This window comes from Micromonospora sp. IBHARD003, from assembly GCF_056106285.1.
Map to the genome: position 1 here is coordinate 1656080 of NZ_JBWBBX010000001.1, position 57671 is coordinate 1713750.

The window sequence follows — 57671 nt, forward strand, 5'->3', positions numbered from 1 at the left end:
CACCACAGAATCCTACTGTCAAGCATAGGATTCATTGGTGGACGGATCGGGAGTGCGCATGAGCGGCAACGGGACGGCCGGCCTCGAGCAGGCCAGGAAGACCGCCGAAGGGCTGGAGTACCTGTCGGGCTTCGGCAACGAACACAGCTCCGAGGCCGTACCGGGCGCACTGCCGCTGGGACGGAACTCGCCACAGCGCGCACCGCTCGGCCTCTACGCCGAGCAGCTCAGCGGCTCCGCCTTCACCGAGCCGCGCGCCCACAACCGGCGCTCCTGGCTCTACCGGATCCGGCCCTCCGCGGCGCATCCGCCGTTCGTCCGCGTCGACAACCGCGGTGTACGCTCCGCGCCCTTCACGGAGACCGTGCCGGACCCCAACCGGCTCCGCTGGAACCCGCTGCCGGAGCCCGCGCCCGGCACGGACTGGCTGGCCGGGCTGTGGACCCTCGGCGGCAACGGCGACGCCGCCCAGCGCACCGGGATGGCCGTGCACCTCTACCACGCCAACGCCTCGATGGAGCGTCGTGTGTTCAGCGACGCCGACGGCGAGCTGCTGATCGTACCCGAGCACGGCGGACTGCTGCTGCGCACCGAGCTGGGGCTGCTGGCGGCACGTCCGGGCGAGGTGGCGCTGATCCCGCGCGGCGTGCGCTTCCGGGTCGAGCTCCTCGACGACACGGCCCGCGGTTATGTGTGCGAGAACTACGGTGCGCCGTTCCAGCTTCCCGACCTGGGCCCGATCGGGGCCAACGGCCTGGCGAACGCACGGGACTTCCGGGCCCCTGCCGCCGCGTACGAGGACGTCGAGGGCGCGGTGGAGGTCGTCAACAAGTTCTGCGGCAATCTCTGGGCGGCCACCTACGACCACTCGCCGCTCGATGTGGTGGCCTGGCACGGCAACCATGTGCCGTACGTCTACGATCTGCGCCGCTTCAACGTGATCGGCACCATCTCCTACGACCACCCCGATCCGTCGATCTTCACCGTGCTCACCGCGCCGACGGACACCCCGGGGCTCGCGGGGGTGGACTTCGTGGTCTTCGCGCCGCGCTGGCTGGTCGGCGAGGACACCTTCCGCCCGCCGTACTTCCACCGCAATGTGATGAGCGAGTACATGGGCCTGATCGAGGGCGCCTACGACGCCAAGACCGCGGGTGAGGGCGGCTTCGTCCCCGGCGGCGGTTCGCTGCACAACATGATGTCGGCGCACGGACCCGACCGGGAGACCTTCGACAGGGCGAGCGCCGCCGAGCTGAAGCCGCAGAAGATCGACGACGGCCTTGCGTTCATGTTCGAGACGCGCTGGCCGGTGACCGCGACGGAGCAGGCGGCGACCGCCGGGCATCTGCAAGAGGGGTACGACAACGTGTGGCAGGGTCTTGAGCGCCACTTCCGGCCGTAGTACGGAGATGCAGTGACCGCCTTCGCCCCAGACTCGCTCGTCCTGAACCGCAAGCTGCCGTTGTGGTACCAGGTCTCGCAGTCGCTGCGCGCCTCGATACTGGGGCGCGGGCCGCACGATTCGCTGCGGCTCCCCACCGAGGAGCAGCTCGCCGAACACTACGGTGTGAGCGTGCTGACGATGCGGCAGGCGCTGAAGGAGCTGGAGACCGAGGGTCTGATCAGCCGGCACCGCCGGCGCGGCACGTTCATCGAGCCGGGTGCGAGGCGCAGCGCACCGCGCAGACTGCTGGGCTCGATCGACGCGATCGTTGCCCAGCAGTCGGGCGAGCGGACCACGGTCCTCGGCCACGGGCCATCGGCCGTGCCCGTGGAACTCGCCGAGTACTTCACGGACGTGGACGAGGTCGTCACGTACCGGAGGCTCCGCTGCGACGGGGACAGCGGTGAGCCGACGAACTGGGCGGAGAACGCGGTACGGACCGACATCGCGGCGGCGCTCGACGTCGGGGACCTCGAGCGCTGGCCGATGACGAAGGTGCTGCGGGACGTCGTGGGGGTAAGGATCAGCCGGATCACGGACACGGTGGAGGCGAGGCTCGCCGATCCGGAGACGGCCGAGCTGCTCCAGGTGCCGCTGCTGTCGCCGATCCTGCACTACACCGGGGTGACGTACGACGAGGAGGGGCGGGTGGTGGATGTGGCGCGCATCCGGTACCGGGGGGACCGGTTCTCGTTCTCGGTGACCGTCGAGGCGGAGTGATCGCCGCATGCTGCTGGACGATCTGATGCCCTGGTCCGCCGGACCGCTCCGGCTGGGCCGCGGCTGGGTGGTGGCCCCGGACGTCCGCACCCTGCGGGCCCGCTGGGACGCGCTGATGCGGGCCGACGGAGCCGGCCGCGGGGCGATCTTCCGGGAAACACGGGCGCGGACGCTGCACAGCGGCGTCGCCGCCCTGCCCGGACAGTCCACCGGGACGGGGAGACTCGCCAGGGAGGACGGCCCCTGCCCCGAGCCCGTCCTGATCGTGCACGGGCCCTTCGACGAGCAGTGGATCATCCCCGACCACCGGCTCATCGACGTCGCCCGGCCGGAGTTGTGGCGGGTCGCGGACGAGCGGCAGCTCTTCGTCCACGAGCTGGGGCATGTGCCGGGGAGCGCGGGCCCCGCCCTCCTGGTGTCGCGGTCCCTTCCCGGAGGCCGTTCCCCGGCCGGCCGGCCCGGACGGATACGCCCCCTGTACCGGCGGCCGGGCGGGATCGAGCCCAATCTCGCGCCGGGAGTGCTGGAGGCACTGAGCGCGCGCTACGGCCACGGGGTCACCCCGGAGGACGTGTTCGCCTGGATCACCGCCGCGGGACAGCCGTCGGCCCTGGGGTGTGTCGTGCCGTTCACCTCGGACCCCGGGGTGTGGGCGGACGGTGTGCGGCTGGGACGAAGCCTGGTGGAGATCCAGCTCAGGGGCGCCCGGGGTGGCGAGCGGCCCAGGCTGCCCGGGGGCCGCCGGCCCTATGTGCGGGCATCTCTGCCGGAGCGGCCGCACGGCATGGCATACGACGCCGATGAGGAGGCCCTGCTGGTCGGCGAGGGGCGGATCTCGCCGGTCCCCGCGGAGGCCTGGGACTTCACGGTGACCGGGGTGCGGGTGCTGGAGCACTGGTTCGAGCGGCGTGCCCACGCGGGTGAGCCCGGCACACTGGAGGCGATCCGCCCCGCCGCCTGGCCCCAGGAATGGACCTCTCAGCTGCTCGAACTCATCACCGTGCTGGCCCTGCTGGGCCGGCTGGAGGTCCCGGTGGAGGAACTGGCGCGCGCGATCGCGGCGACGGAGCCGGCCGATCCGGATCTGCCGCCGCTGCCCGGCGCGGCCCGGCGGCCCGCGTCGGTGCTCGACCACCACGAGGAGGGACCGGAGGGGCAGTTCGCGCTGATCTGATGCGCACCGGGCCGTGGGAGTGCGCCGTGTACCGATTCGCCCCTGCCGATTCGCCCGTACCGATCTGCCCGTACCGCCCCGGGATGACAAACGTGGCCGGTACACGGTAGTACGGCTCCCATGAGCCAGCCGCTGCCCCTCGAAGGCATCACCGTCGTCGCCGTCGAACAGGCCGTGTCGGCTCCGTTCGCGACCCGTCAGCTCGCGGACCTCGGTGCCCGGGTGATCAAGATCGAGCGGCCGGACGGCGGTGACTTCGCCCGCGCCTACGACACCGCGGCCCTCGGACTCGCCTCGCATTTCGTCTGGTGCAATCGCGGCAAGGAGTCGCTCGCGGTCGATCTGAAGGATCCGCGGGGGATCGCCGTGGTGCGCCGGCTGATCGCGGGCGCCGATGTGTTCGTGCAGAACCTCGCCCAGGGTGCCGCGGCACGGCTCGGACTGGACGCCGCCGGCCTGTGCGCCGAGTTCCCGCGGCTCGTGGCCGTCGACATCTCCGGATACGGGCCGGACGGGCCGTACGCCCACAAGCGGGCCTACGACATGCTCGTGCAGTGCGAGTCGGGGCTGGTGTCCGTGACCGGGACACCGGAACAGCCGGTGAAGGCGGGCATTCCGGCGGCGGACGTCGCCGCGGCGATGTACGCGTTCTCGGGGGTTCTCGCCGCTCTGCTGCGACGCGCGACGACAGGGCTCGGCGGGCCGGTGGAGATCTCAATGCTGGAATCGCTGGCGGAGTGGATGGGGCATCCGCTGCACCACGGCATGCACGGGGGCACTCCCCCGGCGCGAACCGGCGTCGCGCACGCCGTGATCGCGCCGTACGACGCCTACGCCACGGCGGACGGCGGCCAGGTGCTGCTGTCGGTGCAGAACGACCGCGAGTGGCGGCGGCTCGCGGAGCAGGTGCTGGTCCGCCCGGAATTGGGCGAGGACGCGCCCTTCGCGACGAACACGGCGCGTACGGCGAACCGGGCGAAGACCGATGCGGTGGTGGGCGAGGCGCTGGCTCGTCTCGGCACCGACGAGGCCGTCACCCGCCTCGAGGCGGCCGGTATCGCCTGCGCCCGTCTCAACTCGGTCACCGATCTGGCGAACCACCCCCAGCTGGCGGCCCGCTCCCGCTGGCGCGAGGTCCCCTCCCCCGCGGGTCCGCTGCGTGCGCTGCTGCCCCCGATCACCCTGCCGGGCGGTCCCGAGGCGCGGATGGGGGCGATCCCGGCGCTCGGCGCACACACGGACGCACTGCTGCGGGAGGCGGGACTGGGTCCCGACGACATCGCGGAGCTGCGCAGGGACGGCGTGGTGGCCTGACCGGCGGCGGGAGCAGCCGCGGCGAACGCCGCTCCTTCTCCGACACGGCATCGGCGCCCGCGCACGGCGTCAGGACCTTCGGGCCGGTCGGGCGATGCCAGTGGCGACGGGTACGCTGCCTCCGACGATCAAGAAGGATCACGGGGGAATCATGCGTATACGGGCTCGAGTTGCTGCTGCGGTGGCCGGTGTCCTGACGGCGACGGTGACGGTGAGCGGGTGCAGCACATGGGAGGCGGTCACGTCGCCGGCGGCGTCGCCGTCCGCGGAGAAGATCACCTACCGGCTCGGTGAGGCGAGCCCGCCCCAGGAGAGCACGATGAAGGCCTCGTCCGGCGCCACCTTCACGGTCACCCCCCTGAAGGCGGAGACCGGGACGAAGGCCGACATGGACAACTCCGGGCTGAAGAAGGACGAGAAGGACGGCCCACAGGTGCCGGTCTTCGTCTGGACGACGCTGACCCACAAGAGCGGGAAGCCGGTGGAGCTCGGCCATATGGACGACGACCTGATCGTGCGGACCGACGGCGGTTACCGTACGCGGCCGCTCCTCGTGTTCTTTGGGTCCGCGAAGTGGCGGAACTGTCCCGGCTACGACAGCGGCAAGATCCTGTCGGAGGGGAAGTCCGAGAAGGTCTGCACCGCGTTCCTCGTCCCCCAGGGACAGAAGGTGGCCGCGGTGGAGGTCAGCCGCGGCTTCCACGCCGAGCCCTTGGTCTGGCCCGTCACCCCGTGAAAGGCGCCGGGAGCCGGCGCACCACCGCCCCCGGTCGCGGGGCGGCACCGGACCCGGTTTCCGGCCCCCCCTCCACGCCCCGTAGCATCGACCGTACGGAGTATCCGGCTGCCCCGATCGCATGACGGGCACGCCTCAAGGCCGGAAAACCCGCACCGCGCACCCACGGGATGCCCGGAGTGACCAGGTTTGCGCGTGCTCTTCGCCACGCCGGGTCCGACTCTCGTAACGCCCTGACATATCGCGTCACGCTCTGTGCAGCGGCCTCCGACCTGCGGCGATACCCCCGGAAGAGCCCACAGGGGAAGTCCTCCCGCCACCTCTTCCGGCCGGATCACAACAGGCCAGTCGGGTGAACGCTGGATAAACTCCTCGTTTGCCGTGTGCGCGGAAGCACCACGATTCGCGGCGCACTCCAGACGACGAACGGAGAGTGAGCGATGCGCAGGAACGAGAACGGGGTCGTGCAGGCGGGCGAACGGCACGCCCTATGACCGTCGCCCCGGATACCCCGACGCTTCTCGATCCGCTCCTCGTCGAGGCGCCGGCTCCCGCACTGCTCACCGGTGGCAGCGCGCCCACCGAGCGCACCCTCCTCGACATCCTCGACGAGACGGCCCGGCGCCATCCCGGCGCCCTGGCCCTGGACGACGGCGTCCACCCCCTCACCTACCGTGCCCTCCTCGACGAGGTCGAGGAGCTGCGCCGACGACTCGCCGACCTCGGAGTGGGCATCGGCGACCGCGTCGGCATCCGCGTCCCCTCAGGGTCCGCCGACCTCTATGTCGCCATCCTGTCGGTGCTGGCCGCAGGCGCGGCCTACGTCCCCGTGGACGCGGACGACCCCGGCGAACGCGCCGAGCTGGTCTTCGGCGAGGCCGCGGTCGTCGCCGTGATCGGCGCGGAACGTGCCGTCACGCCGATGAGCACCCCCGCCGGAACGACCGGCCAGAGGCCTGCACCCGGCGACGACGCCTGGATCATCTTCACCTCCGGCTCCACCGGCAAGCCGAAGGGCGTCGCGGTCACCCACCGCAGCGCGGCCGCCTTCGTCGACGCCGAGGCCCGGCTCTTCCTCGCGGACGCCCCGCTCGGCCCCGGTGACCGGGTGCTCGCCGGGCTCTCCGTCGCGTTCGACGCCTCCTGCGAGGAGATGTGGCTCGCCTGGCGGCACGGCGGATGTCTGGTGCCCGTGCCCCGCTCCCTCGTCCGCAGTGGCGTCGACCTCGGCCCCTGGCTCGTCGAGCAGCGCATCACCGTGGTCTCCACGGTCCCCACGCTCGCCGCACTGTGGCCGGCCGAGGACCTCGACGAGGTGCGTCTGCTGATCTTCGGAGGCGAGGCGTGCCCGCCGGAACTCGCCGAGCGCATGGCCGTACCCGGTCGTGAGGTGTGGAACACCTACGGCCCCACCGAGGCCACCGTCGTCGCCTGCGCCGCCCCGCTGACCGGCGAGGGGCCGGTGCGCATCGGGCTGCCGCTGGACGGCTGGGACCTCGCGGTCGTGGACGCCACCGGCGAGATCGTGCCGATGGGCGCGACCGGCGAGCTGGTGATCGGAGGTGTCGGTCTCGCCCGTTACCTGGACGAGGCCAAGGACGCCGAGAAGTACGCGCCGCTGCCCGCGCTGGGCTGGGAGCGCGCCTACCGCAGCGGCGACCTGGTCCGTGCCGAGCCCGAAGGCCTGATCTTCGCCGGCCGCGCGGACGAACAGATCAAGCTCGGCGGACGCCGGATCGAACTCGGCGAGATCGACGCGGCCCTGCAGGCCCTCCCGGGCGTCGCGGGTGCGGCGGCGGCGGTCCGTACGACGCCCGCGGGCCATCAGCTGCTCGTGGGGTACGTCGTGCCCCACCTGGACGATCCCGGCGACGGCGGGGGAACCGGCCCCGCCGCCGACCCGAACGGAGCCCCGCCGGCAGCCGACACCGATACCGACACCGGCACCGGCACCGGCACCGGCACCGGCACCGAGACACGCCCTGGCACAGCGACGACGGCCGCGGGCGCTGCCGCCACCGGCGGATTCGACGTCGCCGAAGCAGTCGTACGGCTCCGCGAAGGGCTGCCCGCCTCACTCGTGCCCGTCATCGCCGTGGTCGACGAGCTGCCCACGCGGACCTCCGGCAAGGTGGACCGCGACGCGCTGCCGTGGCCGCTGCCCGACAGCCTGACGCCGGAAGCGTCCGGTGCCATGGCCGGCCTGAGCGAGACCGAGGCATGGCTGGCCACACAGTGGGCCGAGCTCCTCGGGGCGCCCGTCGGCAGCCCCGAGGCGGACTTCTTCGGGCACGGCGGCGGCAGTCTGGCCGCCGCACAGCTCGTGTCCCGCATCCGTGAGCGGTACGGCACCGGTTCGGTCGGCGACATCTACCGGAACCCGACGCTCGGTGCCCTCGCCCGCACGCTGGAGGCCGCCTCCGGCCGCGGCGGCACGGCCCGCGCCGTCCGTCCGGTGTCCCCCCGCACCGGCGCGGTGCAACTGCTGCTCATGCTGCCGCTGCTGGGTGTCATGGGCCTGCGATGGGGTGTGGTCGCCGCCGCCGTCAACAACGTCATCGGGCTGCCGTGGGCGCCCACGGTGTCCTGGTGGTGGGTGGCCCTCGGCTGGCTGCTCGTCGTCAGCCCACCGGGGCGGATCGTGATCGCGGCGGGCGGGGCACGTCTGCTGCTGCACGGTGTGCGCCCGGGCACCTACCCCCGCGGCGGGAGCATCCATCTGCGGCTGTGGACCGCCGAGCGGCTCGCCGAGCTCAGCGGGGCGACCGGTCTCGCGGGCTCCTGGCTCACCTACTACGCACGTGCGCTGGGGGTACGGATCGGCGATGACGTCGATCTGCACGCGCTGCCTCCGGTGACCGGAATGCTGCGGCTCGGCAAGGGCTGCGCCGTCGAGCCCGAAGTGGACCTCTCCGGCCACTGGCTGGACGGTGACCGTCTGCACATCGGTTCGGTGCGGATCGGGGCGGGCGCGCTCGTCGGCGCCCGCAGCACGCTGTTCCCCGGTGCGCGCATCGGCAAGCGCGCGGAGATCGCCCCCGGCTCGGGGGTGACCGGCGCCGTCCCGGCGGGCGAACGCTGGGCCGGTGCCCCGGCGTCCAGGAAGGGCAAGGCGGGCCGCGGTCAGCCCGGCGGCCGTCCGGTGCGCAGACGCCGGTGGACCGTCGTCTACTCGGTGTCCTCCCTGCTGCTCGGACTGCTGCCGGCTGTCGCCGCCCTGCCGGGCCTGCTGGTGATCGGCGACTTCCTGCGCGGAACCACCGGTCTCGGCGAGGGGCTTGCGGCCGCCCTGGCAGCCGTCCCCCTGGCGACCGTCGTCGCCCTGGTGACGTACGCGGTGCTGACCGTGTCCGGGGTGCGTCTGCTGGGCGTCGGACTGCGCGAGGGCTATCACCCGGTGCACGGCCGGATCGCCTGGCAGGCCTGGGCGACCGAACGGCTGATGGACATGGCGCGGGTGCATCTGTTCCCGCTGTACGCGAGCCTGTTCACGCCCGTGTGGCTGAGAGCGCTCGGCATGAAGGTCGGACGCGGCGTCGAGGCGTCGACCGTACTGGCGCTGCCGACGATGACGACGGTGGGCGACGGGGCCTTCCTCGCCGACGACACCATGGTCGCCTCGTACGAGCTCGGCGGTGGCCGGCTGCACATCGCCGAGGCGCGGGTCGGCAAGCGCGCCTTCCTGGGCAACTCCGGGATGGCCGCGGCCGGCCGACGGGTGCCGAAGCGAGGTCTCGTGGGCGTGCTGTCGGCCGCCCCGAAGCGGGCCAAGGCCGGCTCGTCGTGGCTCGGCATGCCGCCGATGGAACTGCCGAGGGCCGCGGAAGGGGGCGACCGGAGCCGTACCTTCGCCCCGCCGCTGCGGCTGAGACTCGCACGGGCCGCGGTCGAGGTCTGCCGGCTGGTCCCGGTCATGTGCAGCGTGGCGCTCGCCGTGCTCGCGCTGGCGGCGTTCACCCTGGTCGCCGACCGTGCCGGCTTCCCGGTCGCGCTGCTGCTGGGAGCGGTGGTGCTCCCGGTCGCCGGGACGGCCGCCTGCCTGGTCGCGATCGCCGCGAAGTGGATGCTGGTCGGACGGTTCACGGCGACGGAGCGACCGCTGTGGTCGTCGTTCGTGTGGCGCAACGAGCTCGCCGACACCTTCGTGGAGGTCCTGGCCGTGCCGTGGCTCGTCGGCGCGACCCCCGGTACGCCGCTGATGAACCTGTGGCTGCGCGGGCTCGGTGCCCGTGTCGGCCGCGGCGCCTGGTGCGAGACGTACTGGCTGCCCGAGGCGGATCTGGTCACCATCGGCAGCGGCGCCGGCGTCAACCGCGGCTGTGTCGTCCAGACCCACCTCTTCCACGACCGGATCATGCGCATGGACAATGTCGTCCTCGGAGCGGGTGCGACACTCGGTCCGCATGGGATCGCGCTGCCCGGCGCGGTGATCGGCGACCGGGCCACGGTCGGTCCGGCGTCGCTGGTGATGCGCGGGGAGCGGGTGCCCGCGGACACCCGCTGGCTGGGCAACCCGATCGCGGCCTGGAGGACATGAGCCCGGCGCTGCGGCAGGCAGCACGGCCCGCGGCACGGAACACTGACGGCGGCACGGACGGCGCGACCGTGCCGGCGCCGGCCGCGAGCGCACCGCGCCAGACCGCACAGGGCACGACCGGAGGACGCACCACGGTGACGGATTCGTATCTGCCGCAGAACGGCGACGGTGGCCACCGGACCACGGAGTACGACCTGGAACTGGACTACCGTCCGCACACCGGCCGGCTGACCGGCCGGGCCACGATCCGTGCCGTCGCCGAGCGGACCCTGTCCGAGATCGTCCTCGACCTCGGACAGTTCCGCCTCACCAAGGTCCTCGTCAACGGCGGCCGGCCGGGGAAGTACACGCACCGCGCCGACAAGCTCCGGGTGCGTCCTGCCAAGCCCCTGCGCGCGGGGACGCCCTTCACCGTGGAGGTGCGCTACACCGGCGTCCCGCACGCCGTCCGCACCCGTGACTGGGGCGACCTCGGCTGGGAGCACCTGGAGGACGGGGCGCTGGTGGCCTCGCAGCCGAACGGGGCGCGCTCGTGGTTCCCCTGCAACGACCGCCCGGACGACAAGGCGGCGTACCGGATCTCGGTGACGGCCCCGTCCCCGTACACGGTGGTGGCGAACGGGACGCTGACCTCCCGTACGATCAGCGCCTCGACGACCACCTGGGTGTACGAGCACTCCGCACCGATGGCGAGCTATCTCGCGACCGTCCAGATCGGGCCGTACGACCTGATCGAGGTGCCCCATGCGGGGGAGGTGCCGCAGCCCGCCGCGGTGCCGCGCACCCTGCTCGGCCGATTCGAACACGACTTCGCGCGCCAGCCGGAGATGATGCTCGTCTTCACGGATCTCTTCGGTCCGTACCCCTTCGACGACTACGCGGTCGTCGTGGTCGACGAGGAGCTGGACGTGCCGGTGGAGGCCCAGGGGCTGTCGATCTTCGGCGCCAACCATGTGGACGGGCGGCGGGGCAGCGAGCGGCTGATCGCGCACGAGCTGGCCCACCAGTGGTTCGGGAACAGTCTGACAGTGGCCGACTGGCGGCACATCTGGCTCAACGAGGGCTTCGCGAAGTACGCCGAGTGGCTGTGGTCCGAGATGTCCGGCGGTCCTTCGACGTCGGCGCTGGCGGCCAAGTCACGGGCGCGGCTGGCGATGATGCGGCAGGACGTCCGGATCGCCGATCCGGGACTGCGCAGGCTGTTCGACGACCGGGTCTACCAACGGGGAGCGCTCACCTTGCATGCGCTGCGCACCGAGATCGGGCATGTGGCCTTCGTCCGGCTGCTGCGGGAGTGGACCGCGACGCACCGGCACGGTGTGGTGACGACCGAGGAGTTCGTCGCGATGGCCCGGCGGCACTCGTCACGGCCGCTGGACCGGCTGTTCGCGATGTGGCTGTACGAGACCAGGCTTCCGGCGCTGCCACTGCAGCGCCGCTGATGCGGGTGGGGCGGTGGGGTGACGTCCGCCTCCCGTGCGCCGGACGCTCGGGAACGGGTGGTGCACGGCCGGGGTGGACGGGCGTCGGAGCCGGACGGGCGAGCGGGGACGGGTGCGCGTGGAGCGGTCACGCGAGCCCGGCTCCGTCTGCCGGCCACCCCACCGGGCGGGGTCTTTCGTCGGGGGATCAGCCGCCGGGCACGATCCCGGCGGAAGGTCCGACGCAGGCCCCTAGTGGCCGCGGCTGCCGAACAGCGAGCGCCGCAGCCTGCGCAGCGGCGCGAAGAGCGAGACCCGCGCGCTCTTGCTCCTGCGGGTGTGCGCCACATCACGTGTCGTCAGCTCGAGCATGAGCGAAGTCGCCTCGGCCGACTCGCCCTGCGGGACGGCAGGACCGCCCAGCACCGCGAGATGGCGGTCGAGGCGCGAGCTGGTCGCGCTGCCTCCACATGTGATCGCAGGCACTCGCGCCCTGCTGCGCACCGTTATCTGTTCCATTTCACTCCCCACCCGTACGAGGGCACCCGGCCCGGGCAGGTTAACCCTATCGTCCCGTAGTGACACCCGTGTATCCCGGTCACAGGATTCACCACCCCTGTACGGGTGTTGACGGTCACTCAGCGAATCCATCTGATTCCAGGGCGAGTTGGACAGTTTTCGATCCGGGCCAATCCTCCTGCCCCTCTGCCCCGAATACCGGTCACCAGGCAGTACTGAACAAGGTTCTCGGACAGGACGGGATGGACGCGATGACCGCTATCAAGTGGAGCACGCGGGGGCGCAGGAATCTTGCCGCGCTCGTCTGTGGTGCGCTGGCAGCAGGGGGGCTCGCGGCCGCCGGTGCCACGACCACGCTCGCGCCGGGGGCGGCGAACGCCTCCAGCCACCGTGAGGCCCCGCTGATCTCGGGGCAGCCGCAGTACGACAACACAGACGTGTACGCGTTCGTGAGCCCGGACCGCCCGGACACGACGACGATCGTCGCCAACTGGCTGCCGTTCGAGGACCCGGCGGGAGGGCCCAACTTCTACCGCTTCGCCGACGACGCCCGCTACGAGGTCAACATCGACTCCGACGGTGACGCGCAGGGCGATCTGATCTACCGCTGGACGTTCCACGACAAGGTCAAGAACGGTGACACCTTCCTGTACAACACGGGTCCGGTGACCAGCATCGACGACCCGGATCTCAACATCACGCAGACCTACGACCTCGAACTGCTGCGGTTGAAGAAGCAGCGGGTGAAGTCGCGCACGAAGATCGCCGAGCATGTACCGGTAGCCCCCTCGAACGTGGGCAAGGCCTCCATGCCGGACTACGCGAAGCTGCGCGCCCAGGCCGTACACCGGATCGAGGACGGCACCGCGGTGTTCGCGGGCCAGGCCGACGACCCGTTCTTCCTCGACCTGCGCGTCTTCGACCTGCTGTACGGAGGCGATCTCTCCGAGGTGGGCCAGGACACGCTGAAGGGCTACAACGTCAACAGCATCGCGCTGCAGGTGCCGACGAATCAGATCCGGCAGTCGCACCACCAGCCGGTGGTCGGCATCTGGTCGACCACGTCCCGCCGGAACGCGAGCGGTGACTGGACCCAGGTGTCGCGTCTCGGGATGCCGCTGGTCAACGAGGTCGTCGTACCGGTCAAGGCGAAGGACAAGTTCAACGCCTCGGTCCCGAAGGACGATGGCCAGTTCCTGTCGTTCGTGACCGAGCCCGAGCTGCCGAAGCTCATCGAGTCCATCTACAAGATCGAGGCCCCGAAGGAGCCGCGCAACGACCTGGTCGAGGCGTTCCTGACCGGCGTCAAGGACCTGAACCAGCCGCCGAAGGTCCAGCCCTCCGAGATGCTGCGGCTGAACACCTCGATACCGCCGTCCAACTCTCCGAAGCGCCTGGGTGTGCTGGACGGGGACAAGGCCGGGTTCCCCAACGGACGGCGGCTGACCGACGACGTGATCGACATCTCGCTCCAGGTCGTCGAGGGCGAACTGCTGGGCAAGAAGAACGACCTGGGAGACGCCGTGAACGCCAACGACCGGGGCTTCGAGAAGAAGTTCCCCTACGTCGCGCTCCCGGCCTCGGGTTCCGACGGTCCGGTGGCGGACGGCAAGGGCGGCACTCGCAGCCAGCTGAAGGGCGGCGCCTCCGAGCTCATGGGCGCCTCCGGTGACAACTCCACCCTGGTCGCCGCCTCTCTGGGCGCGGGCGCCGGGGTCGTGCTGGTCGGCCTGGGCCTCGGATGGTCGCGGATGCGCCGGCGCAGCAGGGGGGTTCTGTGACGGCCGGAGCTCGTGGCCGCTCCGCGCGGCTCGCGGCCGGGGTGGCGGGTCTCGCGCTCGTGCTGACGGCCGTGGGAGCGGTCGCCGGCGGCGGGGGCGAGATGCCCGCCGCCCCGGCGGCCGCCGCGGGGGCGGCGGTGGGCCAGGGGGTACGTCCTCTGCAGGCGCACCTCAAGAAACAGCCCAAGGACGCGGGTGCCTGGGCGGCGCTCGGGGCCGCCTATGTCGAACAGGCCCGGGTCAGCGGTGACGCGACGAGGTATCCGCAGGCCGAGAAGGCGTTCGCCCGGTCCCTGCGGCTGCGGCCCGCGGACAACGCCGAGGCGCTCGCGGGGCGCGCCGCACTCGCCGCCGCACGGCACGACTTCCCGGCGGCGCTCCGTGACGCGGACAGCGCGCTGAAGGTGAACGCCTACAGCGAGCGGGCCCTCGCCGTACGGATCGACGCACTGGTCGAAACGGGGCAGTACCCCGCAGCCGCGGCGGCGGCCAAACAGGCGGACGCGCGCCGGCCGGGCATCCCCGTCTTCACCCGCTTCGCCTATGTGCACGAACTGCGCGGGGACACCAAGGAGGCGCACCGGGTGCTGGAGCTCGCCCTGGACTCGGCCGCCCGCCGCCCGGACCTCGCCTACACCTCGACCGCGCTCGGGCAACTCGCCTGGTCCCAGGGCGACTACGAGGAAGCACTGCGGCGCTGCGGGTTCGCGCTCAAGGCCGAGCCGGGCAATCCGGAGGCCGGCGAGTGCCGGGCGCGTGCGCTGGCGGGAAAGGGTGATCTCAAGGGCGCGATCAAGGAGTTCGAGGACCTCGTCGAGCGCTTCCCGCTGCCCGGGCGGCTGGTCGCCCTCGGCGAGCTGTACGAGGCGACCGGGCAGCCCGGGCGTGCCAAGGAGCAGTACGCCGTCGTCGGCACCTACACCGGTCTGGCCCGCGCGGGTGGGGTCAATCCGGATCTGGACACCGCGCTGGCCGCCGCCGACCACGGCGACCGTGCCGCGGCGCTGCGCGCGGCACAAGCCGAATGGCAGCGACGCCGCACGGTGCACACGGAGGACGCGCTGGCCTGGGCCCTGCACCGCTCCGGGAAGTCCGAGGAGGCCCTCGCACACGCCCGGCGGGCCACGGCGACCGGATACCGCAACGCCGCCTTCCTGTTCCACCGCGGAATGATCGAGCGGGCGGTCGGCGACAACGCCGGCGCCCGGGCCTCGCTGACCCGCGCTCTGACACTCAACCCCGGCTTCTCACCGCTCGGTGCACGCGAAGCCCGGCGGACGCTCGACGCCCTGGAGGGGTCATGAAGGGGCACACACCGACCAGGACCGCGCTGCTGCTCGCCGTGACCAGGGCGGCGGCGGCCGCGGCGCCGGGCTGTCTGTCGCGGACGTACGCCCCCGGTCCCCGTCCCGTTCCGCGGCCGCGGGTCTCACGCGGCCCCTGGGGGCGGCATGTCGCACGGGCGACCGCCGCGCTGGGCCTGGCGCTCACCGCGCTGCTCGCGGGCGGCGCCACTCCCGCCGCCGCGCATCCCCTGGGCAACTTCACGGTCAACCGCTACGACGGACTCGTCATCGGCGACGGGGAGTTGAAGATCGACCATGTGGAGGACCTGGCGGAGATCCCCACCGCCAGAGTGCGGCCGAGGGAACTCCCGGCCCCGGCACTCGCGGCATGGGCGAAGGAGCGGTGCGCGCAGGCCGCGAGCGAGGCGGAGCTGCGTGTGGACGGCCGGCCGGTGCCGCTGACGGCTGGTACCGCCCGGACCGAAATACGTCCCGGGCAGGCCGGATTGCCGACCCTGCGTCTGGAGTGCGGGATGACCGCGCCGCTGCCGCGGCGCGAGACGGCCCTCGTCTTCCGGGCGGCCGGTGCGGACGGGCCCGGCTGGCGCGAGATCACGGCGCGGGGCGACCGCACGTCCCTCAAGGGGTCGGATGTGCCCCGGGATTCCGTCTCGCGCAGGCTGTCGGCGTACCCGGAGGGTCTGCTCGAGTCGCCGCCCGACAAGACCAGCGCCGAGGTCACGGCGGTGCCCGGGGGACCCGCGCTGGCGGAGGAGGCCTCGGCGGCCGCACCCCCCTCGATCCTGCCGCGCGGTGTGGACCGCTGGACGCAGAAGCTCACCGGGCTCGTCGAACACCGCGAGCTCACCCTGTCCTTCGGGGCGCTCGCCCTGGCGATCGCCGTCGGCCTCGGAGCCCTGCACGCGCTGGCTCCCGGGCACGGGAAGACGCTGATGGCGGCGGCAGCGGCCGCGGGGGGCCGCAGTTCGCTGCGGGACGTCCTGGCCCTCGGCGCTTCCGTGACCGTGACCCACACCCTCGGGGTGTTCGCGCTCGGCGCGCTCGTGGCGACCGGCTCGGCCGTCAGCCCCTCCGTGGTGGGCTGGCTCGGAGTGGCGAGCGGCTGCCTGGTCACGGTGGCGGGCGCGCTGCTCGTACGCCGGGCCTGGCGGCAGCGGGCCGGCGGGCAGGGGCATACGCATGTCCACTGGGTGGGCGGGCGCGCCCACGTCCACAGCCACAGCCACAGCCCTTCCGGCGGCCACGAACGTCCGCACGGGCACGACCGCGAGGATGCGCACGGCTCCTCCCACGCAGACGGCCATGAGCACGGGCACGCTCCCGCACACGCACACGCACACGCACACGCACACGGCCATGAGGCCGGGCACGAGCACGGTCCCGCCCGCGAGCACGACCACGGCGCCGCACCGGCCGGGAGCCCCGGGACCACACCGGAACACGGCCACGCCCATGAGCACGCCCCCGCCCCCGCCCGCCCCCAGCCACTGCGCCGGACCGTTCTGCTCGGCTTCGCCGGCGGCCTGGTGCCCAGCCCGTCCGCCGTCGTCGTCCTGGTCGGGGCGGCCGCACTGGGGCACGCCTGGTTCGGTCTGCTGCTCGTCGTCGCCTACGGCGCGGGCCTGGCGCTCACGCTCGCCGCGGCGGGCTTCGCCGTCGTACGGCTCGGGGCACGCGCGGCCGCCTGGTTCGAGCGGCGAAGGGCCGGGGGCCGGCCGAGCGGGCGGCTGCTCGGCTTCGTCCAGCGCACCGCCCCGCTGAGCACGGCGCTCGCCGTGCTCGTCCTGGGGTGCGGATTGGTGTTCAGGGGGGCCGCAGGCGCCATCAGTTGAGCTAACTTGGAAGGGTTTCCACCGTGATGGCCGCTCTGCTGCGAATGGGGGACTCGTGATGAGCGAAGTGCCGGGCGGCGATCGGGAGGACGGGACGCTGGTCGCGGGGCGCTATCGGCTGCTCGGCCGGCTCGGCGAAGGCGGTATGGGCGTCGTGTGGCGCGCCCGGGACGAGGCCCTCGGCCGGGAGGTGGCGGTCAAGGAGGTCCGTGCGCCGGCGGCGCTCGAGACCGCCGATGTGCGCCGGCTGTACGCCCGGCTGGAACGCGAGGGATGGGCCGCCGCCCGTGTCTCCCAGCGCAATGTCGTCACCGTCTACGACGTGGCCTCGCACGACGGACGGCCGTGGATCGTCATGGAGCTGGTCCGGGGGCTCTCGCTGTCCGAAGTGCTCGACGCCGAGGGTCCCATGACGCCGCGCCGCGCCGCGCACATCGGAGCAGAGGTCCTCGCCGCACTGCGCGCCGCGCACGAGGCAGGAGTGCTGCACCGGGATGTGAAGCCCGGCAATGTGCTGATCGCCAACGACGGCAGGGTGGTGCTCACGGACTTCGGGATCGCCACGGTCGAGGGCACCTCCCATCTGACGATGACCGGTGAGATCGTCGGCTCGCCCGAGTTCCTCGCGCCGGAGCGAGCGCTGGGGCGCACGCCAGGCCCCGAGTCCGATCTGTGGTCGCTCGGCGTGCTGCTGTACGCGGCTGTGGAGGGGCAGTCGCCATTCCGTCAGAACACACCGCTCAGCACCCTGCGGGCGGTCGTCGACGAGGAGTTGCCACCGTCACGCAGGGCGGGCGACCTGGCCGGGGTCATCGAGGGCCTGCTGCGCAAGGATCCGGCGGAGCGGCTGTCCGCGGCAGAGGCGGAGCGCGAGCTGCGGATCGTGGGAGCCGGCGGCGCCCCGCGTACCGGCTCCACTCCTCCGGCGCCCGCGGGCGGATACGCCCCTACGGTCACCGCGTCCACGCCGGCGGGTCCGGCGGCGCCGACGGCATCGGCCACGCCCGTGGGAGCGGCGGCGCCGGTGGGAGGTTTCGGGCCTGCGACCCCGCCGACCGGTGCCACCGCGCTGCCCTCCGGCCGGCCGCGGCGCGCCCTGGTCGCGCTGGTCGCGGGGATAGCGCTGCTGCTGCTGTCGGTCGCGGGGCTGACCTATGCGCTGGTGAAGGACCGCGATACGGGCGGCCGTGGCAGCGGCGGCCGGGCTGCGACCAGCGGGACGACGAGCGGCGCGACCGGCGGCCCTGCCGCGACCGGTGACGAATCGTCCGCACGTACGCCCGGCGGCACCGGCGACGGCACGAGCAGCGGCACAGGCACCGGTGAGGGCACGAACTCAGACACCGGGGGCGGCAAGGGCTCCGGCGGCGGCCATGGTTCCGGTCCGGACCGCCCGCCGTGGACCGTGCAGGTCCACGCCGAAGCCGTGACCGGCGAATACAGCGGTGTCTGCCCGCCGCCCGAGACGGCGGCTCCTGCCTTCCGTGCGACGATCACGGTGAGCCGTACCCCCGTGTCGGTCTCCTACCGCTGGGTGACCGAGAGCGGCAGTTCATCGGACAGACCGGGCTGGCAGACGCTCGACTTCCCCGCGGGCGGGAGCACTTCGCAGCAGGTGCACCACATCGAGCGGACCTCTGCGGACCACGCGGCGGACGCGGGAAAGGCGGGAGACGCCACGCACCACGACCGGATCCGGGTGGAGGTCCGCAGTCCGGTCGAGGCGCGGTCGAACTGGGTGGCGTTCTCGGTGACCTGTGAGCGCAAGGAGTCCCCGTCCCCCGCCCCGGGCGGTACGGACGGGTCCTCCTCCCCGTACGGGTCCCTTACACCGCCGTACTGAAGGCGGGCAGGTAGCCGCCCGACTGTCCCGATGCGGTGGGGTGGTACGACTCGGTGATGTTGAACCAGTTGATGCTGTGCAGCCAGTCGGCGCCGGAGCAGATCTCGTGTCCGGTGAAGCCCTGGGCGACATCGGCGAAGGTGAACCCGTGGTCGGCGGCCCGCTTGGCGATGGCGGTGTTGAGGTAGTCGGCACCGCCGTTGATCGCGGTGCGCTCCCGCTCGCTGAGCCCGGTGAGACAGCTGCCGCTCAGCCGGTAGAAGCGGGGGTATCCGAGGACCACGACCCGTGCGGCCGAGGCGCGGGATCTGATCGCCGAGTACACGCTGTCGAGCCGTCCGGGCAGGGTGGTGTCGACATAGCGCTTTGCTGCCTCCACCCGTGCGATGCAGGCGCTCTCGGACTGCAGCACACAGGTGGTCATGACGTCGGCGAAGCCGGCGTCGTTGCCGCCGATGGTGAGGGACACGAGGTCGGTCGCGGAGGTGAGGGGGCCGAGCTGACCAGCCGTCACATCACTCGTACGAGCGCCCGAGCACGCCGTGAACGCGAAGGACGAGGGTGAGTGAGCGGCCGCCCAGAGTGCCGGATAGGCGCGGTTGGTGCGCAGGCAGTCGCCGCTGGAGCCGGTGTACGCGCCGGCGCCGACGCCCGAGGAGTACGAGTCGCCGAGGGCCACGTAGTCCAGGGCTGCCGCGCTCCGGGCGGCCTGCGCCGGGCCCGCACCGGTGAGTGCGAGGACGGCGCCGAGAAGGAGGGAAGAGGCGAATGCCGCGATTCGGGACAGTTTCATGGAACCTCCCTTTAGCAGGATCTCTGCCTCAACTGTCGTAGCACGGCCCATACTTCACCGGAAGTGTCCATGCCAAAAACAAAGGAGCTCATCGTCGACTACGTGATGATCCATCGGATGAATCACATGATCGACCGAAATTAACCGCCACAGGCGCCACTTCAAATACCCCTCTTCTCCCCTTTACCGAAATACGGAAGCAGGGCACGCATTTCGACTGTGAAAGGAAAAAGAAGCAGAAAGGTGAGACCTCGTTCCAGGTCTTGTCATACAGTCCTAATCATCAATACCGTCGTACATCCACCCGCAACGGCCCATCATGCGAAGCGACTCCAGGGGAGGGGTTCGTCGAGCGTCGCGATGGTCCGGAGCGGAGCGCGGTAGGGGGGTGCCGTGACCGGTCGCGTCTTCACGCGTGTGCCGGGCCACGGGCCGCGCGGCCAGCAGTACCAGCTCACCCGACCAGCACGGAGATCGATGCCGTCATGTCAGGGGTGAGAACCCCCCTTTCGAACCGGACACTCATCCGGACCGCCCGGGGGCGGGCGGTCCACCGGACGAGAGGGAAACCAGTCATGAGCTCCTTCCTGCGCCCGGCGGTCCAGGTGACCACCGCAGCGGCTCCCGCAACGGCCGCTTCCGTACCGGGCCGGAAATCCGCCCAGTACCGTCCGATCTCCTCCCATCTCGCGATCGCCCCGCCGGTCAGCGTCGTGATCCCCGCCATGAACGAGGCGGAGAATCTTCCGTACGTCTTCAAGACGCTCCCCGAGTGGATCCATGAAGTCGTCCTCGTCGACGGCAATTCGACGGACGCCACGGTCGACGTCGCCAGAGAACTGCGGCCCGACGTCAAGGTCGTCAAGCAGGCGGGCAAGGGCAAGGGCGATGCGCTCATCAGCGGGTTCGCCGCCTGCACCGGAGACATCATCGTGATGGTCGACGCCGACGGCTCGGCGGACGGCCAGGAGATCGTCAGCTATGTCTCCGCCCTCGTCGGCGGGGCCGACTTCGCCAAGGGCTCCCGCTTCGCCAACGGCGGGGGCACGGACGACATGACACCCATCCGCAAACTCGGCAACCGCGTCCTGTGCGCCGTCGTGAACGCCAAGTTCGGCGCCCGGTACACCGACCTCTGCTACGGCTACAACGCCTTCTGGCGGCACTGCCTCGACCGGATCACCCTGGACTGCACCGGCTTCGAGATCGAGACCCTGATGAACATCCGGGTCGTCAAGGCCGGACTGCGGGTCCAGGAGGTGCCCAGCCACGAGTACCTGCGCATCCACGGCGTGAGCAATCTCAGCGCCGTACGGGACGGGCTGCGGGTCCTCAGGGTGATCCTGCGGGAGAAGGGCGTCCGCCGGCGTCCCGCACGGCGTACGCCTCCCCTCACGCTCAAGGCCCCGCGGGGAGAGCTCTCTTGAGCGACCGGACCTGCTCCGTGGTGATCTGCGTCTACACCGAGGACCGCTGGGCGGACATCCTGGCCGCGGTCGACTCGGTGCGCGAGCAGTCCCTGCCCGCGCTGGAGACGCTGCTCGTCGTCGACCACAACCCGGCGCTGCTCGAGCGGCTGGCGAAGGAGTTCGAGGACCACGGCGGATCCGGGGCGCCTTGGGAACCCGGAGGGTCCGGGGAGTCCGGTGCCGCCGTCCCCGGACACGAGGTACGGGTGCTCGCCAACGCGGGCCCCCGCGGCCTCTCCGCGGGCCGCAACACCGGAATCGCCGTCGCACGCGGCGAGATCGTCGCCTTCCTCGACGACGACGCCGTGGCGGAACGCGACTGGCTCCGCTACCTCGACGAAGGCTACGGCGACCCCCGTGTCATGGCGGTGGGCGGAAGGACCCTGCCCGCCTGGGCCTCCGGACGCCGCCCGGACTGGTTCCCCGAGGAGTTCGACTGGGTGGTGGGCTGCACATACCGGGGCCTGCCACCCGGCCGGGTGCGGGTGCGCAACGTCCTCGGCGGCAACGCGTCGTTCCGGCGCGCGGCCTTCGAGGCGTCGGGCGGCTTCGCCACCGGTATCGGACGGGACGGCAGCAGAAGGCCGCTGGGCTGCGAGGAGACCGAGCTGTGCATCCGGCTCAGCCGGGCCCTCCCCCATGCGGTCCTGCTGATCGACGACCGTGCCGTCATCCACCACAAGGTCCCGGCCGCGCGTGAACGCTTCGGCTACTTCCGCACCCGTACCTATGCCGAAGGACTGTCCAAGGCCCTGGTCTCCCGCAGCGTGGGCCGCGGCAAGGGGCTGGAGTCCGAGCGCCGGTACACCACCCGGGTGCTCCCGGCCGGTGTCGTACGCGGGCTGCGTGACGCCCTGCGGGGCAGACGCGGCGGGGCCGGCCGGGCGGGTGCGATCGTGGCCGGAGTGGTCACGGCCGCGCTGGGCTACACGCTGGCCGGCCTGCGCACCCGCTCGGGCGTGGCGTTCTCCCACGGCCCGATCTCCGCGTACGCCCCCGGTCCGCACGAGGAGGAGCCGCAGTGAACCAGGCCGTGCCGATCCTCATGTACCACGCCGTGGGAGACCGGCCCGCACCCGGTGCCTATGGCCTGTCCGTGGCACCGGAAGCGTTCGCCGAACAAATGGAGCTGCTCGGCGAACGGGGCTTCGCCCCGCTCACCACCGCGGACCTCGCCCGGGCGTGGCGGCACGGGCGACCGCTCCCGCCACGGCCCGTGCTGATCACCTTCGACGACGGCTACGAGGGCGTGCACCGGCACGCCCTCCCCGTACTCGCCGGGCACGGATTCGCCTCGACCCTGTTCGTCTCGACCGGATGGCTGCGGGGTCCGTACGAGACGGGCGGCGCCCCGGACACGATGCTGGACTGGGACCAGGTGCGGGAACTCGCCGCCGCGGGCACGGAGATCGGCGGACACTCGCACACCCATCCCCAGCTCGACCAGCTCGACGACGCACGGCTGCGTGAGGAGGCGCTGCGCTGCCGGGAGATCATCGCCCAGGAACTGGGCACGGCGCCGGTCTCGTTCGCGTACCCCTACGGCTACTCCAGCAGACGGGTGCGCCGGACGGTCCGGGCGGCCGGCTTCACCCAGTCGCTCGCCGTCGGCAACGCCCTGGCCCGCCGCGAGCAGGGGCCTCACGCACTGGAGCGGGTGACCGTACGGAGGTCCACCGGCATCGAGGAGTTCGCCCGGCTGGTCGAAGGCCGCTCCGTCGCCAGGACCTTCGCCCGCGACCGTTCCCTCACCAAGGGATACGCGCTCGTCCGCAGGGCGCGCAGCGGCGTACGGCTGCTGCGCGCACGGGTGCAGCGTGCATAGGGAGATGGTGACGACAGGCCCAGGTCCCGCGTCAAAAGGCCGTGCGGTGAGCGTCCTCGTGGCGGATCATGGGCGCCATGTCTGCCAAGCCTGAGGACGCACTGCCGGTCCGGCTCACCGTCGACGACAGCGATTCACCGGCGGACGTCGTGGACGCGCTGTTCCTCGGCCGCTTCGCGACGGGCGAGCAGCCGTACGCACACAGCTCGACGATCGACCGGGTCAGGCCCGGCGCCACGCTGCTGCCGCCGGGCGCGTCCGTGCTGCGCGCGGCGCGGGACGACGACCGCAGCGCGACCCTCGCCGAGGGCGAAGGCTGGACCCTGCTCGTGTCCCGGTGGAACCGCGGCGCCGATGTCACCGTGACCGCCGTGAGCTCCGAACTCGCCGAGGCGATCCACGGCCAGGCGACGGACGGGGTGCAGGACGAACCCGAACCGCAGCCCGAGAACGTCACGATGGGCTTCTGGTACGTGTCCCCGCGCCGCGGACCGTATCGCACGACCCGCCAGATCTCCGCGGGCACCTGGGAGGAGATCCGGTCCAACTACACGGCGCCGGTGGCCGATGCGATGGACGGACTGATGAAGGTCACCCCGGACGACATCGCCGGGAGGCTGCTTCTGCTGCACGGGCCACCGGGCACGGGCAAGACATCGGCGCTGCGGACACTGGCGCGTTCCTGGCGGGACTGGTGCCAGGTCGACTGTGTGCTGGACCCCGAACGGCTGTTCGCCGACGTCGGCTATCTGATGGACATCGCGATCGGCGAGGACGACTGCACGGCCAAGGGCCGCTGGCGACTGCTGCTCCTGGAGGACTGCGACGAGCTGATCCGCGGCGAGGCCCGGCACACCGCGGGGCAGGCGCTGTCGCGGCTGCTGAACCTCACCGACGGTCTGCTGGGCCAGGGCCGCAACGTCCTGGTGGGTGTCACCACGAATGAGGACCTGGAGCGGTTGCACCCCGCGGTCGTCAGGCCGGGGCGATGCCTCGCCCGTATCGAGGTGGGTCCGCTCACCCGTGCGGAGGCGGTGTCCTGGCTGGGCACCTCGGAGGGCCTGGGACGTGACGGCGCGACCCTGGCGGAGCTCTACGCGCTGCGGCGCGGGGCAGGTCCGGCGTCGGTGCCGGTGCAGCACGACGGGGCGGATGCCGGTCTGTATCTGTGACACGGATCTGCCAGGTGGATCTGCGACGCGGATCTGTGACGCAGATAGGTGACATGGCTCTGTGTGGATCCCCGTGGACCTTGACGTGGCCGGAAGCCGGGCCGGGTGATGCCGCGACGGTCGCCGCGAGCAGCCAGGACGTCGCCGGGTAGATGCTGTGCCCGGCACGGGAGTTGTCCGTAGCGTAGGAATCCGCCGGGTGGTGCGGTTCGGTAGCACGCTGGGCTCATAACCCAGAAGTCGCGGGTTCACATCCCGCCCCGGCCACTGATCGACGGGCCCGGTCCTCACAGGACCGGGCCCTCGTCCGTCTTCCGGCTCCGATGGGTCGGCCGTCTGCCCCGTCCGGCCGTGCGCCTCTCCCGTACGTCAGTCCCCGTACGCCGCCCGCAGCGCGTCCTCCACCGCGGACGCCGCGTCGGCCCGGGACAGCCCGAGGCGCCGGACCTCCTCCGCGTACGTCTGCGCGGCCGAGGCGGCCCGGCGCTCGGCGGCGGCGCCCGCGGCGGCGAGGAAGGTGCCGTGGCGGCCGCGGGTCTCGATGACACCGTCCCCCTCCAGCGCGCGATAGGCCTTGGCGACCGTGTTCGGGGCGAGGCCCAGTTCCTCGGCGAGTCCCCGGACCGTGGGCAGCTTGTAGCCGACGGGCAGGGCGCCCGAGCGGGCCTGCTCGGAGATCTGGGCGCGGAGCTGCTCGTAGGGTGCGGTGGCGGAGTCGGCGTCGATGACGAGGTGCAAGGTCACGGGGCGATTGTCCCCCATCCCCTCTTCCCGGCGGCGAAAAAAATGGGAGGCGCGTGCTCCGGCTCGTGCCTAGCGTGACGCCCCATGACAGTGATTGTGCGCGATCTTCGTCCCGACGACCCACGGGACACCGAGGGCTTCGCCCTCGTCCGGCAGGCCTCGGTGCCGTTCATGCTGGTCAACGCAGCGTCCGTGGCCTTCGATGCCGCCCATGCCCATCCCGGCGCCCACTGGCGCCCGCTGGTCGCGGAGGAGGACGGCGAGGTCATCGGAACCGCGCAGGTCCGGCTCGGGTACCAGAGCCCCGAGCCCCGTGCGGGGCATGCCAACGTCTATGTGCATCCGGACCGGCGCGGACGAGGCGCGGGCGCACTGCTCCTGCGCTCCGCCGAGCGGCATCTCGCGGACGTGGGCGCCACGACGGTGCACTCGTGGGTGTTCGACGAGCCCGCCAACCGCGCCTTCGCCGAACGGCACGGCTACCGTCCGGGCCGGCCCGCGCACTTCCTCCGGCTCGATCTCGCGGGCGGCACGCTTCCCCCGCTCCAGCAGCCGCCGGCGGGGGTGGAGATCATCCCCGGTACGGCCTTCGAGAACGATCCCCGGCCGCTGTTCGATCTGGACGCCGAGACCACGGCGGACGAGCCGAGCGACGAGGAGGTGAAGCTCGACGACTACGAGCACTGGCTGGTGCAGACCTGGGGGCATCCGCTGCTCAACAGGGAACTGACCTCCGTGGCGGTCGTCGACGGCCGCCCGGTGGCGTTCACCGCTGCCTATACGGACGGCTCCACGCGCTACTCCACGGCGATGACGGGCACCGCCCGCGCCTACCGGGGACGGGGCCTCGCCAAGCTCGCGAAGAACGACTCGCTGCACCGGGCGCGGGCTGCGGGGATCACGGAGGCCTTCACCGGGAACGACGCGGGCAACGATCCCATGCTGGCGATCAACGACTGGTTCGGCTACGAGATCTGCGCCACGGAGGTGAATCACAGCCGTGCTCTCGTCTGAGGCAGCCGGGCGACGCGTGGAGGTCGTCCTGGTCAAGGCCGGGCGTACGAAGATCCGCTATCCGGCACGGGTCGTCTCGGACGACGGCGCCCGGATCACGGTCCGTGCGCCCTGGGCCGGTGACGGCGCCCGGGACTTCGGCTTCGTACGCTTCGAGCCGGGTGACGTCTTCACGGAGCACTACTGGCGCGAGCGCTGGTACGCCGTGAAGGAGGTGCGCACGGGCAACGGCACCCTCAAGGGCTGGTACTGCGACATCACCCGGCCCGCGGTCGTGGCGGAGAAGGAGCGGGGCACACACACCGAGGTGATCGTCGAGGACCTCGACCTGGATCTGTGGATCTCCGCGGACGGCGGTCGGATCCTCCGGCTCGACGAGGACGAGTTCGCCGCGAGCGGCCTCCCGGACACCGACCCCTCGGCGGCCCATGAGGCCCGCCGGGCCCTCGACGCGCTCGAACTCCTCGCCCGGGAGGGGCGGTTCACCTCGATCCTCGGGTGACGGGAAGCGGCACCGCCCGCTCGGGTACGTCCTCGTCGTACCCGATCGGGTCGTCGTCCTCGTGCCAGTGGACGACGAAACGCTCACCGGCGCGATACGCCTCGAACCCCGCCCGGCAATACGCCACCATGTCGTGCGGCAGTGCGGCGAGCGGATGCCAGGCGAGCTCGGAGCACTTGTGCGGCTCGCGGTTGTACGGCTCGCCGCCCCTCCCGTAATCGGCCTCGAAGAACCAGCCCGTCCGGGGCGGATCCCCCGGGCCGCGATGCTGCATCACCAGAGCGACGCGCAGATCGTCCGGCCCCAGCTCCAGGCCGATCTCCTCGGACGCCTCACGGGCCATCGCCGCACGCACGTCCTCGCCGTCCTCGACGTGCCCGGACGGCCCGTTCCACAGCCCGTCCCCGTATCCGGTCCCCGCCCTGCGGGCGAGCAGGACCTCTTCTCCCCTGCGCAGAACGAGGTGGACGTCGACCACCTCGCTGTGCCGCCGGGGCTGCGCCACCCGCGCCACCACTGCGTACCGTTCGTCGTCCACGGCTCGGCCCCACAACGCCGGGTCGGCCGACAGCCGCTCGACCTCGACATGGACGGTGAGCGGAGCGAGGGCGGCGGTCAGCCGCCGGGCAGGCAGTCCGATCCCGTTCCACACCCCTTCGACGAGCACCAGCCGGCCACCCGGCCGCAGCAGGGCGGCCCATCGGGCGAGCACGGTCCCGGGGTCGGGCAGTGCCCACAGCAGATGGCGGACGAGAACGACGTCGAACCGCCGTTCTCCCACGGGCGGCCGTTCCGCGGGCCCGGTCAGCACCTGGGCGCTCGTCCCCGCGAGTTTGGCGCGGGCCGCTTCGGTCATCCGCGGCGAGAGGTCGACGGCCGTCACCCGGTGGCCCTGCTCGGCGGCGAGCAAGGCCAGGCTGCCCGTCCCGCACCCGAGGTCCAGCACGTCGGACGGCTCGTCGGGCAGCCATCCGGCCATCCGTGCCGACCAGGCGGCGCGTACGGCCGGGTCGCGAAGTCCGTGATCGGGCTCGTCGTCGAAGCTGCCGGCTGCCGCGTCCCAGTCGATCGTCGTCATGCGTCCGATCGTCGCAGCCGGCACTGACAACGGCCCGTTCGGCGCGGTGGCTTGCGGTGGTGGAAGCGGTCGTACGGGCGCTCGGTGCGCCGCTCGGCGAAGAGACAGCCGTATCTGCGGAGGAGGTTGAGCGACTGCTCAGCCGCAGCGAAAGCGGCGGCACGACTCGCTCCGCAAGGGCGGACCGGAGACGATCCGGTGCCGGGCAGGAGACCTGCCCGGCACCGGATCACAACCGCACCCCGGAGGGTCCGTCCGGGGTCAGCCGCCCAGTTCTCCCGCGGCCTTCTTGATGTCCGCCGCGAAGGTGCTCACCTCGGTGTAGACACCCGGCTTGCCCGGACGGGCGCACCCCTCGCCCCAGCTGACGATGCCGACCTGGATCCAGGCCCCGGCGTCGTCCTTGCGGAACATCGGGCCGCCCGAGTCGCCCTGGCAGGTGTCGACGCCGCCGGTGTCCAGCATCCCGGCGCAGAGCTCCTCACCCGGGGTGAGCTGATCACCGTACGCCTTCACGCAGGTGGCGTCGTCGATGGCCGGGACCTTGGCCTTGAGGAGGTAACGCTGCTGGGAACCGCCCTCCTTGTCCGCGCCCCATCCGGCGATGTCGAACTCACCGGTGTTGAGCTTGTCGTCCTCGGCGATCGGCAGCGTGGGCAGGTCGATCGGCTTCTCGAGCTTGATCAGCGCCCAGTCCTTGCCCTTGCCGTTGTATCCGGGAGCCTGAAGCACCTGTGTGGACTTCACACTGACCGCTTTCGAGTCCTCCAGGTCGACAACACCGGCCGTCGCGGTGATGTCGGTGTTCGGGCCACTGCCCTGGACGCAGTGGGCGGCGGTGAGCACGATGTCCTTGGCGTACAGGGCGCCGCCGCAGCCCATGGACAGCCGGACCATGAACGGGAATTCACCCTGGTCGGCGCGGGTGCCGCCGACGACCTTCGTGCCCAGGTCGCCGCGTGGGGTCGGCTCGGAGGCTGCGAAGGCGTTGCCGGGCTGGAGGCTGAAGGCGGCGAGGGCGACGGCGCCTATGGCGGTGGTCGTCCTGAGATGCTTCAGAATGTCGGTCAACGGAGTTCCTCTCGTGGGGGGATGAGCGCTCCGATGAGCTCGACCCACACGAGAAACGGAAATCGCCACCGTTGAAGCGCGCCGAAATGACGGCAGCACGGCGTAAGGCGTCCGAACCCAGTGGGGGATGAGTTCGCAGAGCGCCTAGTGATTATCTGGAACAGACACTCGATGAACAAGAGCCCCGCGCAGCGCAACTGTCCTTGTCTGTACGCCCTTTGCAGCCAAGCTGTCCGTTTCCGGCCATCAACCGCGGATCGGAGTACCCGGGGCTCGTAGGGACTGACGGTTAGGGGGTTTCTGATGGATCTCCGTGGAGGAAGGAGCGGCGTCCGGTGCGTGCTCTCGGAGTGCCGGCCGGAAGCCCTCGTACTGGACGTACTTGGGCTTTCGGCCGGTGCGGCGAGTGGGGGTACCTCCCACGCCGTAAGGCCGTGGGGGCGTGCCGCGCGTCGCGACGCCACGGAGATCCGTCAGAAGCCCCCTAATCAAGTTGTGTTTGGAATGACGCAGATGGGCGGCACAGAGACCGGTGTCCCCCTGCGGACGGTCGTTGGCTTCCGCCACCGTCGACGCACCGTGCCACAGTCACAACGCTACTTCGGCATCGACGCCCACGAGGCAGGCGCCACCTCTGAGGGCTGATCATATGTGACCGATTCCCGTCGACCCATAGGCGGAATTGCACGGTGTCCCCGCCGTCGTGGCACTGGCCGGCGTCCTCGGCCAAAGGTCCACACGTGCCGAACCGGCCTTGTACCGCCCATGGCTTGAGCAGTACAGGGCCGGTGCGGGCACGATCAGACAGCGTGGTCCGTCAGCTCACGGACCACCGGGCCGACGGCCGGTCACTCACCCGGGCTCGACCTCCCAGCCCGCCTGGCGCTTGGAGGTGTTGCCATCGGCATCGGCCGCGGTGAACGTGACCTCGAATGTGCCCTGCTTGGTGGGCTTGCCGGTGACCACACCGGTGGCCTTGTTCAGAGTCAGCCCCGGGGGCAGGCCGGTGGCGGTGAAGGTGACGCACTGGCGCTGCGGGTCGGGTGCCCGCAGCGACACCCTGACCTCCGCACCGACCTTGGTCCACTGGCCGTTGACCATCTTCAACGCCGGGGACTGCGGAGCCGGGGGTACCGGGTCGCTGCCGTCGACCCCGACCGCGAGCCATGCCGCGGCCACGGTCTTGGCCTCGGTGCTGTCCTTGCCGTACAACTCGGCCGCGGCGCGCAGGCTCGCGGCGCGGGCACCGGAGAAGTTGGAGTTGGGCATCAGATAACGGGTCAGCGCGCGGTACCAGATCTTCCCGGCTTTGTCGTTGCCGATACCCTTGACCGCCGGTGCTCCACCGCAGGTCGGGCTGTCCCCCCACTGCGACTTCCCACTGCCCACGGCCAACTGGTAGAAGAACTTGTTGCTGATTCCACCGATGTGGTGATTGGGTCCGTCTCCCCCTCCCACACCCGGCGTCCAGCAGCCCTTGGACGCCCCGTCCTTGGTGGGATCGTCCATGTACCGCAAGGGCTTGCCGCTCACGCCCTCACCGATGGTGTAGTCCGGCTGGTCCTTGCCGTTGTTCGCCGAGAACTCCACCAGGGTGCCGAAGATATCGCTCGTGGACTCGTTCAGGCCCCCGGCCTCGCCGTTCAGATCCAGGCCCGCGGTCATGCCGGTGATCCCGTGGGTCATCTCGTGCGCCACCACGTCGGTGGGGCTCCATGCGGCATTACCACCAGCCGCCGGGCCCAGGACCATACAACCGCACTCCGGGTCGTACTGACCGAAGACCTGATCCTCTGGCGTGCCCACGTCGGTGAACACCCGGACCCCCACGCCGTCGTCGGCAATACCGCGCCTCCCGTGCTGCTTCAGGAAGTAGTCCCAGGTCCGCGAGGCCGCGACGTAGGCGTCCACATCGCCGGTCTGCCGGTCGTCCTTGCTTCCGTTGCCCCAGACGTTGTCGGCGTCCGACGACGGCTTGCCGGTGCCCCAGCCGTTGAGGTAGCCGTTGGCCAGATTGCGCACCTGGAGACCACCGCGCCCGGGGTCCACCAACTCGAAGTCACCGTTGGCGTTCCGGGTCGTGCTGATCTTCACGTCACCGTTGTGGTAACCGTGCCCGAGCCCCGCGCTCGGTGGGCTCGCTGCCTGAGCCACGGTTGTGCTCAGAACGGTCACAGTCGCTGCCGACACAATGGTTTTCCATGTTCTTCTCACGGCGGATAGGAGTGCCAAGGGTGAGATGAGGTTGCCTTTTCCGGCGAAACCCGCGGTGTGAAATTACCGTGAGCGCGTTGTTAAATTACCGTGAGTAAAGCGTAGTTGGTGCCGTCATGGAGATGAGCAGCAACGACCTCCAGAGGGACCGACCCAACGCGGCACGAGGCGGCTCTCCGCGACAACCACGGACGAAGACATCCTCGAACGACGTGGTCGTTCATGCGCGCTGCGTGTTGTTCCTGAGCCCGTCCTTACCCCTTCCTTAAAGGGAGCATAAGGATCCCCGCCTCCCGCTCCCAGCAGGGGATTTCCCCGTTGCCGGGGGGCTAGCTTGCTGGTCGTCGGAGGCGAGGCCGGAGGCGTCCGTGCCGCAGTGGTTGCGGGCACCGGCCGCCGGGGTGGTCTCGCGTTCCGGTCCTTCCCCATGTACCGCTGCCATAGGAGATCCTCACCATGACCGCTCGCCGCAGGGCCGCTGGCGTCGCCGCGCTCGGTGCCGTACCGCTCGCGCTGACCGCCCTGACCGCTTCACCGGCCGTCGCGCACGGGTCGATGACGGATCCCGTGAGCCGGGTGTCCGCGTGCTACGCCGAGGGGCCCGAGAGCCCGAAGTCGGCCGCGTGCAAGGCCGCGGTGGCCGCCAGTGGCGCGCAGGCGTTCTACGACTGGAACGAGGTCAACATCGGCGATGCCGCAGGCAGACACCAGCAGCTGATCCCCGACGGAAAGCTCTGCAGTGCCGGGCGCGACAAGTACAAGGGGCTGGATCTGCCGCGCGCCGACTGGCCGGCCTCGAAGCTGACCGCGGGCACCCATACGTTCCGCTACAAGGGGACCGCCCCGCACAAGGGTTCCTTCGAGCTGTACCTCACCAAGGACGGGTACGACCCGTCGAAGCCGCTGAAGTGGTCCGACCTGGAGGCCAGGCCCTTCGCCAAGGTCGCGGACCCGAAGCTGGTCAACGGTGAGTACGTCTTCGACGGGACGGTCCCGAGCAAGTCGGGGCGGCACCTGATCTACTCGATCTGGCAGCGCTCGGACTCGCCCGAGGCGTTCTACACCTGCTCGGACGTGGTGTTCGGCCAGGACAACGGCGGCTCCGCCCCGGAGGGCGGCGGAGCCGCGCCGACCGCGTCCGCCCCGAGCGACGGCCAGATAGCGGACGGGGCCGGCAAGTCCACGGTGGACCACGGCGGCCACGGCGGTGACGGTACGGCCGGTCAGCCGGCGCACCCCTCCGCGGCCTCCGGCGGTACGGGGACGGACTCCGCCGCGCAGCCGGACAACGCCCAGGCGAAGCGGGCTTCGCGAGGCAGTGCCGCCCAGGTCGACAGCGCCGGCGTGGACCTGGCCGAGACCGGAGGCAGCAGCGCGACGCCCTATCTGGCCGCGGGTGGCGCCGCGGTGGTGCTGGTCGGAGCGGCGGTGGTCTACGGCTCGGTGCGCCGCAAGGCCTCCCGCTGAGCCCGTGCGACGACGGGCCGGGGGCACCGCCGATGCGCGGCGCTCCCGGCCTGCTTCCTGTGCGGACTACTCGAAGACCGACGCGCAGTTCGTGGGTGTGGCGTGCGTGGGGTCGAGTGCGTTGATGACCTCGTGGTAGGCGACCCGGTCCCACAGACCGATCGCGACATGCTCCGAGAGGTCGATGGCGCACAGGTCCTGGAGCGTGACGTTCCTGACGTCGGGCCCGTTCAGATAGGTCGAGCGGTACGGCGTGACGACCTCGTCGTACTTGGTGGCGATGACGGTGTAACGCACACCGGGCACGGTGTCGCCGCCCGCGTTGAGTTTGGTGAGGAACGCGGATCCGACCATCTGGTCGGCGAGGCCGGGGGTGGTGGCCTTCAGCAGGTCGGCCGCGCCGGGGAAGTACTTGAGCAGTCCCGTGAGCCCGCTCAGCGTGGTTCCGTGGTTGCTGGGCGCGAGGCCGACGAGGGCGTTGACCTTGTCGGCGCCGCCCAGGAACTTCAGGTAGTAGCGCGGCATCATCCCGCCTTGCGAGTGCCCGACGATGTCGACCTCGGCGGCCCCGGTCGCGGCGAGGACCCGGTCGACGTAGGCGTCGAGTTGCTCTGCGGACTTGTCGATGGGACCGAGGCCGTGGAAGAGCGGAACGCCCGGCAGTTGCCCGTAGTCGAGCGAGAAGACGCAGTATCCGCGGTGGACGAGATACGGCGCGAGAGAGAGCCAGTTGTCCCAGGAGTTCCCCAGGGTGCCGTGGACGAGGACGACGGGCCGGGGATGGGCGGTCGAGGGCTTGCAGGAGTAGTCGTTCCAGCCGCTGCTGGGAGCGGTGGCGGTGGTGAGGGTGGCTGCGGATGAGGCAGTGGTGGTTGCGGGGCTGGCGGTGGCGGTGGCTGCGGGGGTGAGACCGATGGCGGCGGCCAGCGCTAGGGCGGCGAGGGGTCTGAGCACACTTTTCCAGGGCAGCATCGTGCGATCTCCTTGCGGCTCAAGGGAATGGCGATGACTGGGGATGTGGGGATGTGGGGATTTCCCTGCGGCCCGGACCACAAGTGAGAACTGCGCTGTTGACAACGTACGCACGAGTAACCAGGACTGGGAAGTTACGCGTCGGTAAAAATTGACAGCTTGTCAAGATTCCTTTGACGGCCCACTTCGGCGGCAGGAATACAGGTGCGCGGGCTGGGGAGTTCGTGCCTGCCGTCGTGCGGGAACGCTCCCTCGGCGACCTCGCCGCCGACGCTCAGGCCCGCGTCAGGCTATGCGCCAGAGCCTGTGCCAGGGCGGTGCGTCAGGGCATGCGTACGGCCACCGGGAACGCCGTATCCCGGTGGCCGTACGGTGAGCGGATGCCGGCCCGGAGCGTCCGAGCCGGACAGTTCAGTCCTCCCCCGGCTCCCCCTCCCCGGCCTCCCAGAGCTCCTCGAAGCGCTTGATGCGCCGTGCCACCCGGTCCTCCCGCAGATCCAGGGTGGTCTTCGCGTTCATTCCCCGCAGATCCGGCTCGACTTCATAGGACAGTGACCCGTCGAAGACGATGAAGTCGTTCGTGGTGTCGATCCCGGCGACCGGCGGGAGCTGGGAGAGTGCCAGAACGCGCACATCGATTCCCAGGCTCTGCTGGTGCTCGACGAGCTGCTCGAGTGCGTCGTCGATCTGGTCGGGCGTGTTCACGATGAAAAGCCGGCGGATCCGTACCCCGCGGCTGCGGATGGCGTCGCGCTGCGCCCTCAGATAGCGCTGCCCCAGTTCGGTGGGCCAGAAGTCATGGTCCACCGAGGTGCTGGTGGCGTCGATGCCCTCATTGGCGCACTGGGTCAGCGACACGATCCAGTCGTGGTCCTCCCCGTCGTAGTCCGCGTGCTGCTGGTTGAGATTGGCCATCAGGGTGGCGAGCCGGGTGATCTCGGCCTGTGCGAAGGCCCTGATGATCGGGGGTCCTTCCGAGCCCACGGCCGTGGCGTTGCGCACGAGCCGCGTCACCCCGTCGGCGCGCAGGGCCGATCCCTCGACGAGCCCGAACAGTTCCGTGGCCTGGTTGATCTGGGCGAACCCCTTGGCGACCAGGGCCTTCATCTCGGAGTTGTGGACGGTCAGACCGGTTTCCACGGCGCCGAGCCGGCGCTCGAAGTCGATCATGTACTGAATGATCATGGCGGCACCGCCGAGGAATATGGAAGCCGTCAGCTTCCACACCTCGGGCTGGTCCGTGGAGGCGGTCAGTCCGTAGGTGATGCCTCCGACCACCGCCGTGATCAGTACTTTCAGCAGGAACGGCGGTATGCCGCTCCCTTGCTGCCGGACTAAGCCATCCGGCGTTCCTTGCACTGTCGTCGGTGCGTTCAAGTCGTTCTACTCCCCCGGTTCGGGTCGCGCGCACACTCCCGTCAGCGTGCCGTCAGGGCTTCGCGCAGCAACGGAATGGCCTGCAGAGCCAACTGGTCCCTGATGCGCTGGACCAGCGTCTGCCACTGCCTGGTGAATCCCGGTTCCCCTTCGAGCACCTCCCAGAGCGGGCCCAGGGCCCTGTCCACACGTGCTTTGGGCATCCACAGATGGAGCAGATGGTCGACGGCCGGGCGCAGCGCCATGACGGCGTCGTGCCCGTCCACCGATCCGAGGCGGCTGCGCTCGACCATCCTGACGAGGGTCGTGAGCAGCCAGTCGTGCAGGGCGAGGTCCTCGCAGAGCCCGGCGACGGCGGAGGGATCTGTGTTCCCCGGCAGTCGCAGTTCCACGGTCCTCAACCCGTCAGTGGCGAGGGTGAACCGCTCGATGGACGGCTCCGCCCCGTCCGGGGCCGGCACGGCCGTCCAGCGCAGCCGGGTGCGCCCGGATTTGAAAGGTGTCTGCTGGTCGAGCAGCGGATGCCGCATGACGTCCCCGAGGAGGCGTTCGGCGATGGCTCCGAGGTCGAGCTCGCCGGGCTGCTGCCGGCCGGTCAGAAAGGCTTCGGCCGTGTCCCGTTCGGGAAGCCGGCCGAGCGGTTCCAGTACCCCGGGCCGGACCAGGTAGTGGTCCCAGGGCCGGCGCTGTTCGGGGCCGGCGGCCGGGGCTCGGAAGTGGGCGGTGGCCTGGAGCACCCGGCCCTCGGTGAGCACGGCACGCGCGGCGACGGTGCCGACGACGCGCACCTTCGCACCGGAGGCCGTCGGCACCCGGCAGTCCACACCCGTGAGCACATCGGGCGACACCGCGTGCTGGTTGGGACGCTCCGAGACGCATACGCGCTCGTCGGCACGCAGCCGCAGCAGTTCGCACGCCGCGGTCGCGGGCAGCGACTGAAGGGTCCGGAGCAGGCCGGTGCGAACCTCCCCGCAGGCCAGCACGGTCGTCGTGGGCTCCCCCCGCCCGCCCATCAGGGCCCCGGGTAGAAGACGTAGCCGGCACGGTCGGCGATTCCGTCGGGGACCGGCACGCCCTCGCGGGCGGAGCGCTCGGCGATCTGGCCGAACGCTCCGGGGTCCACCTCGACCTGGCTGAGGATGACCCTCACGGCGTGCTCAACGGGCAGGAACCGGGACGGCAGCACGGAGTGGGTGCGGTAGGCGGAGAACGGCGCGGCCGAGGCATTGAGCTGGATGAGCGGGGGCAGGTCGTCCCAGCTGTGCGGGAACTCCTTGCCGGGCCACGGCCGTGGGCGCAGCACCGGCTCTCCGCGGTAGCGCAGCAGTCCCAGCCGGGCCAGCTGCCAGACGGCTGCCAGGAAGGGGCAGGACCAGGTGCGGCGCCGGTCGAGGTCGTCCCAGAGCTCGACGTCCATGAACACCGAGTGGCGGCGGGCCGCGGTCTCGGTGGGCGGGCGCCACGACGGGACGTTGGCCATGGCTTCCAGGGATTCCACACCGGGGGTGCGTTCGCCGTTGGCGAGCCACCCTATTTCCCGCACCGGCGGGCGGGAGCCGTCGCTCCCGGGCGGTGGTGACTCGACCAGCCGGTGCTGCACGGCCTCGGCGACGCCGATGCCGTCGGCGACGGCACATCCGGACTCACGGGCCAGATAGTCGATGGTCAGTCCGTGCCGTTCCGCCTCGGCCAGCAGGACGGGCACGAGCTCGGCGGGAGTGGAGAAACGGGTGAAGTAGTCGTCGATGAGGAAGCAGGTGCTCACCCTGGCCCGTTTGCCGTGTCCGGCCGCCGTGGCGCGTACCGCTTCGGTCCAGGGCCGGACCAGCGCGAAGTGCTCGCCCAGTCGCTCCGGTCCGGCCTCGAAGTCCTCCATGTACAAGTGGCCGAGTTCCAGGGAGACATGGGAGAGCGGCACGGACTGGGTGCGGGGTTCCGCCGTCGTCTCGCGGAACACGGCGTCGGTCACGGCTGCCCCCAGGATTCGTCGTCGGTGAGCTTTCCGGCGAGCTCCTCGAGCGCCTGCCAAGTCTCCATGTTGGCGATCCTGCTGGCCAGGACGTCCTCGTCGGTGATGAGCTGCTCACGCCACTGCAGCACCGGCTCCAGGGGAACCGAGCCGAGCACCTTGCTGAAACCGACGTCGAGATCGGCGGCGAGTTCGTTGAGTTCCTGGTCGCACATGCGCATCCAGGCGGACTGGGCGGGCGGCACCTGCGACCACAGCGGCGACTCCGGGTCGGGGACGGCGGCCCGGACGAAGCGGATGGCGCCCCGCAGTTCGTCCTCGTCATGGCCGCGGGCCACTCCTCCGGAGACGATGCCGCGCTGCCCGAAGACCAGTCCGGCGGCGGCGATGACATGCTGCCTGGTCCACCGGTGGTAGACGAGCCAGCGTGCCTTGACGGCTCGCATCTCACGCTGGGACGTCGCCTCCAGGACCATGTCCACGGCATAGCTGCGCCCGGCGCTGAGGTCGACCACGACCAGGTCGAACTCGCTGTTCAGACGGAGGAAGAGGTCGACGCAGCGGCGCAGGCTCTCCTTGCCGACGGCGAACTCGCCACCGCTGAGGTCACCGGGCAGCAGCAGCAGACTGCCGGCGCCGGTGGGGCGGTGACGCAGCACGTCGTGCTCCGTGTCGGTCCATACGTCGATCCGCACCGGCTCGGGAATCTTGCCCTGGAGATACGAGTGGAGTCCGCCCTGCTCGATGCCGCGCAGGGCGCCGGGGACGTCGAATACGGCCGCGGCGGTGGGTGAGCCGAAGTCGAAGTCGAGGTAGCAGACGTCGTCCCCGGCGGCCGCACGGCGGTAGGCGAGATTCGCGCTCGTGACGGAACGGCCGGTGCCCCCCTTGTCGGAGGCGGCGAAAACGAGCACCGTTCACACTCCCCTGGCAGCCGTGTGTCTGGCCAGCGCCAGTGTGTCGAGCTGGCTGAGCACCTCGATGGTCAGCGCGTAGGCCGTGCCCGGCTGTTCGTCGATGATCTGGCGCGCCCGCCGGAGTTTGACCTCGATGCTCTTCAGTGTGATCCCCCGGGACCCCTCGGCGGTGGAAGTCGGTTCCAGCTGTTCGCTGCCGAGGAGGTGGGTGGCCTCACTGAGCAGATCCCCGGCGAGGATGGAGAGGTCGCCGCTGCGGATGGGCGACTGGGTGTAGAGCTGCCGTGCGGCGACCATGCACTCGGTGACGCGCTCGGTGATGCTCCAGGACAGCGGTCCGGGGCGATCCGGTGAGTCGGGGTAGGTGGCGTGGACGTTGTCCCAGAGCCCGGCGCCCTCTCCGCTCCGCAGCCGGCGCTGCCACATATGGTCGAAGATCCGCTCGGCCAGTCGCAGCAGCCGGTCGTGCGAGGAGACGTTGCGGGACAGGGCGCACAGCTGGATGGTCCGCTTGAGCAGTTGTGCCGAGAAGTCGGCCATCGTCCACTGCATGGGCGGACCGAGGGCCTCGCTGCCCTGCAGGGGCAGTGCGATGCCCGGGTTGTGGAGTGTGACGGCCGGGTCCTTCAGGGTCATACGGCTGGTGATGCGCCCCCGCTCGGCGAGGCGCTCCATGACCCCGACGGTGCGGGTGAGGTCGTCGTCGGTGGCCCGCCGGCGGACGAGGTCATGGACGAGAATGGCACCGACGCAGAGCGAGAAGTACTCCGATTCCAGCCGCTGTCCGGTCGTGCGCCAGGGGATGTCCTCCAGGGGCCAGGCGCCGTCACCGAAGCGGGCGATGCCCGACCAGTACTGCTGGGTGATCTCCCAGCGCAGTCTCAACGCCTCGGCGAGCCGCTGCTGTTCGGTGTTGAGCAGACCGAGGGTGAGGGTGCGCTCGGAGAAGAGGTCCTGGATGCCGTCGAGGGCGACCACGGTGAAGTAGAGGTACGGAACGGGCTTGGCGACGCCGTCGGGCTGCGGCCCGATCGGCTCGGTGGTCTCGACGACGGGCGCGTCCCGCACCAGGCCCCAGGCCCAGCCGCATTCGAAGAGCTGGTTCTCGTCGTTGAGGCCGTCGGCGACATCGACACCGAGGACGAACTGGTCGCGCAGGACCGCGCGCAGGGACTTGAAGCGGCGCTGGAACTGCTGGACGACGATCCGGTCGGATACCTGGCCCTGGCCGATGAGGCGGCAGAGGGTGCGGCCCTGCGGGGCGTCCGCGTCGAAGACGTTGATGGTGAAGGAGCGCAGCAGACTGACCATGGCCGCCGTGAGCCTCGCCTCGGTGGCGGCCCTGAGCTCCTCGGCGAGGGTGCGCACTTCCACGCGCCGGGGCTTGCTGAGATAGACCTTGAGGAATCCGAGCGTGGCGAGGGACAGCGTGATCGACATCGAGAAGGAGTCGACTACGCCCAACTCCCTTTGTTCTTCGGTGAGTTCTTCCTCCGGACGCTGCGGTGCGAAGTAGTGGCCGCCCGCGAAACTGGGCCGCTTGTCGCCTGCGGTGTGCGTGCGCATGAATTCGGCGAGGATCGTGGCGAGCTTCCCCGGAATCTCCAGCCGGCCGCCGACGTCCTTGAGGGTGTCCTGCACATCACGGTCCGTTGTGTCCGGATCGTCCAGGCGGAACGCCGGGATCTCGGTGGCGGGGTACATCAGACAGAGCAGGCGCTCGGCGTCCGCGACGCTGCTGCGCCCGCCCCATTCACCCCAGTCCCATTCACCGTCCTCGAACGAGTGGCGTGCAATGGCCCGCCAGATGTCCAGCAGTTGCTGGCGCGGCTTGATCTGCATCCCCCATACCCCTCGTACTGGTGCCCCGTATAAGAAGAAATTCGACCGCCGGTTCAGACGGTGGTCATGCGGAATTCCGCTTTCCGCAGGCCACGATCATCCCCTTGTATCCGGCCCTGAGGGGGTCGTCCGGAATTCCGATGGAGGAGATCTGAACCTCGCCTTCCACAAAGGGAGCAAGGCTGTTCCGCACATCATCGGCGCCGACACTGCAGGCGGGGAAGAATTCGCCACCCACCGCATACCCCTGGGAGCCCTCCATGAAGGCGGCGGCGAAAGGGGCACCCGGAATCAGGGATTCGGCGAAACGCCGCACGCCCTTGCGGAACTCGTCGAGCGCGGTGGACATCGACTCGGCCACGAAGAACATCGTGCCGATGTGCCAGCGCCGCTCCGGCAGATGGAAGAGGTTGCCCTGCTTGACGTGGGCGGCCAGGCGCAGCGCGGCGCGGGGGTCCTCGACCGCCGCGTAGGGCTTCACCTCGGACAGGACGTCCCAGAACGCGTCCCAGTTCGCCTCGTAGTCGGGCACCTGGTGCTCCAGCCACTGGACGTTGGTGTCGGCCCGTTCGAACAGGGTCATCCCGGTGCACCAGGGCAGCAGGGTGAGGGCGGGATAGAGATTGGCACCCGAGCCGACGTCAATACCTGAATCAGGACGACCCGGGTTCCGCTGAAAGTGATCACAGAAGTAATCACGGACGATGCGAATGATCTCCTCGTCGTCGGAACGCAGCGTGCGATAGTTGTGATCAACGTACGCCTTGGAGTCAAACGAGTTCCAGTCGGCCTCGTCGTTGAGCTCCTGCGGTTTCTCAGACTCGCAGATCGCCGGAGGGACAGTCGGTTTCAGAACCATCTTCCAATGGTAATGGAAAAACACCGTCAGGTCCCGCACTGCGCAAGACTTCCGAAGCACGGGGGGCGCGCCGTTGCGCGGAGCCGTCCGCGGCCCGATCCCGCCTTGAAGGTCCTGCTGGAGCGGGCAATGCTTGATCCGACCACCTCCGCCCGCGGCGCAGCGGGCACCGCACCGGGCCATCCGGCCGTCTCATCCGTACGGGTGAGACGCATCGTTCCCGACCCCTTCGTGAGGGAGTGGCATGAGTCCTCTGCCCGGAGATCGATACCCGTCACCCGCCGCCTCCGCGGTGTTCCCGGCCTCCCGGGCCCGACCGCTGCGGGTGAGACCGGTCACCGAGGACGATCTCACTCCACTGTCGCGGCTCGACCGGGACGTCTTCGCCGAACACGCCTATCCCTTCTTCGTGCTGCGCCAGCTCTACGACGTCTACGGGGAGCAGTTGCTGGTGCTCGACGACGGGGTCGAGCTGCTCGGATACGTCCTGATGGGCACGGCTCCCGACAAGTCCCGCAGCTGGATACTCGGCCTGGGCATCGACCGCCGGTCGCGGGGCCGCGGGCTCGGCCGGTGGCTGATGGCGGAGGCGCTGAAGCGGCTGCGCGCCGAGGGGGTGGGCGAGGTCAGACTGACCGTGGAGCCTGCCAACACCGCCGCCGTCGAGCTCTATGAGTCGATGGGTTTCGACAAACTCGGCTGTCATTGTGACTACTTCGGCCCGGGGGACGACCGGTTGGTCATGGCACTGTCGTTGTGATGCCCGCCGATGCCCGCCCCTCGGGCGTGCATACGGAAATTGGGGGACCTCACGCGGCCAGTGAGCCCGGCATGACCGCCCGGGGCCCGAACCTGGCGCGAGCACGGTCGGCCACGGCCTCGATCCGGCGTGCCTTCTCGTCGACCGGGTCGAAGGAGAGCTGGTGCGTGGCGTGCTCGGCCGGGAACAGCCCCTCGGCGCGCAGGGCGAGGGCGCGGACGCGGGCACGCTGCAGACCGAGTCCGTCGAGCAGCCGGTATGCGGCACCGGTGAGGGACGCGGAGTGGGCGGTCGGCTCGGACAGGACGCGGGACTTGGTGGTCGTGGTGCGGTCGGCGTACCGCACCGTGAGGGTCAGCGAACGGCAGACCTGGCCTTCGGCACGCATCCGGGCACCGAGCTCCTCACTCAGCGAGACCAGGGCGCGGCGACGTCTGACCTGGTCCAGCTCATCGCGGGGGAAGGCACGTTCGGCGGCGAGGGAACGGGCTGCGGCGTTCGGGACGACCCGGGCGCGGTCGATGCCCCGGGCCTTCTCGTACACCTCGCGGCCGGTGCGCGCACCGAGGATGCGCTGCAGTACGGCCAGGGGCGCGGCGGCGAGCCGGTCGACGGTGTCGAGCCCGTACGCGCGCAGGGCGCGGGCGGTCGCCGGGCCGACCCCGTGCAGCGCGGCGGCCGGGCGACCGGCGAGGAACTCCGCGGCGTCGCCCACCGCCAGGGTCGTGCCGGGTCCGGCCTCCCGCGCAGCCATCCTGGCCAGCAGCGGGTTGGGGCCGGCCCCGATGACGCAGTCGGCCCCGTACAGGGCGAGTGCCCTCACCCGTATCACCGCGGCGAGTCCGGCGGCGTCCCGTGCGAAGTACCGCAGTGCGCCCCGCACATCGGCGAGCGCCCCGTCCGGTGGCAGGGCCTCGACCACCGGGGTGAACGCGCCGAGCAGCGCGAGCAGCCCCGCATAGGCGGCCTCGTCCGGCGGGTCTCCGCCGGGCATGCGGAACCGCAGGCACAGGATCGATGGTTCTGCCGTCATCCCGCACTCCCCGGACTCTGGTGCCACAACTTCCTTGTGGCCGCGGTGTCTTCGCCCGCCGGACGGAGGTCCGCCCAGGCGTTCATCTCGTAACCGGTGGACATGCGGATACTGCGGCCGGCAGCCGGAGCACCGGGAACGCCCGCCGCGGCCAGCCGCTCGGCCACCGCGTCGAGCCCCCCTTCGCGGCGTATCTCGATCAGGTCCGCGAGGTTCCAGGCCGCCGAGCCGACCACACTGAGGCTGCGCGGGCCGCGGCGCTGGACCACTCCGCGCACCAGGAGCAGCCAGGAGTGGAAGACGGTGTGCGCGCACGCCTCGTGGCTGTCGTCGAAGAAGGCGAGGTCGACCAGGCCCGTACCGTCGTCCAGGGTGGTGAAGATGACCCGTCGGCCGGAGCGGATCGGCGGGGTCTGGGTGGCCGCCTTGGCACCCGCGACCAGCACGGTGGCGCCGTGCTCGGCGTCGCGCAGCCGTTTCGCGGGGATCGCTCCGAGTTCGTCGAGGAAGGCGTGGTGGTCCGCCATCAGATGGCGGGACGCGTCCATGCCGAGGACGCTCAGCTCGGCACTGAGCCGCTCGGTCGCGTCGAGGTCGGGCAGGCCGACGGACGCGGTGCCGCGGCCGCCGTCCAGCGGAAGCTGACCGCCCCGGCCACCGTGGCCGCCGTGGGACGCCAAGCCCCGCTGGGTACGGTGCAGTTCGGCGATGTGCAGCAGCAGATCGCGGCGGTTGGCGCCGAACGCGTCGAGCGCGCCCACCTGCGCGAGCCGTTCCGCCACGGGCCGCCCGGGGTGCGCACGTTCCCAGAAGTCCAGCAGGGACGCGTACGGCCGGCCCGCCTCGATACGGGCCGCCTCCGCCTCGCTGATGCCGTGGACGTCGGCGAACGCCAGTCGCAGGCCCCACACTTCGCCACCGGAGCCGTCCCGGGAACCACCGGTGCCGGCCCGGGAAGCGGCGGAACCACCGCCCGGACCGCCACCCGGGTCACCATCGACACCACCGGACACCAGTTCGATGTGATGGGCGACCGCCGACCGGTTCACGTCCAGCGGCAGCACCGGCACCCCGCGCCGCCGCGCATCCGCCAGCAGCAGCCGCTTCGGGTACATCCCCGGGTCGTGCGTGAGCAACCCCGCGTAGAAGGCCGCCGGATGGTGGGCCTTGAGCCACGCCGACTGGTACGTCGGTACGGCGAAGGCGACCGCGTGCGCCTTGCAGAAGCCGTAGGAACCGAACGCCTCGATGATCTCCCAGGACCGCGCGATCACTTCGGCCGTGTATCCCTTCCGCTCCGCCCGCTGCGCGAACCACACCTTGATCCGCCCCTGCGACTCGGGATCGGAGAGCCCCCTGCGCACCCGGTCGGCCTCGTCCCTCCCGCATCCCGTCAGGATGTTCACCATCTCGATGATCTGCTCGTGGAAGACGACGACCCCGTAAGTCTCCCCGAGCGGTCCGGCCAGATCCGGATGCGGATAGCGGACCGGCGCACGCCCGTGCCGGGCCTCGATGAACGGCCGCACCATGTCGGCGGCGACCGGCCCGGGCCGGAACAGCGAGATGTCGACGACCAGATCGTGGAAGTCCGCGGGCTGCAGCCTGCCGATGAGATCGCGCTGGCCCGGGGACTCGATCTGGAAGCAGCCCAGCGTCTCGGCCGAGCGGATGAGCCGGTAGGTCGCCGGGTCGTCCGGCACCACCTGCTCCGGGTCGTCCAGGTCGATCCGGCGCCCCGTCGCCCGCTCGACCTCGGCGACCGCATGCGCCATCGCGGACTGCATCCGTACGCCCAGCACATCGAGCTTGAGCAGCCCGAGGTCCTCGACGTCGTCCTTGTCGAACTGCGACATCGGGAAGGGAGTGCCCGCCTCGCCCGGAAGGCTGTGCGGGATCAGGCCGCTGGTCGGCACCACGGGCGTACGCCGGAGCAGCGAGGCGTCCGAGATCAGCACCCCGCACGGATGCATGGCCACGCCGCGCGGCAACGCGTCCAGTCCCTCGACCAGGTCCCAGAGCCTGCCGTGTCTGCCTCCGTCCGGCCGGTACTCCCGTGCCACCTCGCGCAGTTCGGGCAGCTCCTCCAGCGCGGCGCGGGCATCGCGGGCCCGGATGTGCGGGAACGCCTTGGCGAGCCGGTCGATCTCGGCCGGGTCCATGCTCAGTGCCGCGCCCACGTCCCGGATCGCATGCCGCACCCGGTAGGTCTCGGGCATGGCGACGGCGGCGACCCGCTCCTCACCGAAGCGGTCGATGATCGCGCGGTAGACCTCCAGCCGGCGCGCGGACTCGACGTCGATGTCGATGTCGGGCAGCGCGAACCGGCGCTTGGACAGGAAGCGCTCCATCAGCAGGTGCTGCTCGACCGGGTCGGCATGGGCGATGCCGAGCAGATGGTTCACCAGCGATCCCGCCCCGGAGCCGCGCGCGGCGACCCTGATCCCCATCTGCCTTATGTCGTCGACTACCTGAGCGACCGTCAGGAAGTAGGTGGCGTTTCCATGGGCGGCGATGACGTCCAGCTCGGAGTGCATCCGCTCCCAGTAGGTACGGGCACCGGGGATCCGGTCGTACCCGCGCAGCACCATTCCCGCCGCGGCGCGGGAGGCGAGGACGCGCTGCGCTGTACGCCGGCCGGCACCGACGAGATGCGGCTCCGGGTAGTAGGCGTATCCCATGCCCAGATCGCCCTCGGGGTCGACGAGGCACTCGGCGGCGGTCTCCTCGGTGACGGCGAGCAGCCGGTGCGCCGCGTCGCGCCGCCACCCGGCGGCCTCTGCGATCCGCTCGGCCGTGCGGTACATCTCGTCCGCCCCTTTGAGCCAGCGCTCTCCGCCGTCCAGCCCCCTGGCCGGGTCGACCGGCACGAGCCGGCGGGCCGCGTCCAGGACGTCCGCGACCGGGCCCTGGCCGGGGTCCGCGTACCGTACGGCGTTGCTCAGCACGGCCCGGACGCCCTGCTCGGCCGCGAAGGTGACGGTACGGGCGGCGAGCCGCAGCGAGCCGGGTCCGGTGCCCGTGATCCCGTGGTGCACGGCTTCGAGCCGCAGGGTGTCGCCGTAGCGCTCCCGCCAGGGGGCGAGCAGCCGGGCGGCCCGGTCGGGGCGGCCCGCGGCCAGCGCCGCGCCGACCTCGGAGCCGGGGCCGAGCAGCACGGTGACCCCGTCACCGGCATCGCCCAGGGCGTCCCGCTCGAGCACGGGCCGACCGCCGGAGGCCGCGGCATGTGCGGCGGTGATCAGCCGGCAGAGTTCCGCCCAGCCGGCCGCCCCGGCGCGGGCGAGGAAGGTGACCCGCGGAGTCGACTCATCGATGAAAGCCCCGCCACGCACCGGGGTGCGCCGGCGTTCGGCGTGCCCCCGTCCCCCGAGCCTCTCGCGCTCGCCGGCCTCCCCGCGCCCCTCGTATCCGTTGCGCACCTCACTCTGCCCGCCTCGGCCGCCTTGGCTGCCTTCCTTGTGTTCCGGCCCGTGGCCGGGGGCCGCGCGCCCCGGATCTCCCGCCCGTTCCCGTACGGCGAGCTCGGCGCCGAACAACGGGCGCACCCCCGCCTTGGCACAGGCCTTGGCGAAGCGGACGGCCCCCGCGACGGTGTCGCGGTCGGTCAGGGCCAGCGCGCCCATACCCCGCTCGGCGGCGCGCTCGGCCAGCCGCTCCGGGTGCGAGGCCCCGTATCGCACGGAGAACCCGGACGCGGTGTGCAGATGCGTGAAACCGGGCATCCGCACCTCCTGGCTCAATCCGCTCTCACCTCCCCCCTCACCTCCACCATAGACCAAGTTTCGAACATTCGTGCGATGACCGTGGCAGTCACCTCCCACCCACCACACCACCCCCTCCCACCTGCGCGGACGATCCACGGGCGCCCACACAGGGGTGCCATCGGGGGAATGTCGGACCGGACACGTTGGACTCCCTCCACCGGGTGGTACGAGTCGGGGCGTACCGGGAGGTGGTGACGGGCAGATGCCGAGGCGATCCGCCGCGCGGCACGGCAGTGGCCGGCGCCGGCCGCCGCGCACAGTGCTCCGCCCCACCCGCCCGGCGCGCCCCGCTCCGGGCGGCGCACCGGCGGTCACCCCCGCACTGCGCACGGCCGCCGCCTACTCCTGGCGCCTGCTGGCCGTCGGCGCCGTCGTCTACGCGGTCTTCTCGATGCTCGGACGGTTCCACGAACTCACCGTGGCCGTGTTCCTTGGACTCGTCGGCACGGCGATGCTCCGCCCGGTGACGGACCTGATGGCCCGGGTGATGCCACGGCCGCTCGCCGTCACCTGCGCACTGATCGGCAGCGTCATCGTCGTCTTCGGCATCCTGGCGCTGGTCGGTGAGACGGTCGCCAGGGAATGGGACACCCTTCAGCAGGAGTTCGGCGCCGGGATCGGCAGGATCCAGCGCTGGCTGGAGCAACCGCCCTTCAAGCTGGACCCGAAGGCGCTCACGGACATCCAGTCGCGTATCGGACGATTCCTGTCCGAACACCGCACCGCACTGCTCAGCAGGGCCCTCAGTGGCGCCGGGCAGCTGGTGGAGGTGCTGACGACACTCGCACTCGGGCTGTTCTGCTCGGTGTTCTTCCTGCATTCGGGCGACCGGCAGTGGGCCTGGTTCTGCGCCCAGTTGCCGCTGCCCGTCCGGGACCGGACGGCGGTGGCGGGCCGCGCGGCCTGGCGCACCTTCACCGGATACACCCATGGCATCGTGCTGGTGGCGGCGACCAACGCGGTGCTCGTCGGCGTGGCGCTCTACCTCCTCGGTGTGCCGCTCGCCGTACCCCTGGCGCTGCTGGAGTTCTTCGCCGCCTTCATCCCGCTGATCGGTTCCCCCATCGCACTGGCCGTGGCCGCGGTGGTGGCCCTGGCGACCAAGGGCCCGGTCATCACCGCCGCCGTCGTCGCGCTGATCGTGATCATCGGGCAGATCGAAGGGCATGTACTGCACCCGGTCGTGATGGGCTGGGCCGTCCGGCTACACCCGGTGGTCGTGGCGCTCACGGTCGTCGGCGGGGCCATCGCCGCGGGGGTGATCGGTGCGATCGTGGCCGTGCCGCTGGTGTCGGTCCTCTGGGCCGTGCGCCAGGCCCTGCGCCGGACGAACCCACCCAACCCGCCCAACCCACCGAACCGGACGAACCCACCTAACCGGATGGCCCCACCGAGTCCGGCGAACGCCCCGAGCCCGGGCCGCCCCTGAGGGCAACCCGGGCTCGGTATGCGGGCTCGGCATTCCGGGCTCGATTCGCCCCGGAGCCCCGCGGCTCGATCGACCCCTGCGCCGACCGCACCGCAACCTTGCGAGCGCGTCAGCCGATCTCGGCGCCGAGGACCTGGAGCGCCTCGGTGACCGGCTGGAAGAAGGTCTCGCCGCCCGCCTTGCAGTCGCCGCTGCCGCCCGAGGTCAGGCCGATCGCGGACTCGCCCGAGAAGAGGGCGCCGCCGCTGTCGCCGGGCTCCGCACAGACATTGGTCTGGATGAGGCCGTTGACGACCTGGCCGTCGCCGTAGTTCACGGTCGCGTCGAGGCCGGTCACCTCGCCCTCGTGGACCTGGGTGGTGGAGCCGCTGCGGGACACCTTCATACCCACCGTCGCCTCGGCCGCCTGGGTGATCTTCTGCGTGCTGCCGTTGTAGAGGTTCACGGCGCTCGGGTGCTCGGTGTCACCGCTGTACTTGACGAGGGCGAAGTCGTTCTCCGGGAACTGCGAGTCGACCATCGAGCCGATGGCCGGTCCGTCCGCGGAATCGGACCACTCGGTACCGGCCTTGCCGCAGTGGCCGGCCGTGATGAAGTGCGGCGCACCGTCCTTCACGACGTTGAAGCCGAGCGAGCAGCGTCCGCCACCGTTGTGGATGGCGTCACCGCCGGCGACGAACGGCTTGAACTCCCCGGCCGACTTCTTCAGTTCCGCCTTCTCGCCAAGGCCCTTCACGACCGTCTGGAGCTTGGTCCACTCGGCGCCCTCGACCGTACGGTCGGCGGTGACGACCACCTTGTTGGTCACCGGGTCGGTGGCCCACGACGTACCGGGGATGGAGGCCCGGTCGGTCAGCGCCTTCCGGGCGGACTTCAGCTCGGCCAGGGTGTTCTGGACGACTCTGGCCTTGCCGCCCGCCTCGCGCACGGCTTCGGCCGCTTCCTCGTCGACCACGTTCATCACGAGGGCCTTGGCCTTCGCGTCGTAGTACGCGCCCGCCGCGTCGCCACCCAGGTCCTGCCCCAGCGTCGAGGCAAGCTTTCCGGCCGCCGTCGCCGTCAGGGTCTTGATCGTGGGCTGCGAGGATTCCTCACTGGCGTTCGCAGTCTGGAAGGTGATTCCAGCGGCGACGAGTGCGACGACGGCTCCGCCGGCCATCGTCGCGCGCTTCCTGGATATGCGCCGGTGCTTCAACATCGACCTCCTGTGGGGGACCGTCTGCGGGCAAGTGGGGTGACCGCACACGGAGGATGAGGCGCCCACTATTCCGAGACTGGCCGGTAACACACAAGGTCGGCTTCAGGACGGGCACACGACCGACCGAACCCGTTCCTCGTTCGTTCACAACCCCCGACCACCACCACCAGTTCCGTCTGCGAACACCCGTTGCAATCGTTTGGTGGGCGGCCTGTGAGGACTAGTCCTGTCTTGTTTTCGACGCTGTCCGTCCCTCCGTTTCCGGCCGGCTGATGGGTAATCACCACGAGGGATGGGAATGCCAGGACAGTATGGCTGCACACAGCACATACGGCCCGATACACGGACCGACGGGCCCATAGCGTGAAGGAGGCGGGGGGTTGCGACGTCGCATGCGCGCGTCGGACGGGCGGCATCTGATGGTGGAACGCATCGGGGATCCGCGGGGCAGGCCCGTCTTCCTGCTGCACGGCACCCCGGGCAGCAGGCTGGGTCCGGCTCCGCGGGGCATGGTGCTGTACCAGCGCGGGATGCAGCTGATCGCCTACGACCGTCCCGGCTACGGAGGATCCGACCGGCTGCGGGGCCGCAGTGTGGCCGATGTCGCCGAGGACGTACGGGCGATCGCCGACACTCTGGGGCTCGACCGCTTCGCCGTGGTGGGCCGTTCGGGGGGTGCACCGCACGCCCTGGCCTGCGCGGCGCTGATCCCCGAGCGGGTCACCAGGGCGGCGGCCCTCGTCACCCTGGCACCACGGGACGCCGACGGTCTCGACTGGTTCGAGGGCATGGCCGCGTCCAACGTCCTCGAGTACTCGACGGCCAGCGCCGACCCGGACCGGCTCACGGCGCGCTTCATCATGCGCTCCGATGAGATCCGCAGGGACCCGGTCAAGCTGCTCGACGATCTGCGCCGGGAACTGACCGACTCCGACCGGATGGTGGTCGCGGACGCCGGCGTCCGGACGATGCTGCTGCGCAACTACCAGGAAGCACTGCGCACTTCGGCGTACGGCTGGATCGACGACGCCCTTGCCTTCTGCAGCCCATGGGGATTCGAGCCCGCCGAGATCAAGCCACCCGTGCTGCTCTGGCACGGCGAGAAGGACGTCTTCTCACCGGTCGGCCACTCCCGCTGGCTAGCCCAGCGCATTCCGGGCGCCACGGCCGTACTGGAACCGACCGCCGCGCACTTCGACGCGCTGCACGCCCTGCCCGGGATCCTCACCTGGCTGCTGGAGCCGGACCGCTGACAGACCCCTCGCTCCGTACGGCGTGCTCGCGGAGTCTCGCTCCACAGGGTGCTCCCGAGGCCAGGCCAGGTCCTTTCCGGGTGCTCCATGAGCGAGATCCTGCCCGGCGAGAACCGCTCGGAGCCTGATCCGAACGGTCCCCCGCTCTGCCGGGCCCGTACGAAGGGGCCCGGCAGAGCGAGACGACCACCCGCGGTCACACCGCGAGCGGCTCCAGATCGCGATGGATCCGCCGCTCGTCCCTGGCGATGCGTGTCATGTTGTGGTCGTCACCGAGCAGCCTGCCCAGTTCCTCCACGGTCTCCGCCCGCAGTACCGCCGCCTCGTCCTTGCGTCCGAGCGCACCGAGCGTCACGGACATGTTGGAGGCGACGGCCAGCGTCTCCGGATGGTGGACGCCCAGGACCTCGCGGAGCTTCATGACCGCACGCCGCTCGGTCTCCAGCGCCGCCTCCAGCTCACCCTGGTCGGCACGGGCGTTGGCGAGGTTGACGGTGCAGAACACGGTGTGCGGATGAGCGCTCCCGAGGATGTCGGTCATCCTCCTGATCGTGGGCTGGAGGACCTGCTCCGCGAGCTCGGGTGCACCGCAGCCCCAGTGGTAGATGCCGAGGTTGTTGATCGCGGCGAGGGTGTACGGGTGCTTCTCGCCCGGCACCTCGATGTACTGGTCGACGACCTCCTGTGCCAGATCCCTGGCCGCGACCGGCTCCCCGGCCGCGAACAGGTCCGCCGCCAGGTTCAGATCGCAGGCCAGTGAGTCGGGGTGGGCGTAGGTGTACTTCGCTCGGTAACGGTTGCGGGTGGCCGTGGTGAGCCGGCGCGCGTCCTCGAGCCGGCCCGCCCTGCGCAGCGACACGGCGAGGCTCTTGGCCGCCGCCAGGGTGCCGGGGAAGGCCCGGCCGAGGGTCTCCTTGTAGCTCTCGTAGGTGCGCGACAGCAACGCCACCGAGTCCTCGTACCGCCCGACCTCGCGCAGATCACGGGCGAGCGAGGTGGCCGACGAGAGGGTGTACGGGTGCTCGGGGCCGAGCACCTCGGTCCGCCGGTCGAAGACGTCCTGGTCGATCTCGCGGGCACGCGCGTACTGGCCCACCATGCGCAGATTCAGCGCGAGGTTGTTGGCGGCGGCCAGGGTGCGCGGGTGGGATTCGTGGAAGATCTGGCTGAAGCCCTCGTGCGCCGCTGTGGCCAGCTCCATCGCCTTGCCGTACTGGCCGACCGCGCCCAGGTCCATCGCGAGCCCGGAGGTGGTCATGTACGTGTGCGGATGGGAGGCGCCGAGCACGGCCGTCTGCCGCTCCAGGGTCACCTCGTCCAGCTCCCTCGCCTCCACGTAACGCCCCTGCGAGCGCAGGATGTTGGAGAGGTGGAAGCGGAGGTACAGATACTGCAGATCGTCGTTGCCGAGCATCTCGCGCCAGGCGTCCCGCAGGTCCTCGGCGAGCTCTCCGGCGGTCTGCCAGTCGCCGCGCTTCCACAGGTAGCGCACACGGTCGATGAGCAGCCGGCGGGTCTCGGGCTCCTTGCAGTACCGCGCCTCGGAGGGGCCGAGGTGGGGCCAGATGGTGCCGAACCGCGACCAGGTCTCGGGGTTGTCGATCGGCTCGTCGTCGTCGGGACGCGCCCCGGCGAGGATCCGGTGGACGGCGTGGCGCGCGTCCATCTGCTCCTCCTCGGTCAGCTGGGCCCGGATGACGGCCTGCACCAGCCGGTGGACCTGGATGGAGTTGGAGACCTGGTCGACCTTGGCGAGGGCGAACCGGCCGATCTCCCGGATGACCCTGCCGAGGACGAGCTTCTCCTGGAGGGAGGCGTCGTAGGGCTTGAGGGCTTCGATCATCTCCTTGCTGTAGAGGAGGTTCGCGGAGATCGGCTCGGGCGCGAAGAAGGCGCACAGCTGCAGGAGCCGTACGGCGGCGGGTGAGCGTTCCTTGAGTCGCTCGATGGAGACGTTCCAGGTCGCGGCGACCGGCTCGGGGTAGCCGGCCGGCTGGTTGAGCGCGAGGACGCTCGAAGCCTGCTGGCCCAGCTGCTCCAGATAGGCGGTCACGGGCGTCGCGGTCTCCGCGATCCAGGCCGCTGCCTGTTCGACGGCGAGCGGCAGGTCGCCCACCGCGCTGGCGACCTGGTCGGCGTCCTGGATGGTCAGTCCGGGAGCCCGGCGCTGGAGGTGCTCGATGGACTCCTCTCGCAGGAACACGTCCACGGGCAGTGCGTCACCGTACTGGGACCAGGTCTGGTTCCTGGAGGTGACCAGGATGTGTCCGCCGGTCGGGAAGAACCGCTTGAGCTGCTCGGGATCGTCGGCGTTGTCGAAGACCAGCAGCCAGCGGGAGGTCGGCACACCGCGCCGCAGCAGATCCACGGCCTCCTGGGAGGCTGCCGCCATGTCCTCGCCGCCCTGCGCGCCGAGCCGGATGGCCAGTTCGGCGAGCCCGGCCACGACGTCGTCGATCTGCTCGGACGAGATCCACCACACCAGGTCGTAGTCGGCCATGAACCGGTGCACGTACTCCAGCGCGACCTGGGTCTTGCCGACCCCACCGAGTCCGTAGAGCGTCTGCGGCTGCGGGAGGACGACGGCCATGCCGCCGCCGAGCTGGTCGCGCATCCGCTCCAGGACGACGGAGCGGCCGGTGAATCCGGGGTTGCGGGGCGGCGCGTTCCAGATCTTGGGCACGGTGCCCGGAAAACGCGGCCCGGGTGAGACCCCGTCGACGACCTGCACCGGACGGTCGAGCGCACGCAGCAGCGCCGTGGTCGCGTGCACCTCGTCGAGCCGGAACAGGTCCACGGGGTTGCGGTCGATGTAGGGCGTCGTCAGGCGTACGTCGCCGACGCGCAGCGGCAGCAGATGGCGCCGTCCGCCGCCGGGATCCTCGGACGCGGCGCGCTCCCACACCTCCACCGCCCGCGCGGACTTGAGGTAGGCGCTGGAGAGCAGCACCACGGTGCGTGCCGCGGTCTCGGCGACCTGGGCGACGCCGTCGTCCTGGGAGGGTTCCGCGGAGACGTCGCGCGGTACGACACGGAAGCCGGCCCTGGTGAGGACGGACTCGATCCAGTCGGCCCACATCCGGTTCTCGGCGACGTAGCTGAGGAAGAGATCGGCGGGCAGCGCGGGGCGCCGTCGGGTGAAGGCGTCCCTGATCCGCAGCCTGACCTCCTCGCCGACCGCGGGCATGGAGGTGACCTGCCCCTCGGTGACGACGGAGGTGAGGCGTTCGAAGGCGGAGAGCAGGGAGTTGGTGAGCCCCGCCTCGTCGCCGAAGGTCGCGAGGGTCTCCTCGTAGGCGTAGTAGGGGCGGTACGGAATCTCCACCGCGCCCCAGTACGAGGTGAGTTCGTCGCCCGACAGACCGGTCGGGAAGCGGTCGAACTTCAGCCGGGCGAGGGCCCGTCCGGCGTCCGCCTTCTCCTTCTCGCCCTCGTCGATGCGCATCGGGACGGGGAGGATCCGGATACCCCGGCCGCCGTAGCGCTCGTCGATCTGGCGGGCGACCGCGGCGGCACCGTCGATGGACTGGTCGCTCAGGGTGAAGCAGTCGACCAGGACGTCGGGCAGATGGACGGTGCAGATGTCGGCGATGTCGCTGAGACCAGTGCGGCTGTCGATCAGGACGTAGTCGTAGTTGGCCTTCATGTCGTCGCGCAGTGCGTCGAAGAAGTGCCCGCCGCCGAGACGGTCGTAGAAGTTGTCCCAGTCGAAGGTGGAGACCGTCGCCGAGTACTCGCGGTTCTGCTTGCCGGCGGAGACGAAGTCGAGAGTGCCGCCTGCGGGGAACTCCCAGCCCAGGTTCTCCGGTGTCAGGGACACGGCGTGCGGCTGGATGCGCGCGTAGTCGCGGTGCCAGTCGTCGGGGCGCTGGACGGGGCTGGTCGCGGCCCAGGCGTACTCGGTGATCAGGTCGATGACACCGGTGGTGGCGCCGAGCGTGGACGGGTCGAGGAAGGGGTGGAAGAACTTGTGCAGACCGGGTGCCTCCAGGTCCCAGTCGACGGCGAGGACCCTTTTGCCGTTGGCGGCGAGTATCCAGGCCGTGTTGGCCATGGCCATCGTCCTGCCGGTGCCTCCTTTGTACGAGTAGAAGGTGACGATGCGTCCGTCACGACTGGCTGTCATCCGGGTCCTCCGCATCGGGCGCACGGTCGAGCATGTCGGGAATGAACTGGGTGGTGGCGTACTCGGCGGCCATCGGACCGCGCAGCCGGGGGCGTTCGGTGTGACTGCCGCCGGCCGGTGGATAGACCTGTGCGTGTCTCAGGTACTGCTGGGCGGCCGCCTCCACCACCTGGGGCAGGATCTGGCCGAAGGCCTCCATGCTGGGGACCCCTCGGGCGGCGGCGCGGCAGGCGGCACGGCCCTGGCTCAGCTTGGTCGGCAGGGTCTCCTCCAGTTTGGCGGTCAGTTCGCCGTCGGCGGCCCGGCTCTGGTGGTCGTCGCGGTTCCAGGGGACGACGACACTCACCCAGGGACGGTGCTCGGCGTCGAACGCCGCGAGCCGGGACCGCCGCTCCTCGTCCTCAAGGGCCCAGCGGTCGATGATCAGCAACTCGGGCTGTGTCGGCGGCTGTTTGGCGTCGAGCGGTGCCGCGTCATGGTCGAACGACGAGATGGTGGCCTGGTAGTTGAGGGAGCGGACCAGGTCCTGCGCCACGTACGCGAGGGGCCTGGCGGATTCCGGGTGGTACGGGTTCCAGTCCTGCGGCATGTCGCCGTAGTACGCGGGGTCGCGGCCCTCCGGCACATCGTGCCGGGTGGGGGCGGCGATGGTGACCCTGATGGGGCGGGGGCCGCTGCTGCGGGGTTCGGACGGCCGCGGTGTGCCGAAGGCACTCGGGGCCTGCCGGTAGTCGAGCGGCCGGCTGGGGCCGACTCCTGCGGTGTCCGCCACACTGACGATGCGTTTGGCGAGTTCGTAGACCGCGCGCTCGTACTCCTCGGCGAATATCCGGAGTTTGATGAGGCCGTAGAGGCCGTCGGTGACATAGCGGTCGCCGAAGGCACGGTGGTTGAACTGCAACCGCTCGGCCGGGCCCGGGAGTTGCTCCGGCGGCATCGGCACCCACAGCGCCGGCACGATGGCCTCGGCGGGCCGGTTGCTCTTGGCCTGGTGGTAGATGGCCCGCTGGGCGAACGCGTACCACTCCTTGCCGCACATCTCACTGGCGAAATAGCGGGGCGAGAACAGCGGTACGAAGACACGGCAGGTGGCGAGCACTTCGCCGAGCCGCTCCGACCAGCCCTCGCCCGAGCGTATCTCCCGGTCCATGAAACCGGCCGGCGCACCCGCCGGAAGATCCGTCATGGCCATCACATGGCCACACAGATCACGGAAGAGACGCTCGACCCACATATCGGGATCGGGCCCCCCGGGTCCGTACCGCGGTGTATGCGCATAGCTAAGGAAGAAGTACGGCCGATGGTCCGCCGCTCGCTGCTGCGATGACGCGTGCACACGACCCCCGTCCTGGTCCTGTGTGAACACCCGCACTCTGACGACTGATGGAGTGCGAGCGAATTAATCATTCCGGAGCTGACCGTGCTCCATCCCCTCACCGTCAGTCAATCAACGCCGCTTTTCGGTCATCCACGCGACAGCGTGGTCGACGGCGTCATTGATCGAGAACAATCGTGCGATCGTTCCTCCCAGTTGTCCGTTCTGCACCCGACTTACATCGAACGCATCTCCGATACTTTCGAAATCGCTGTCGTCCAGTGAAACGTCCTTGTATTCCGTCCATTCAGGTCCGTCCGGACCGCGCACCACACAGCGATAGCTGCGCAGCTGCGCACCGGTCCGGTACTCGGCCAGATGAAAGGCCGTACAGGCGGAGAACCCCACGTTGATCATCAGTACCCGCGCCCGTGCCCGGTACAGCTCCGCCAGCGGTGAATCCTCACCGAAATGCGATTCCAGTGGATGCGAGGCGAGAAGCTCGGCCGCCCGCCGTCCCAGGGCGGCGAAGGACACCTGCGGATGCGTACTGCGGACGGCACCCCTCGTGGCCCGAACGGACTCGGCCAATCGGCCCACATCCGTGGAGGTCGTCGTGGTGGGGTCGAAGGCCGGCATAGTGGCCCGGAAGGCCGCCGCCTGAGTGGGTGTCATACCTGCCACGCGGCGCAGATGGGCGGTGGACGTGTCCGAGTTGTCCGCGGTGAACGCGGGCACGACCACGGTGCCCTCCGGGCCCACCGCCGTCAGCAGTGCCTCTCGCAGGGCACCGGCGTCCAGCCCGGTACCGCCGAGTGCGGCGTGGACGAGGACCACGTCCCCCGTCGCGAGCCCCAACTCCCTGAGGTCGTACGCAAGCCCGGTCCGCTCATCCACGGCATAGGTCACGGTCAGCCTCTTCCCCCAGCTGCGCCAGCAGGCGTTTCCCGCCGACGGTCAGTTCAGCGGCGTGCTCCAGGGTCGCGAGCGCCCGCAGGGCCTGCTCGGCGGCGTCCGGGACGAACGCGCCGAGACCTGCCCGTTCATACGCGCCGGCCAGCAGCTCGGACACCGGGACGGGCGCGTCCGTCCATGGGGCCTGATGCGTCCACCAGCCGTCCTCGGTATAGAGGTCGGTGACCTCGCGCAGAGCCTGCAGCCGGGCCCTGCGGTAGCCGCGCAGCAGCGCGAGCGCCAGCTGCGGGACGTCCGCGCGCAGGGGCAGCCCGAGGGCACCGAGGCCGTGCCGGCCGACCGAGGGCCCACCTCCGGCCAGCGGCGTGAGCGTGGACAGGGTCCGGGAGACGTCCCGGGCCTGCTCCGGTGTGCGCTCCCGCAGCAGACCCCAGGCCCCCGCGAGCCTGCCGGTCCAGTCGGCCGCCTCGGCGAGGCCGAGTCCGGGCAGGACGGGTACGCCGAAGCAGTCCCGGTACGGGTCGAGATCGTCGATCGCGAGGTCCGGGGCCCCGTCCCGGCCGAGCCGGCGCACCGGCCGCCAGCCGGCGGTGGGCTCTGCGGGGCGGACGATCCGGCGCTCGACGCCGGCGGCCCTCACCAGAAAGCCCTTCTCGACGGGGCGGACCTGCGCCGTACCGCGCTCCTCCGCGCCGGTCAGACGCAGTTCCCCGAGCGTCGGAAGGTGCAGGGTGCCGTGCTCGTAGGGCACGGTGACGGACTGGTCGGGACCGCCCCGTACGACAGCGGCCGCGACCGATGCGGACAGCCGGGCGGCCGGGGCGGTGACGGCGCCCGGGCGCTGCTGCTCGAGGGCGTCCAGGGCCTCGTGCAGCCAGCTGGCCGTGTACGGGTGGGCCAGCACCTCGTCGAAACCGAACCCGTCGGAGTGCTCCAGGGCTTCGGTGAGTTCCCAGGCGCGGGCCCAGTCCTCACCGCCGCGTCCGGCCAGTGCGTCGTGGAGCCCCGCGAGCAGCAGCCAGGTGAGCTCGTGCTGCTCGGTGCCGAGGGCCGCGGTGTCCGTCACCGCGGGCGACACGGACCGGGCCGCGGTGCGCAGCTCGATACCGCGGACGAGCGCCTCCAGGTCGGTGCAGTACACCGAGGGGTTGTCGAAGTCCGTGCCGCTGCGGTACCGGTGCGTGTAGAGGCCGCCGCCGCAGGAGCGGACGACGGGGCACCGGCGGCAGGTCTCGCTGACACCGGCCAGTTCGAGTTGGCGCGCACGGATGCCGGGATGGGCCGCGACCTCGTCCAGGGTGTGGTCGAACACGGTGAACCCGGTGGCCGCTGCACCCTCGTAGGCGCTCTTGAGCGAGTCGACCTGCTCCAGGGCGCCGTCGGTCTCCACCACGACGAGGTCGGTGGGCGCGAGGCCGAGCGACTCGGTGAGGCTCGGCCCTCCGGTGAGCGTGGACAGGACCGATTCGAACAGCCGCACAGGTACCCGCCTGCCCTGGCGGTCCCAGCGGTCGAAGACCGTGAGGATCCAGTCGGCGTAGGCCGTCGGCGAGCCGTCGGGCCGCGGGGGCGGTTCGTCCCAGGTGGCGTGCGGCAGCAGGAAGTCGATGCGCGGTGGATCGAGCTCCATGAGCGCGTCGTACACGGCGACGGGGTCGTTCTCCACGTCGATCGTGCAGAGCAGGCCGAGGTCGAGATGGCGGTAGCGGTCCTGGTGCAGCAGTTCCACGGCTCTGAGGACCAGGGGGTGGCTGCTGCGGCCGTCCGCGAAGCGGCGATGGCGGTCGTTGGCCGTCTTGTCACCGTCGAGGGAGATGCCGACCCTGACGCGGTATTCGTCGAAGAGGTCGAGATAGCGGGGGCTGAGCTGGAGCCCGTTGGTGTGGATCCTCAGATCGAGCGCGGCGACGCCGTCGAGGGCGGAGGTCAGCTCCTCGCAGATCCGTCGTAGCCGGGCGGGGC

41 protein-coding genes and 1 tRNA gene (1 of these 42 cut by a window edge) are annotated in these 57671 nt (G+C 70.8%); 22 read left to right on the top strand and 20 right to left on the bottom strand.

Annotated elements, in window-relative coordinates:
* The first annotated feature begins 58 nt into the window (after positions 1-58).
* The 7 genes from hmgA (at position 59) to ACTWOL_RS07345 (ending at position 11367) form a co-directional block, all read left to right on the top strand.
* Entirely contained in the window at positions 59-1402 is a 1344-nt protein-coding gene (gene hmgA / locus ACTWOL_RS07315; protein ID WP_474295553.1) for a homogentisate 1,2-dioxygenase, read from the top strand.
* Positions 1403-1414: 12 nt separating this feature from the next.
* On the top strand, positions 1415-2164 hold the full coding sequence (locus ACTWOL_RS07320; RefSeq protein WP_474295555.1) for a GntR family transcriptional regulator: 750 nt from the start codon (positions 1415-1417) through the stop codon (positions 2162-2164).
* Between the two features lie 7 nt (positions 2165-2171).
* Complete coding sequence (locus ACTWOL_RS07325; RefSeq protein ID WP_474295557.1) at positions 2172-3338, top strand: type ISP restriction/modification enzyme; 1167 nt, start codon at positions 2172-2174, stop codon at positions 3336-3338.
* 120 nt (positions 3339-3458) lie between these two features.
* Positions 3459-4652 carry a CaiB/BaiF CoA transferase family protein gene (locus ACTWOL_RS07330; protein WP_474295559.1) on the top strand — a complete coding sequence of 398 codons (1194 nt, stop codon included), beginning with the start codon at positions 3459-3461 and terminating at the stop codon, positions 4650-4652.
* Positions 4653-4803: 151 nt separating this feature from the next.
* Positions 4804-5388 (top strand): hypothetical protein, encoded by a 585-nt coding sequence (locus tag ACTWOL_RS07335; RefSeq protein WP_474295561.1) that lies wholly within the window; start codon positions 4804-4806, stop codon positions 5386-5388.
* Between the two features lie 490 nt (positions 5389-5878).
* The gene (locus tag ACTWOL_RS07340) at positions 5879-9925 is read left to right on the top strand and encodes a Pls/PosA family non-ribosomal peptide synthetase (RefSeq protein WP_474295563.1); all 4047 of its coding nucleotides are present in this window, start codon (positions 5879-5881) and stop codon (positions 9923-9925) included.
* The gene (locus ACTWOL_RS07345) at positions 9922-11367 is read left to right on the top strand and encodes a M1 family metallopeptidase (protein WP_474295565.1); all 1446 of its coding nucleotides are present in this window, start codon (positions 9922-9924) and stop codon (positions 11365-11367) included. Before ACTWOL_RS07340 ends, ACTWOL_RS07345 begins: the two co-directional genes overlap by 4 nt.
* 231 nt (positions 11368-11598) lie before the next feature.
* Here ACTWOL_RS07345 and ACTWOL_RS07350 read toward each other — a convergent pair whose 3' ends face one another.
* A complete protein-coding gene (locus tag ACTWOL_RS07350; protein WP_474295567.1) occupies positions 11599-11865 on the bottom strand; it encodes a hypothetical protein in 267 nt (88 codons plus the stop codon).
* Positions 11866-12116: 251 nt separating this feature from the next.
* Here ACTWOL_RS07350 and ACTWOL_RS07355 point away from each other — a divergent pair, with 251 nt between their 5' ends.
* From ACTWOL_RS07355 to ACTWOL_RS07370, 4 genes are read left to right on the top strand one after another with little or no spacing between them, the layout of a single operon-like run.
* Positions 12117-13646: a DUF4331 domain-containing protein gene (locus tag ACTWOL_RS07355; protein WP_474295568.1), complete on the top strand. Its 1530-nt coding sequence runs from the start codon at positions 12117-12119 to the stop codon at positions 13644-13646.
* The gene (locus ACTWOL_RS07360) at positions 13643-14950 is read left to right on the top strand and encodes a tetratricopeptide repeat protein (protein WP_474295570.1); all 1308 of its coding nucleotides are present in this window, start codon (positions 13643-13645) and stop codon (positions 14948-14950) included. The genes ACTWOL_RS07355 and ACTWOL_RS07360 overlap by 4 nt, the downstream gene beginning before the upstream one ends.
* Positions 14947-16785, top strand: a complete 1839-nt coding sequence (locus ACTWOL_RS07365; RefSeq protein WP_474295572.1) for a hypothetical protein — start codon at positions 14947-14949, stop codon at positions 16783-16785. The genes ACTWOL_RS07360 and ACTWOL_RS07365 overlap by 4 nt, the downstream gene beginning before the upstream one ends.
* Before the next feature lie 58 nt (positions 16786-16843).
* A complete protein-coding gene (locus tag ACTWOL_RS07370) occupies positions 16844-18628 on the top strand; it encodes a serine/threonine-protein kinase (protein ID WP_474295574.1) in 1785 nt (594 codons plus the stop codon).
* Here the strand turns inward: ACTWOL_RS07370 and ACTWOL_RS07375 are convergent.
* Positions 18612-19421 (bottom strand): SGNH/GDSL hydrolase family protein, encoded by an 810-nt coding sequence (locus ACTWOL_RS07375; RefSeq protein ID WP_474295576.1) that lies wholly within the window; start codon positions 19419-19421, stop codon positions 18612-18614. The genes ACTWOL_RS07370 and ACTWOL_RS07375 overlap by 17 nt on opposite strands.
* A gap of 575 nt (positions 19422-19996) precedes the next feature.
* On the opposite strand from ACTWOL_RS07375, the gene ACTWOL_RS07380 reads away from it, so the two are divergent.
* The 5 genes from ACTWOL_RS07380 (at position 19997) to ACTWOL_RS07400 (ending at position 24154) form a co-directional block, all read left to right on the top strand.
* On the top strand, positions 19997-20848 hold the full coding sequence (locus tag ACTWOL_RS07380; protein WP_474295578.1) for a glycosyltransferase family 2 protein: 852 nt from the start codon (positions 19997-19999) through the stop codon (positions 20846-20848).
* Positions 20845-21915 carry a glycosyltransferase family 2 protein gene (locus ACTWOL_RS07385; protein WP_474295581.1) on the top strand — a complete coding sequence of 357 codons (1071 nt, stop codon included), beginning with the start codon at positions 20845-20847 and terminating at the stop codon, positions 21913-21915. The genes ACTWOL_RS07380 and ACTWOL_RS07385 overlap by 4 nt, the downstream gene beginning before the upstream one ends.
* Positions 21912-22715 (top strand): polysaccharide deacetylase family protein, encoded by an 804-nt coding sequence (locus ACTWOL_RS07390; RefSeq protein ID WP_474295583.1) that lies wholly within the window; start codon positions 21912-21914, stop codon positions 22713-22715. The genes ACTWOL_RS07385 and ACTWOL_RS07390 overlap by 4 nt, the downstream gene beginning before the upstream one ends.
* 77 nt (positions 22716-22792) lie before the next feature.
* Positions 22793-23887: a DUF5925 domain-containing protein gene (locus tag ACTWOL_RS07395; RefSeq protein ID WP_474295585.1), complete on the top strand. Its 1095-nt coding sequence runs from the start codon at positions 22793-22795 to the stop codon at positions 23885-23887.
* 193 nt (positions 23888-24080) lie between these two features.
* A tRNA-Met gene (locus tag ACTWOL_RS07400) sits at positions 24081-24154 on the top strand.
* 102 nt (positions 24155-24256) lie between these two features.
* Here the strand turns inward: ACTWOL_RS07400 and ACTWOL_RS07405 are convergent.
* The gene (locus ACTWOL_RS07405; RefSeq protein ID WP_474295588.1) at positions 24257-24631 is read right to left on the bottom strand and encodes a GntR family transcriptional regulator; all 375 of its coding nucleotides are present in this window, start codon (positions 24629-24631) and stop codon (positions 24257-24259) included.
* Between the two features lie 84 nt (positions 24632-24715).
* On the opposite strand from ACTWOL_RS07405, the gene ACTWOL_RS07410 reads away from it, so the two are divergent.
* Positions 24716-25645 (top strand): N-acetyltransferase family protein, encoded by a 930-nt coding sequence (locus tag ACTWOL_RS07410; protein ID WP_474295590.1) that lies wholly within the window; start codon positions 24716-24718, stop codon positions 25643-25645.
* Complete coding sequence (locus ACTWOL_RS07415) at positions 25632-26147, top strand: ribonuclease FAU-1 family protein (RefSeq protein WP_474295592.1); 516 nt, start codon at positions 25632-25634, stop codon at positions 26145-26147. Before ACTWOL_RS07410 ends, ACTWOL_RS07415 begins: the two co-directional genes overlap by 14 nt.
* Here the strand turns inward: ACTWOL_RS07415 and ACTWOL_RS07420 are convergent.
* From ACTWOL_RS07420 to ACTWOL_RS07430, 3 genes are all read right to left on the bottom strand, one after another.
* Positions 26128-27225 (bottom strand): methyltransferase domain-containing protein, encoded by a 1098-nt coding sequence (locus ACTWOL_RS07420; RefSeq protein WP_474295594.1) that lies wholly within the window; start codon positions 27223-27225, stop codon positions 26128-26130. The genes ACTWOL_RS07415 and ACTWOL_RS07420 overlap by 20 nt on opposite strands.
* A gap of 261 nt (positions 27226-27486) precedes the next feature.
* Positions 27487-28296 (bottom strand): S1 family peptidase, encoded by an 810-nt coding sequence (locus tag ACTWOL_RS07425; RefSeq protein ID WP_474295596.1) that lies wholly within the window; start codon positions 28294-28296, stop codon positions 27487-27489.
* A gap of 852 nt (positions 28297-29148) precedes the next feature.
* Positions 29149-30510 carry a M4 family metallopeptidase gene (locus ACTWOL_RS07430; protein ID WP_474295598.1) on the bottom strand — a complete coding sequence of 454 codons (1362 nt, stop codon included), beginning with the start codon at positions 30508-30510 and terminating at the stop codon, positions 29149-29151.
* 456 nt (positions 30511-30966) lie between these two features.
* On the opposite strand from ACTWOL_RS07430, the gene ACTWOL_RS07435 reads away from it, so the two are divergent.
* The gene (locus tag ACTWOL_RS07435; protein ID WP_474295600.1) at positions 30967-31977 is read left to right on the top strand and encodes a lytic polysaccharide monooxygenase auxiliary activity family 9 protein; all 1011 of its coding nucleotides are present in this window, start codon (positions 30967-30969) and stop codon (positions 31975-31977) included.
* A 66-nt stretch (positions 31978-32043) separates the two neighbouring features.
* On the opposite strand, the gene ACTWOL_RS07440 is transcribed toward ACTWOL_RS07435, so the two are convergent.
* The 7 genes from ACTWOL_RS07440 to ACTWOL_RS07470 form a co-directional block, all read right to left on the bottom strand.
* Entirely contained in the window at positions 32044-32949 is a 906-nt protein-coding gene (locus ACTWOL_RS07440; protein ID WP_474295602.1) for an esterase/lipase family protein, read from the bottom strand.
* Positions 32950-33360: 411 nt separating this feature from the next.
* Positions 33361-34227 carry a DUF6879 family protein gene (locus tag ACTWOL_RS07445; RefSeq protein WP_474295604.1) on the bottom strand — a complete coding sequence of 289 codons (867 nt, stop codon included), beginning with the start codon at positions 34225-34227 and terminating at the stop codon, positions 33361-33363.
* 140 nt (positions 34228-34367) lie between these two features.
* Positions 34368-35339, bottom strand: a complete 972-nt coding sequence (locus ACTWOL_RS07450) for an SCO2521 family protein (protein ID WP_474295606.1) — start codon at positions 35337-35339, stop codon at positions 34368-34370.
* The gene (locus ACTWOL_RS07455; protein ID WP_474295608.1) at positions 35339-36295 is read right to left on the bottom strand and encodes an SCO2522 family protein; all 957 of its coding nucleotides are present in this window, start codon (positions 36293-36295) and stop codon (positions 35339-35341) included. Before ACTWOL_RS07455 ends, ACTWOL_RS07450 begins: the two co-directional genes overlap by 1 nt.
* A complete protein-coding gene (locus tag ACTWOL_RS07460; protein WP_474295610.1) occupies positions 36292-37209 on the bottom strand; it encodes an SCO2523 family variant P-loop protein in 918 nt (305 codons plus the stop codon). Before ACTWOL_RS07460 ends, ACTWOL_RS07455 begins: the two co-directional genes overlap by 4 nt.
* Positions 37210-37212: 3 nt before the next feature.
* Positions 37213-39054: an SCO2524 family protein gene (locus ACTWOL_RS07465; protein WP_474295612.1), complete on the bottom strand. Its 1842-nt coding sequence runs from the start codon at positions 39052-39054 to the stop codon at positions 37213-37215.
* 64 nt (positions 39055-39118) lie between these two features.
* Positions 39119-39952: an SCO2525 family SAM-dependent methyltransferase gene (locus ACTWOL_RS07470; RefSeq protein WP_474295615.1), complete on the bottom strand. Its 834-nt coding sequence runs from the start codon at positions 39950-39952 to the stop codon at positions 39119-39121.
* 205 nt (positions 39953-40157) lie between these two features.
* On the opposite strand from ACTWOL_RS07470, the gene ACTWOL_RS07475 reads away from it, so the two are divergent.
* On the top strand, positions 40158-40673 hold the full coding sequence (locus ACTWOL_RS07475; protein WP_474295617.1) for a GNAT family N-acetyltransferase: 516 nt from the start codon (positions 40158-40160) through the stop codon (positions 40671-40673).
* A gap of 49 nt (positions 40674-40722) precedes the next feature.
* On the opposite strand, the gene ACTWOL_RS07480 is transcribed toward ACTWOL_RS07475, so the two are convergent.
* On the bottom strand, positions 40723-41706 hold the full coding sequence (locus ACTWOL_RS07480; RefSeq protein WP_474295619.1) for a DNA polymerase Y family protein: 984 nt from the start codon (positions 41704-41706) through the stop codon (positions 40723-40725).
* The gene (locus ACTWOL_RS07485; RefSeq protein ID WP_474295621.1) at positions 41703-45431 is read right to left on the bottom strand and encodes a DNA polymerase III subunit alpha; all 3729 of its coding nucleotides are present in this window, start codon (positions 45429-45431) and stop codon (positions 41703-41705) included. Before ACTWOL_RS07485 ends, ACTWOL_RS07480 begins: the two co-directional genes overlap by 4 nt.
* Before the next feature lie 244 nt (positions 45432-45675).
* Here ACTWOL_RS07485 and ACTWOL_RS07490 point away from each other — a divergent pair, with 244 nt between their 5' ends.
* Entirely contained in the window at positions 45676-46902 is a 1227-nt protein-coding gene (locus tag ACTWOL_RS07490; RefSeq protein WP_474295624.1) for an AI-2E family transporter, read from the top strand.
* A gap of 109 nt (positions 46903-47011) precedes the next feature.
* Here the strand turns inward: ACTWOL_RS07490 and ACTWOL_RS07495 are convergent, their stop codons facing one another.
* Positions 47012-48100: a S1 family peptidase gene (locus ACTWOL_RS07495; protein WP_474295626.1), complete on the bottom strand. Its 1089-nt coding sequence runs from the start codon at positions 48098-48100 to the stop codon at positions 47012-47014.
* Positions 48101-48480: 380 nt separating this feature from the next.
* Between ACTWOL_RS07495 and ACTWOL_RS07500 the strand changes: the two genes are divergently transcribed.
* Positions 48481-49353, top strand: coding sequence for an alpha/beta fold hydrolase (locus tag ACTWOL_RS07500; protein ID WP_474295628.1), 873 nt, complete (start codon positions 48481-48483; stop codon positions 49351-49353).
* 196 nt (positions 49354-49549) lie between these two features.
* Here ACTWOL_RS07500 and fxsT read toward each other — a convergent pair whose 3' ends face one another.
* From fxsT to fxsBH, 4 genes are all read right to left on the bottom strand, one after another.
* Entirely contained in the window at positions 49550-53479 is a 3930-nt protein-coding gene (gene fxsT / locus ACTWOL_RS07505; protein WP_474295630.1) for an FxSxx-COOH system tetratricopeptide repeat protein, read from the bottom strand.
* Positions 53463-54851: an FxsC protein gene (gene fsxC / locus ACTWOL_RS07510; RefSeq protein WP_474295632.1), complete on the bottom strand. Its 1389-nt coding sequence runs from the start codon at positions 54849-54851 to the stop codon at positions 53463-53465. The genes fxsT and fsxC overlap by 17 nt, the downstream gene beginning before the upstream one ends.
* Before the next feature lie 75 nt (positions 54852-54926).
* Positions 54927-55703, bottom strand: a complete 777-nt coding sequence (locus ACTWOL_RS07515; protein WP_474295634.1) for an AAC(3) family N-acetyltransferase — start codon at positions 55701-55703, stop codon at positions 54927-54929.
* Positions 55684-57671, bottom strand: the 3' portion of a protein-coding gene (fxsBH, locus tag ACTWOL_RS07520; protein ID WP_474295636.1) for a radical SAM/SPASM protein FxsBH, inactivated beta-hydroxylase extension form. Its footprint extends 238 nt past the window's final position; 1988 of the gene's 2226 nt are visible here — the last part of the coding sequence; its start codon lies beyond the right edge, outside the window — the gene reads right to left on this strand; the stop codon is at positions 55684-55686. The genes ACTWOL_RS07515 and fxsBH overlap by 20 nt, the downstream gene beginning before the upstream one ends.

Coding starts and splice junctions, on each gene's coding strand:
- hmgA (WP_474295553.1), top strand. CDS start 59: ATGAGCGGCAACGGGACGGCCGGCCTCGAGCAGGCCAGGAAGACCGCC.
- ACTWOL_RS07325 (WP_474295557.1), top strand. CDS start 2,172: ATGCTGCTGGACGATCTGATGCCCTGGTCCGCCGGACCGCTCCGGCTG.
- ACTWOL_RS07330 (WP_474295559.1), top strand. CDS start 3,459: ATGAGCCAGCCGCTGCCCCTCGAAGGCATCACCGTCGTCGCCGTCGAA.
- ACTWOL_RS07335 (WP_474295561.1), top strand. CDS start 4,804: ATGCGTATACGGGCTCGAGTTGCTGCTGCGGTGGCCGGTGTCCTGACG.
- ACTWOL_RS07340 (WP_474295563.1), top strand. CDS start 5,879: ATGACCGTCGCCCCGGATACCCCGACGCTTCTCGATCCGCTCCTCGTC.
- ACTWOL_RS07345 (WP_474295565.1), top strand. CDS start 9,922: ATGAGCCCGGCGCTGCGGCAGGCAGCACGGCCCGCGGCACGGAACACT.
- ACTWOL_RS07350 (WP_474295567.1), bottom strand. CDS start 11,865: ATGGAACAGATAACGGTGCGCAGCAGGGCGCGAGTGCCTGCGATCACA.
- ACTWOL_RS07355 (WP_474295568.1), top strand. CDS start 12,117: ATGACCGCTATCAAGTGGAGCACGCGGGGGCGCAGGAATCTTGCCGCG.
- ACTWOL_RS07365 (WP_474295572.1), top strand. CDS start 14,947: ATGAAGGGGCACACACCGACCAGGACCGCGCTGCTGCTCGCCGTGACC.
- ACTWOL_RS07370 (WP_474295574.1), top strand. CDS start 16,844: ATGAGCGAAGTGCCGGGCGGCGATCGGGAGGACGGGACGCTGGTCGCG.
- ACTWOL_RS07375 (WP_474295576.1), bottom strand. CDS start 19,421: ATGAAACTGTCCCGAATCGCGGCATTCGCCTCTTCCCTCCTTCTCGGC.
- ACTWOL_RS07380 (WP_474295578.1), top strand. CDS start 19,997: ATGAGCTCCTTCCTGCGCCCGGCGGTCCAGGTGACCACCGCAGCGGCT.
- ACTWOL_RS07395 (WP_474295585.1), top strand. CDS start 22,793: ATGTCTGCCAAGCCTGAGGACGCACTGCCGGTCCGGCTCACCGTCGAC.
- ACTWOL_RS07410 (WP_474295590.1), top strand. CDS start 24,716: ATGACAGTGATTGTGCGCGATCTTCGTCCCGACGACCCACGGGACACC.
- ACTWOL_RS07420 (WP_474295594.1), bottom strand. CDS start 27,225: ATGACGACGATCGACTGGGACGCGGCAGCCGGCAGCTTCGACGACGAG.
- ACTWOL_RS07435 (WP_474295600.1), top strand. CDS start 30,967: ATGACCGCTCGCCGCAGGGCCGCTGGCGTCGCCGCGCTCGGTGCCGTA.
- ACTWOL_RS07440 (WP_474295602.1), bottom strand. CDS start 32,949: ATGCTGCCCTGGAAAAGTGTGCTCAGACCCCTCGCCGCCCTAGCGCTG.
- ACTWOL_RS07450 (WP_474295606.1), bottom strand. CDS start 35,339: ATGGGCGGGCGGGGGGAGCCCACGACGACCGTGCTGGCCTGCGGGGAG.
- ACTWOL_RS07465 (WP_474295612.1), bottom strand. CDS start 39,054: ATGCAGATCAAGCCGCGCCAGCAACTGCTGGACATCTGGCGGGCCATT.
- ACTWOL_RS07475 (WP_474295617.1), top strand. CDS start 40,158: ATGAGTCCTCTGCCCGGAGATCGATACCCGTCACCCGCCGCCTCCGCG.
- ACTWOL_RS07480 (WP_474295619.1), bottom strand. CDS start 41,706: ATGACGGCAGAACCATCGATCCTGTGCCTGCGGTTCCGCATGCCCGGC.
- ACTWOL_RS07485 (WP_474295621.1), bottom strand. CDS start 45,431: ATGCCCGGTTTCACGCATCTGCACACCGCGTCCGGGTTCTCCGTGCGA.
- ACTWOL_RS07490 (WP_474295624.1), top strand. CDS start 45,676: ATGCCGAGGCGATCCGCCGCGCGGCACGGCAGTGGCCGGCGCCGGCCG.
- ACTWOL_RS07495 (WP_474295626.1), bottom strand. CDS start 48,100: ATGTTGAAGCACCGGCGCATATCCAGGAAGCGCGCGACGATGGCCGGC.
- fxsT (WP_474295630.1), bottom strand. CDS start 53,479: ATGACAGCCAGTCGTGACGGACGCATCGTCACCTTCTACTCGTACAAA.